This is a genomic window from Arthrobacter sp. W4I7, assembly GCF_030816215.1.
Taxonomy (GTDB): domain Bacteria; phylum Actinomycetota; class Actinomycetes; order Actinomycetales; family Micrococcaceae; genus Arthrobacter; species Arthrobacter siccitolerans_A.
Genome location: NZ_JAUSXU010000001.1, coordinates 2062935 through 2117981, shown reverse-complemented (window position 1 = coordinate 2117981; position 55047 = coordinate 2062935). Strand labels below are relative to the sequence as shown.

Genomic DNA, 55047 nt, shown 5'->3' with positions numbered 1-55047 from the left:
TGGCATCCCGGACAGCTCACGTGCCGGACGCCTGACGTCCTACAAGCTTGCCGACTTCAAGCCGCTCACCGGCATGGAGGAAGACTGGCGGTTCACCCCGCTCAAGCGCCTCCGCGGGCTGCACTCCGAGGTCCTCTCAGGCGCCGCACCCACCGTGGTGGTCACCGGACCCGAGCAGGTCACCGTCGAGAGCGTCGGCCGCGAGGACCAGCGCATCGGTACCGCCGGCATCCCCGAGGACCGAGTGTCCGCCAACGCGTGGGAGAACTTCGCCGGGGCCACCGTGGTGACCATCCCGTCCGAGTTCGAAGCGACGACGGAAATCACCGTCGACATCGAAGGCACCTCGCTCGAGGCCGCCGCCCAGCACCTGGTGATCGTTGCCGAGAAGTTCTCCAAGGCAGTGGTGGTCCTGAGCCACAAGGGCTCCGCGGTTGTTTCGGAAAACGTCGAGATCATCGTCGAGGACGGCGCCAGCCTGACGGTTATCACGCTCCAGGAATGGAACGACGACGCCGTCCACGCCTCCTCCCAGCAGGCCAAGATCGGCCGCGACGCCAAGCTCAAGCACGTCATGGTGAGCCTCGGCGGCGACCTGGTCCGCGTCACGCCGTCGGCCCGCTTCACCGCCCCCGGCGGCGAGGCTGAACTGTTCGGCCTGTACTTCGCCGATGCCGGCCAGCACCTGGAGCAGCGCCTCTTCGTGGACCACGCCGTGGCGAACTGCAAGTCCAACGTGCTCTACAAGGGCGCACTGCAGGGACGCAACGCCCACGCAGTCTGGGTTGGCGACGTCCTGATCCGCAAGGAAGCCGAAGGCACCGACACCTACGAGGCCAACCGCAACCTGCTGCTGACCGACGGCGCCCGCGCCGACTCCGTGCCAAACCTCGAAATCGAGACCGGGCTGATCGAGGGTGCAGGCCACGCGAGCGCCACCGGCCGGATGGACGACGAGCACCTGTTCTACCTGATGGCTCGCGGCATCCCGGAGGATGTTGCCCGCCGCCTGGTGGTCCGCGGCTTCCTCAACGAGATCATCCAGCAGATCAAGGTCCCCTCCATCGAGGAGCGGCTGACCGAGGCTGTTGAAAACGAACTCGCACTGACGGACAACTAGAAGGCACGGAGCACGGGTTTACAGATGACTGACCAGCCAAAGGGCGAGCTTGTCTGCAAGGTGGATGAAATCCAGCTGAAGCAGGCGCTGCGGATCCTGATCGACGACTACCCTGTGGCGATCGTCAAGGACTCCATGGGGGAGATCCACGCAATCGGCGATACCTGCTCGCACGCGGACATCTCACTGTCCGAGGGCGAAGTGGAGGGCTGCGCCATCGAGTGCTGGGGCCACGGCTCCCAGTTCGATCTGCGCACCGGCGAACCGCTGCAGCTGCCGGCCTATGACCCCGTGCCCGTGTTCGCCGTCGAGATCAGGGGCGACGAGGTCTACGTGGACTTCACCCACAGCCTTAACGGCGCCGAAGCCCCCAACTTCAGCTAGCACCACAGAATTACGAACCAACTTCCAGACAGAGACCGCACCGCAGCCGCCAGGCACGGTGCAGAGGAGAACAAGACATATGTCTACTCTTGAGATCAAGGACCTGCACGTCAGCATTGAGACGGAGCAGGGCACCAAGGAAATCCTGAAGGGCGTCAGCCTGACTATCCGGACCGGCGAAACCCACGCCATCATGGGCCCCAACGGCTCGGGCAAGTCCACCCTGGCCTCCACCATCGCAGGCCACCCGCGCTACAACGTCACCAGCGGCTCCATCACCCTGGACGGCGAAAACGTCCTGGAAATGAGCGTTGACGAGCGTGCCCGTGCCGGCGTCTTCCTGGCAATGCAGTACCCGGTGGAGGTCCCCGGCGTGAGCATGACCAACTTCCTGCGCACCGCGAAGACCGCCATCGACGGCGAAGCCCCCAAGCTGCGTACCTGGACCAAGGACGTCAAGGCTGCCATGGAGCAGCTGCGCATCGATGCCGACTTCGCCCTGCGCAACGTCAACGAAGGCTTCTCCGGTGGCGAGAAGAAGCGCGTGGAGATCCTCCAGCTGGAACTCTTCAAGCCCAAGTTCGCCGTCCTGGACGAGACCGACTCCGGCCTGGACGTTGACGCGCTGAAGGTCGTTTCCGAGGGCGTCAACCGTGCACACGCGGACGGCAACATGGGCACCCTGCTCATCACCCACTACACGCGCATCCTGCGCTACATCAAGCCTGACTTCGTGCACGTGTTCGTGGACGGCCAGGTTGTCGAAGAGGGCGGCCCCGAGCTTGCCGACCGCCTGGAAGAAGAAGGCTACGACCGCTACGCCAAGGGTGCCGGCGCTGCCGCTGCCCCCGCCGCGGCACAGGCCTAGTAAGGACTTTTCGCCATGACCGAAATCAACGTGTCCCGCACGAGCCTTGAGGACGTCGAAGAGGCCCTGAAGGACGTGATCGATCCCGAGCTCGGCGTCAACATTGTGGATCTCGGGCTGCTGTACGGCCTGAAGTACTCCGATGACGACGGCGCGCTGCTGATCGATATGACCCTGACCACCGCTGCGTGCCCCCTCACCGATGTCCTCGAGGAGCAGGTGGGCAAGGCCCTGGACGGTGTTGTCGACGACTGGCGCCTGAACTGGGTTTGGATGCCGCCATGGGGTCCGGAGCGGATCACCGACGACGGCAAGGACCAGATGCGGGCCCTCGGCTTCAACATCTAGGTCCCCACCGCCTCCCTGAGCTCGCTTCGCTCGGCCAGGGAACCCTCGGCGGCGGAGGCCCCTTTGGGAATACGACGGCGGGTCACCTTCCACATGGAAGGTGACCCGCCGTCGTCGTCATCCATGCGTTAGAGGTTGGGCGCTGAGAAGGTGTCGCACTGGTTGATGTCGCCTGTCTGGTAGCCCTGGTAGAACCACCGCTGGCGTTGTTCGCTGGAGCCGTGCGTCCAGCCCTCGGGGGAGACCCTCCCCGTAGCCGCTTGCTGGATCCGGTCGTCGCCTACTGCTGAGGCGGCCGAGAGGGCGTCGTTGATGTCCTGCTGCGTCAGCTGTTCCAGGTAGGGCTGCCCGGTCTTCGGGTTGGGGGTGGTGGAAGCGTATTTTGCCCAGAGCCCCGCATAGCAGTCTGCCTGCAACTCGGTGCGGACAGAGCCGGATTCCGGTCCCTGGGGATCCTGCTGGGCCCGGTCCAGGTTGCCGAGGACGTTTTGGATATGGTGGCCGAATTCGTGGGCCACCACGTACTCCTGCGCCAGCGGGCCGCCGGAGGAACCGAACCGGTCCACCAATTCCTGGAAGAAACCGGGATCGAAGTACGCAGTGGTGTCAGTGGGGCAGTAGAAAGGGCCCACCTCGGTGGTGGCCGCACCGCAGCCGGTGTTGGTGCCGCCGGCGAAGATCACGGCCTCCGGCCGCGGGTACTGCACGTTGTACTGCTGCAGATATCCGGGCCAGAAGGCGTTCAGGCTGTTCACGGTTCCGGTGATGCGGCAGTCCGCCCGCGCATCCGCGTCGGCGCCCGTTTCGCAGGCCGGCGCCGTGCCCTGGCTTTGTGGCGCCTGCCCGGCGCCTGCCAGCCCCTCGAGCAGTTGCGGATTTACGCCCAGGAGCGTGGCGATGAGCAGGATGAGCCCGCCGCCGATGCCGCCACCTACCTTCGCTCCGCGGCCCATGCCGCGCCGGTCCTGGACCTGTGACGGATCCAGCTGCACATTGTCGTTGAAGCTCATAAAGTCACAATACCCGCGGGCTCAGGCTTCAACCCGTGCCCGCCGGTAAAGTTGATTCGATGCCTTTCCTCAACCAAATCCAGCGCTGGGCCGAAGAACGGCCGCACGACACCGCCGTCGTGGTCGCCGGTCAGCGCCTCTCGTGGGTGGAGCTCCGCGATGCCGCCGCCGGCATGGTCTCCGACACGAAGGCTGTCACGTCCCTGTGCGAAGCCAACTCGGTGGACTTCGCCGTGAAGTTCGCCGCCGCGGTTGCCGGCGGGCGCCAGTGCGCCGTCCTTGATCCGGCCTGGCCTCAGCCTCTGCAACAGGACATTGTCCGCCGGGTCGAGTCGTCCGCCCAGCCCGCGGCTGTGTCCCCGGACGATGAGCTGGCCGACGGCGGGCCGGAGGCCACCTTCCTGATTGGCCTCACATCAGGCACCACCTCTGTCCCGAAGGCCTTCACGAGGTCGCGGCAGTCCTGGCAGGAGTCGTTCAAGGCTTCGATTGATTTTTTCGGGCTGGGCGCGGACGATGTGACGCTGGCGCCGGGCCCGCTGGCGGCGAGCCTGAACCTGTACGCCCTGTCCGAGTGCCTCTATGCGGGTTCGGAATTCCAGACCCTCGTATCGTTCGACGTCGGCGACGTCCACGCGGCCATCACGCACGACCGGGTCACCCGGCTGGTACTGGTGCCCACCATGCTCAGGATGCTCAGTGAACGTGGAATGACTGGATGCGTGGATGCATCCGGTGTCCGCACCATCATCTGTGCGGGGTCCAAGCTGGACGCGAGGACCCTGGAAGCTGCCCGCCGCTGGGCACCCAATGCCACGATTTTTGAATACTACGGTGCATCCGAGCTGAGCTTCGTGTCCGGCGCGGGCCTTCCTGCCGGGGAGTCGGCGGAGGTGGGCGGGACCGGCATCGGCCGGCCTTTCCCCGGGGTGGACGTCAGGATCCTCGACGACTCCGGCGAACGCCTTTTGGATGGGGCTGCCGGCAACATCTGCGTGCGCAGCGGGATGGTCAGCAACGGCTACCTCTGGGGAGACGACGGCCAGGCCCTCAGGTCCTTCGACGGCTGGTTCACTGTGGGGGACCAGGGCTACCTGGAAGCCGGGGAGCTGCATATCCTGGGCCGCCGCGCGGACATGATCCTTACCGCCGGCAAGAACGTCTACCCGCATGAGGTGGAGCTGGCACTGGCCGCCGTGCCGGGGGTGGCCGCCGCGATCGCCGCCGGGATGCCGGACGACCTGCGCGGCCAGCGCGTGGTGGCGGGCATTGTTCCGTCCGCCGGTGCTGTCACTGCCACCCAGCTGAAGGCGGGGCTGGAGAGCATCCTGGCCCGCGACAAGTGGCCGCTTCAGTATTATGCGGTCACAGAGCTGCCCACCACGGACCGGGGCAAGGTCAGCCGGAACCTCTTGCTGGACTGGATCAGCGCGGGAGATTCCAGGATCCGCAGCCTTGGCACCTGAACTCCTTCCGCCGGACCGCCAGCCCGTGATCATCGCAGCCCGGCGCACTCCCGTCTGCCGGACCAATGGGGCGTTGCGGAAACTCCGCGCCCATGAGCTTCTGGCCCCCGTCCTGCGGGAACTCGTGGCGGATCCCGGGATGGAGCCGGCTGCCGTCACCGACGTGATCATCGGCAACGCCGTGGGCGGCGGTGGAAACGTGGCACGGCTCGCATTGCTGGAAGCCGGCCTGCCGGTCAGCGTGCCCGGCCTCACGGTGGACCGCCAGTGCGGTTCGGGACTGGACGCCATAGTCCTCGCGTCGGGCCTGGTGGCCGCGGGCGGCAACCCGCTGTTCCTGGCCGGGGGGAGTGGAGAGCACCAGCACCGCACCCTTGCGGGCGCACCGGAACGACGACGGCGTGCCGGAGTTTTACCGGCGGGCCCAGTTTGTGCCAGCGGGCTTCGGCGACCCCGACATGGGTGTGGCCGCAGAAACGGTGGCGCAGAAGTTCGGCGTCGGCAGGGACCGGCAGGACGCGTTTGCCCTGTGCAGCCACGAGCGGGCAATTGCCGCAGCCGAGGCAGGACATTTCGACGACGAACTGGTTCCCCTCGCAGTCAACAACGGCACTGTTGCCGCCGACGACGGCCCGCGCCGCGGGCTGACCGCTGCCGTGATGGCGCGGTTCCCGGCCGCCTTCGTGGACGGGGGAACTGTCACCGCCGGCAACTCCTGCTTCGACGCGGACGCTGCCTCCGCCGTCGTGATCACTTCGCTGAAACGCGCCCGGGAACTGGGTGCGCCGGACGGATTGCTGGTGCTGGGCACCGGCACCGCCGGGGTGGAACCCGAGGTCCTCGGCATCGGTGCGGCCACCGCCGCACGGAACGTACTGGCCGCTTCCGGCGTGACTGCGGATGACCTTGACCTGGTGGAATTCAATGAGGCGTTCGCGTCGCAGACGCTGGCCTGCCTTGATGAGCTGGGCATTGATCCCGGGCGGGTAAACCTCGACGGCGGCGCGCTGGCTCTGGGCCACGCGTATGGTGCGTCGGGGGCTGTCCTCGTGACCCGGCTGCTCGCCCAGGCGCGCAGGAAGGGAATCCCCGGAGGCCGGGCGTTGGCCATGATCAGCATCGCTGGCGGCATGGGAACCGCCGCGCTGCTGCAGTACGAACGCTTCTAGCCGCTTCTCGCCGGCTTCAGTCTTCCGCCTCGCCCAGGCCGCGGGCAGCGAGCGCCTCGCCGGTCTGCCGGGCGAAGGCCACGGAGGTGATGAACACGGGCAGGATCAGGGCCCGCGGATTGCGCTCCAGTCCCCGTGCCCGCGCGGAATCGCGGACGTCCGCGAAGGTGCCGGCAATATAGGGGATGCTGCGCAGCATAATGCCAATAGTCAGGGCGAACCGCTCGGGATCGGCCCCCAATCTCTTGAAGGGCGCCGCCGCCTTGACCACGCCGTCCAGGAGCTGTTGAACCGGGGTGGTCGCGGTGAGCAGCGATGCCGCCACCACACAGACGAGGATGTTCAGAACGATCCTTGCCGCTGTTGGTGCGCCGAGCTGCCACCACTGGAAAAGTCCGATCACCAGCAGGACGGCGGCAAGTGGCCGGATGGCGCCCCACAACCGTTTCGGACCGGCGCCGGTGAGCAGGAAAAGGCAGCAAAGCCCTGCGAGTACCGCGCCGGAGATGAGCCAGTCCTGGATGATGAACGAGGCTAGGCCGCAGCCGAAGACCAGCAGGAACTTCAGGGCCAGCGGTAAGCGGTGGACCAGGGAGTTTCCCGGCACGTAGTTGGCCAGGAGGAAACCGTGGCCCCTCATCGTGTGCCCGGTTCCGTGGGGTGAAGGCCGTCCATGCAGAGGGTGCGGTAGGCCGCCACAGCTTCGGCCGGGGCGCCGTCGAACACCACCCTGGCGTTCTCGATGACCAGCACGCGGTCCATTTCCAGGGCGAGGTCAAGGTCGTGGGTGGACATAATGATCTGCTGGTCCAGCCCGGCCAGGGTCCTGCGGAGGAGCTCGCGGTTGCGGAGGTCCAGGAGGGTGGAGGGCTCATCCAGCACCAGGACTTTGGGGTTTACTGCGAGCACGGCGGCGAGGGCAATCAGCTGCCGTTCGCCGCCGGAGAGCTCATAGATGCTTTGGTCCGCCAGGTGCAGGAGCCCCAGGCGCTGCAGCGCTGCCTCGGCCTGGCTCCGCCGCTCGGTGCCGCTCTTCACCGAGCGGCGGAGGGAGAGTTCCACATCCTCCCTGCCGGTAGGCATCACCAGCTGGGACAAGGGATCGGTGAAGACGAAGCCCACGTTCCGGCGTACCCTGCGCACGGCATTGACTGTATCGTCGCCGTCGACCGTTACCCTGCCCATGGTGGGCTGGATGAGGCCGTTGACCAGGCGCAGCAGTGTGGACTTCCCGGAGCCGTTGGCGCCGATAACACCGACGCGCCTTTCCGTGAGTTGCACGTTGACGGCGTCAAGGAGGACTTTGGGCTCCGGCGCGTTATCGGTTTCGACGGCGACTGTTACCTGGTCAAAGGTCACTGCGGGCATAGCGGGCGGTCCTAGGCCTTGATGGTCTTGGCGGCGGCGGTTTTGGCGGCGGTGCGCCGGACGCGGCGAACCAGGATGTCCGGGAAGGCGCGGTGGAGGGCCACGGCGATGACTGCGGCGAGGATGTTCTTGACGATGTCGCCGGGGTAGAAGACGAGGTCGCTCAGGAAGGCCTGCTCAAGGGTGGCCTTGGTGTTCAGCGCGATGCCGGCGACGCCCAGCGAGTGGACCACCACCACGCTGGTGACCGTGGCGGACAGGAACAGCCACAGGGCGCGGGCCCTGGTGGTCCGGCGGATCACCACGATGGCGAGCCAGCCGACGAGGCCGGCGGCGATGGGGAAGGCGATGATGTAACCGGCTGAAGGGCCTGCGAGGATGCCCAGCCCGCTACGGCCCTGGCTAAAGATGGGGAGGCCGGCGAGGCCCAGCAAGGTGTACAGGCCGACGGCGGCGAAGCCCCTTCCCGGGCCAAGGACCAGGCCGGTGAGCATCACGGCGAGGGTCTGGAAGGTGATGGGGACGCCGAAGCCGTTGACCGCGAGCCCGGGCACGAGCGCCGCACCGGCGACGAGGGCGGCGAAGACGGCGATCAATCCGAGGTCAGTGGCGTTCCAGCGGCGGCGCGGACTTTTCAGGGTGTTCGTGACGGCGGTGTCGGTGTTGCTCATGGCGGTCCTGTCGGGGTTGTACAAGCGGAATCTAATGTACTGCCGACGTTACCGGGGTGCGACTGCCCCTATTTTGTAGGGGGCCTACTAAAGCCGCGGGCTTGGGCTGACGGCTGGGCACAACTCTGTCGCTTCTCCTCCGGGATTGGTTCCAACCGTTGCTGGCGGGCCTGCCGGCGTGGCACGATCCAGCTATGACCAAATACCTGATCTCCTTCCCGAGTGAGGCCATGGTGCTCACCGACGAGGAGTTCCCCATCGTCTCCGCCGATGCCGCCGCTGTGATCAAGGAGGCGAAGGCTGCCGGCGTCCACGTATTCGCCGGCGGGATCAACGAGGACGCTGATCCCGTTCTGGTCTCAGCCGACGGGTCGGTGAGCACCGGGACCTATCCGGGCTCCCGGCTCAAGGGCGGGTTCACGGTGCTGGAGCTGCCCACGCGCGAGGATGCGGTCGAGTGGGCGAGAAAGATTGCGGTGGCCTGCCGTTGCCGGCAGGAGCTCCGCGAGTTCGCGTATGACCCCGAGAGCTAGCTGGAAGGCAGCGGGTTGGTCGGTTTCGCGTCAATGGCCATGACGTCTTGGAACGCCGTGGTGACCCACTCTCATGAGGCCTCCCGACCTGTCTCGTAACTAACGGTGGATACAGCGATTCAACTGGAGGGTTGCGGGACATAGTTACGAGAATGGGCCGGTCGCGGACGAACTCTACGTATTCCACGAAATTTCGGCACGGCCGCCACGGCTGTCGGCGGCTCCGGTGGGACGGCCTCGTATGCCAAGGGTTTCGAGACAGTCTGGTGTGTAGCGTTTAGGGCACCTTCACCGGGCATTTTTGCGGGCGGGGTATACGGGACACCTCAAACTCCACCCCTGCAAAACCGCACGTCAAGGCCGGGTTGTCGCGGTAAGGGACCGGCTTACGGTCAAGGCCAGGCGCCGGAATCCGTCACCCACAACGCATATGCCAAAAGAGGACCCCCTGCCCGATGCCGTAAGGAAAACGTGACCAGCCCTAATATTGTGGCGCTCTTTCCCAGGGCATACTCTTTGAGCCTGATCGGGAATTGGGGTGCGGTCGAATGGCCGGAAAAATCAGACTCTCATCATTGGCCGTTACGCTACTGGCCGTTCTGTGTGCGTGCGGAGGTCCTGCCACGCCGATGGCCGAAGCTTCCCCGGAAACACCGCTCCATACTGCCTCCGGCATGCCAATGATGCTTTACACGCACTGCGGGATTGAGGAATTGCGGGTAGACGACACGTTCTTCCTTGCCGAAACACCTTTGAACGACGGCCAGGGCAATCCCCCTCCAGGATGGGGGAACCCTTATCAGGCCGGCACCGTGACGGTGGCCGGTTCAGAGGCTGTATTTCGGGATGACAATGGCCACATCGTCACCTTCCGTGCTCGGCCCGGTGCCACGGGCTTTCTCGAGATCTGTTCCTGATAGTCGAGATATGCCACCCGGTTGAGGATCCCCCACTGCACGCTTATCTATCTCGTTGGGATTTCCCGCCCTCGCCGCATCCGACAAACACGGATCCAGCTATTTTTTACGTCGCCTCATGATCACGAGCGCGGAAATTCCAAGAATCAACAGCAGGACTGCGGAGAAGGCCACTACGAGTACGGGGTCAAGTCCCACTCCTCCGTAGCTGGGAGCGAAAGGTGCCATCTGCAGTCCCCGTTCTGCGATCAGTGTCCGCGTCTCAATTAGCGGCTTGGAATGACCATACGATGGGCTCGCAGTGCCAGGGAATCCCTGGCAGTAAACGTTCAAAGGGTCTCCGCAAGGGGATCCTCCAACGGACATGAGGAAGGAGATCCTTCACAGGTAGGCTTCGGGAAGCCAAAGTGATCGCGAAAATGGGGGAATCAATGGTTGGCCGGAGCGGATTCGGATGGAAATGCGGCACCTGCGGACAGCGGCATCGAGGGCTCGCGAGGGTTTTCGGAGCTCAGGCTCCGGATGTTTGGGCGCATGCCACTGCAACCGAACGCGAAGCCGGCGAACTGACCGACGACATGTGCGTGCTCGAAGTCCAAGGGGAATGGCATTACTTCCTTAGAGGGCACATTGAGATCCCTCTTATTGATGTCCCTGGTGATGTCTTTAGCTGGTCTGCCTGGGTCTCGCTCAGTCAAGAAAGTATCCAAAAGATTGCGGACCATTGGGATGACCCGGCACGGGCCGCGATGCCCCCGGTGTTCGGTTGGCTATGCAACGAGTTGCCCTACGACCAGTCAACGACCTCCATTGCGACGCATGTGCACAATCGGGAGCCAGGAGTGGTTCCCTACATTCAGCTCGATCCGTCCACTGCCCACCCCTTGGTTAGAGAACAGGCGACCGGAATCTCGTTGCATCGGTTGGCTGAAATCAATAACGCGGTAATGGGCTAGGTTCCACGCCAGTAAAGTTCCGATGTTGTCCGGTGAGCGATCGGCTTACGGGCGGTGCAACTCTGAAGATGACGGGTAGCATGACGGCATGCCTGACAGGAACGAGATCGAGGAGCCGCTTCAATCACTGCCTCCTGGAATGGCCCGGAAATACGCCGAGTACAAGCCTGCTACCGATAAGCCCTCGCCTCCGCCTACAAACGTGGGGGGCTACGACGAGCTCCTCGACTACTGCCGCGGCATAGAGGTGAACCTTCCCCGCTCCCGCGAGGGCCTCGTCGTAATTGATTCATTGATTGACAACCCGGAGACCAAGAGAAGCCTAAAGGAACTCACTACGGCGATAGGCATGTTCTACGGAGACGTTCTCACTCACACCATCCCCGGCGCCCACTGGGAAGTTGTCGAATTCCCAATGGTCCGGATAAGCAGGAACACAAGCGTTTCGGTTATCCATGTGGCTCAACGACGGCTTGACGTGGGATTGCCGACCCTCGCGATGAATTACGACCACGCACTCGACGTCATTGACCAAGAGAGGCTTCGAGGCACCTGAGACACGCCGCTGCATCTATCGCTGAAAGTCACCAACTACTGACCTCAAACAAAGATTGTCCCGTGGAGGGTTCCCTCTACGAGGCGGATTCGTTCATGATGTTGGGCGTGCTTCGTAAGCTGCGTTTCGGGCAATGTGGCTGAGCCCTAGCTGCAGTGTGGGTGCAGGGTCGATGTGGCAGTACATCTCTATGCCGGTGCCGCTCACTTTCCAGAGAGACGACGCCAGCCCCGACGGGAGGGCGGTTGCATCGGCCGGCGGACCATATCGTGCTTGAAGCCGCTCATAAATCGAAGGGTACGCCGTCACGGCTGCGGCTCCGCTGGGGGAAGAATCTTCGTAAAGAAAAAGGTTGATGCTGAAGAGCTCGCCTTTGTGGGACATCCAGGAAGCGGCAGACGCAGCTAGGTCGGGACTACGTAAATCCCCTCTTAGGACTTCTGGAGACTCGAAATCCCGTGAATGTCCCGCGGCTGGGTGGAGGCCCAGCCTGGGAAAGTAGTCGCCTAGATCCTCGATGCCAGTGGGCCAATCTAAAGTGACAACGCGATCAATAAAGGCCACCACAGATTCCGCACACGGAACGAGAAGGACGCCAGGAGTCTTTGCCATGCAAACACCATACGCACGCTGCCCACACACGTCTGAAGCGGGCTTGCAGGGTGTCTGCATGACCACCCTGACAGGGTGTCCCGTAAAGGGTTCCTCAAACGAGACCGAGGAACCGCCATCACGCCTCGATTCAACAGTCATTTCCGCAAGGCCGAGGCGGCTGCCCGCAGTCGAAAGAGCTCAAGAGCAAGGCTGTGACTGATCGACGGCGTAGGCTCCCACTATGAAGCCTCGGGGAGCACTTCTGCTTGCAGATGTGCCCTCATGGTCGGCAGCATTGCAGGCGCAGACCGAGCATGTCCAGCAATGGGTTGGGCCTTTGTGGGTGACGTGGAACTAATCTTCTCCACCCCTCCGGAATCGGTTTCAGCTTGTTTCGGCGGGGGCTGCACTCCTGAACAGGTTGTGAAAAACGCGGAAGGTAAATGGCTAGTGCCGCAATCCCCGCCCTACCTGACTCCGCCTGTCAGCGTCACCTCGATATATGTGGATGCCAGCACTACCTCGGGAAATCGCCTAACGAGTGCCCTGCCCATAGAAACGGAATCCACCGGCGAATACCCCTTCGGACGCGAGTGTGGTGGACCTTTCAGATTCAAGCCGGTGCAAGTGGTCCTCGGCGAACACTCATCGTCCGATGAGGGTTCGGTGAGAGAGTGAATTCCGATCCTTTGCCGTGGAACGCGAGACTCACACTAGTGAAAGGGAAGCTCTGCACCCTTGGGGAAGGTCAAGACTCCTTGTGCTGGCGTTATGGTGAACCACTCGTCGCCCTGCTTGGAGGCAAAAATGATGACTCTTTCAGCTGTATCGAGCGGATCGCCGTACGGGTAGGACCCTTCCACAGTGCAGGTCGGGGGCGTGGAGGTGACCTGGAGGTTCCCATCTCCGGGATCCCCTTTGAGTACCTGCTCAACTTCTATAAGGTGGGTCGTGGCCATGTGACCGTAAATGCTGGTTTCGCCGGCCCGGCTTATGGACTCACCGATGAGCACCAGGCCGGCGTTGTCGTATTGCTCCTGAGGGGTCTCGAACCGGACCCAGTCAACGCACGCGAAGGGACCACCGGCTGGAACCGGGCTACTCGTAGAACCAGGGATTGGGCTAGTGGCATTCGCCGTGGGTTCCGCGGTTCCCGGTCCGCCCGTCACCTTATCGCCGCATGATGTAAGCAGCATGGTGAGAACTAGTGATGGAACCAGGCATCGCCACAACCGAATGCGTTTCATTGTGTTCCCTTATAAGTGGACGCTGATCGAAGGATATAGGGTGCGTACCCGCACTCACGGATGGCGCTCTCGGGGCGGATCGGGAACGGGCATAATGCGGCGGAGTGCAGGGATACGAGCGAATGATCTGGTCACCCTGGCGGGGCACCTCGTGTTGGGTAGGAGGGTATCCCTCCGCCGGAGCCGGCAGCCGTGAAAACGCCTATCTGGGTTTCTCCGTCGCTTTGGAAGACAGGGATCTCGCGGGGAGGGCGCGGGCTACTGAAGTTTTGGGCGGCGTCTTCGGGGCTGGTCGGCATGGGTCCGCCGTACAGGTCCCTTGCGTAGGCGTATCCGGATTGCCCGTTGGTGGCTATCACCGCGATCAGGTCGGGAGTCCCGTTCTCCTGGCTTTCGACGCCATAGGTCTCACCCTTGGCATTGACACCCAGGGGAGTCCGTTCCTGCTTTACATACTCGGCGGTGAGCTGCCAGCGGGCCTCGGGGTCGGTCTTGATCGTGACACTGTCCTGGCCGGGGGCAAGGCCGATGGTGTAGCCGCTCCAGCCCAGTCTGGGGTTCGCCACATCCTCCTCCGAGCAGCTGGCCGCCGCGCCGTCGGGAAACTCAAACCAGCTTGGCGTGAGGCATCTAAGCTCCATTTGAATCCCCGTGGTCCCCTCGGGAGGAGTGCCCAGCTCAACGGTTGCTGTGCCGGTGTAAGTTGTGGTCACGGGCGAGGCCAATGGTGTTACTTTTTCGCCTCCAGGGATGACGAAAAGCCCTGCCGCGGCCGTTCCGATGCCAAGCAGTCCCGCTCCGGTCAGCGCACCGGTACCTAGCCATAGCCTGGTACGCGTCCGTTTCGCGACTGGGATACCTTCTTGACCTGGGAGACCAGTTCTGCCCGAAGGGCATCACTGAACAGGTCATCGACGTGAAACTGGTTCATGTCTTCTCCTTCCAACACCGGGGTTGGAGCGGTGGGCGGGTTAGTTGATGCATCACCGTCGAGGGCGGCTCTGAGCCGCTGGCGCGCGCGATGTATCCGTGATTTCGCTGCAGCAGGGCTAAGACCCAGGACGGCGGCGGTAGCAGCGATGGTGTACTCCTCGAAAACGACCAGGGCGACCAGGTGCAGGTCCTCGGTCGTCAAGGTAGTCAGCGCCCGTGCAAGATCCTGGTCAAGAGTGTCCTGGTAAGAGCGGTAAGAATCTGCTGTTGGGTCGCTGAGGTCCTCGGTCCTGGGAAGGGCGCTTAGGAGGCGTTGGTAGCGGAGCGCTGTGCGGGTGCTGTTGCGAGCCATGTTCGTGGTCGTAACCAGCAGCCACGGAAGAATCGATCCTTCGACGACCCGGACCTTCTTTCGCCGCCGCCAGAGCTCAAGGAAGGAGGTAGCCATGATGTCTTCAGCATCGTGGTGGTTCCCGCACAGCCGGTACGCGTGGCGGAAAACCCTGTCGCGATGCCGGTCATACAGGGCGCCAAAGGCGTCGCCCTGGCCCAGAAGGCTCTGTTGCCACAACCCCTCTTCGTTGTCTCCGTTGTTCCCCATGCCCTTTAGTGTCCGGCAAAGCCCAAAAAGGTTTCACTGAAGCGAAAAAACTTCGAACCAGGAAAATACGGGTCCCGCATTCTGGAAGGTCAGAGGGCCGTCGTCTCCTTGTCTAGCCGGTTCGGTGTCTCGAAACCCCTGCGCCTTGAAACCCTAGGGATACGACACAGGGACTAGGCAAGGGCCTCGCCCCTTGGTGGTTCTACGCGCCATTTTGGGATCACAAACCCCGCCAAATAGCACCGAATGTCACAGACTTCGAGGGCATTGACGACCTGCTCATGCCGTCTTTTATAAGGATCCTTTGCCGAGGTGCCTGGGTTTGGAAAGCACGCACAGGTGGTTGGCTTGATGGCATCTTGGATCTACAGATGCGTGACAGACTTCGCCAAGTGCTTCCTCTGGAGTTTGAGCTGTTCCTCAAGTGAACAGACGTTTCTGAACCGAGCCTTCAACCACTCTATGAGGACTATGCCCAGGAAACCGGATGTAGCGGCGCAGGTGAGGAAGTATGCGGAGTTAACGGGAATGACTGCAGCTGCGTAAACAGGGCTTCCAGCGGAGATAAGGATCGCGGCTGGAAGGGCGTCGAGTAATTTTTCGAGGCCGCACCGCCAGTCCGTGAGTTCGGTTGTCCAATCGCTGAAGAGACTTGCGAGAGGAAGGACCCCTGTCCTGACGGCATATTGGAAAGGGGGCCTGTGGTCTTCCGATAATGTGCACGCGGGCTTCAACACGGGGGAGGGGATTAGAACAAAGAGGAGCAATCCGCACAAGACGGGAAGGTTCCCCCAAAGTTGATCCGCCTGGCTACTTTCCGGCCCTAAATCTGTGAGCCACGCCAGCGACACAGGGATAAGGACGACGTGGCCGAAGGCAAGAGCTGACAACAGCCTGGTTCGGTACTCCAGCCGCATGCTTTGAAGGGCTGAAGTTGCAGAGAGTCTCAAGGTACTCTTCATCGCTGACCCCTTCCGAAACAGAATCCAGCTGGGGGAGCCATTTACAGGCGACTGGAACGGAGGAAATGCAGCCGTGAGGATATCTTGCCCTGCGCGGAGACTGCATTAGCGGCGGCAGGCTTGCCGTGGCCGGTCCCGTGTGCCGATACTGCGGCAACACCAAGCAGCGCTGTCCCGAGGTTGACCACGCTTTCCAGGTAGGCCGGGTGCCCCCATCTGGATATCGAGTCAAGCACGATGGTCAGCGGAAAAATGATGACCGGTGAGGCCAGTAACCACCCTGAAAGCTGCATTCGATGGTGCCTAAGCAGCAGCAGCCCCAAGGGGATGGGGGCAACAAACGAACCTAGGAAAGCCACAAATATCACCATCGAAACCCATCCCACCGCATCGAAATCCGTGTGGGGTGCAAAAAGTCCGGCCCAGCAGAAGGGAAGTCCGAGAATCAAATAACAGGCTGCCAGGATCTTTCGGAGCCAGGGCAGCGCCCTGCTGTCGCCGTCGATCTGCCGCCGATAGGCGGTCAGGACCGCTGCAAGCAGCAGGTACACGACTGCGTGCAGCAGGATGATGCCGCGGAGAATTAATTCAGGTCCATCGGCGGGATCCCACGGTGCGGTTCCGGATGGTGCGAGGGCGTTCCGCACTGCGTCCGATAATGCCAGGACGGACAACCCTGCCGCAGCGGACACCGCAGCGATTGGAAGCAGTTTCATGATCAACTCCTCATGGATCGGCGGTCGATCCGCCGTCTGTCTTCCAGCCTGCTCCCGCGGCCTGCTTCAGGCATCGCCCGCGGCGCACCGGGAGCGTCCACCATCGAAGTGTTTATCTCTCCTACCAACGATGGACCCGGCTCCCCCTCCGGGTGGACGCACCCGCTGTGGTTAAGGCCTAAGCTCGGACCATGAGGCTAGTCCGGCCCAGCCCGAGCGAATGGATCGCTGCCCTTGTCTGCGGTGTCTGGATGGCGGCTTGGCTGGTTCAAGTCGCTCCCTGGGGGTTGGTGCTGGCTGCGGCCACGGCTGCCGCTTTGCTGTTTATCTGCCGGTTCACCATACTGGCGGCGCTGGTGATCGCGGCCCTGCAGTTAGCGGGCACCATGCTGTATTCATCCGAGGAAAATCCCGCGGGCCTGGCGCCATTCCTGGCTACGTCCTACTTTCTGGCCCGTTACGTCACAGCGGGCTCGCGCGGCCTGCTGGTAGGCGCGGTCTTTCTTTACTCCTCGATGGCTGGTTCAGTTCACGATCTGCAGACGGTTATCTACGTCTGCCTGTTGTTCGGCGGGCCGTTCGTCTTCGGACGCGTCGTGCGCCGGCGGGCGCTTGCGGCCGAACGCGCCCAGACCGCAGCCGCGTCGTTTGCGAGAGCGGATTCCGCCGCCATGGCCCAAGAAGCCATTGCGGATGAACGCGGACGTCTGGGAGGGCAAGTCCTATCCGTCATTCGGTCTTCGGTCGAGCAGATGAACAACGATGCTGCTGCCGCGGCCCGAAACCTGGATCCTGACCTGATCGGAAGGATAGCGGACCGGGGCCGTGCAGCCGTGACGGAGCTGAGGTGGCTTCTGGGCCTGCTCAGGACAAGCCCGGCTGTGCCGCCGGCCGGGCAGCAAAACCGGCGGCCATCGCCGTGGCGGGCGGATGCATTGACAGCAGCCGGGGCCGGTTTTCTGTCCTTTCTGGAAGCTGTCCTGACAGGGCCGCCCCCCGGAAACGCCCTGGCGTGGATCCTTCCGGCGGCACTTCCCCTTCCGCTGGCATTTCGACGGCGCAACCCCGCGGTTGCCTGCCTGGCCGTGGCAGCGCTTATAACGATGAGCACCACCCTCGGACTGCCTTTCATATACGGCTTTACGCTGGGCCCAATGATTACCTTTACCGTGCTGGCCTGGTCCGTGGCTGCCGCACGTCAGTGGTCAGGCTGGGCAGGGCTGTGCGTCCTTTTGGCTGCCGTTCTCTGGCGGATGTACATGGACCAGCCGGGCTCCGTTCCCCTGGTGCTCGGCATGTTCGTCATGCCGGCACTGGCCGGACAGGAATGGAGCACCAGGGACCGGGACCGACGCAGCGCCCAAGCCCAAGGGAATGCCTTGGCCGCTGATCTGCACGGCAATATCGACCGGGCCGTCCGCTTGGAGCGGTTGCGCATTGCGCGGGAGCTTCATGACGTCACAAGCCATGCGGTGGGAGTAATGGTCCTGCAGGCTTCCGCCGCACAGGCCCTGCATACCAGGGATCCGCAAGCGGCCAGGAGCGCCTTGGCGAATGTGGAATCCGCCGGCGAACACGCGTTGGCTGAACTTGCCGAGCTGTTCAGGGTCCTCGACGCCGGCGCCATTGGTTCCCCGGGTTTGGCGGCTGCCTCCGCGGAGACTCTGGAAGAACTGACAGTACGGATGCGCACAGCTGGACTGAATGTTGATCTCGCGGGCGACGCCTTCACGGTACCCGATGAATTGGCGCGCACCATCCACCGCACCGTACAGGAGGCCCTCACCAACGTTGCCCGGCATGCCCCCGGGACAAGGGCAACGGTGAATGTCAGCAACCATGATAAAAGTATCGTCATCACCGTAACTAACGACCTGCCCCGCCTGGCTGCAGCAGGCGGCAGTACAGGCTTCGGTCTGGCGGGCATTCGGGAACGCGTGGAAAGCTTGGGTGGCTCACTTACGGTGAACAACACCGGCGGGTCCTTCACCGTCACGGCCTACTTCCCTGTCCCGGACGTAACCCTGCCATGATCCGAGTGGTGATTGCCGATGACCAGGCCCTGGTCCGGGGCGGGCTGCGCGCCATCTTGATCGCGGAGCCGGACATCGAGGTGGTGGGAGAGGCAGGAGACGGTGCAGCCGCTGCGAGGGTGGCAGGAACCGAAGCTGCCGATGTCGTTCTCATGGATATCCAGATGCCCGGTACCGACGGCATTGAAGGGGTACGCAGGGTTGCTGCGGCCCGCCCTCAGGCCAAGGTTCTCATCCTGACGATATTCGACCTTGATGAGTATGTTTTTGCCGCGCTGCAGGCCGGGGCCAGTGGGTTCCTGCTCAAAACCACCCCGCCGGAGATGCTCGCAGCAGCGATCCGGGCATGCCACGGCGGAGAACATATGTTCGCACCCACCGTCACCAGACGCCTGATTGACTCCTACGTTCACCGCCCGCCGGTTCCGGCTGGCATACCACCGGTGCTCCGCGTCCTAACCCAGAGGGAAATGGACGTCTTCCAGGCTATGGCACTTGGCCTAACAAATTCCGAAATTGCCTCAAAACTGTATATGGGAGAAGCTACGGTGAAAACCCACGTCACACGGGTCCTGGCCAAACTCGGTCTTCGTGACCGCGTTCATGCCGTTTTGCTTGCTTATGAAAGCGGATTGATGGGCCGGTAACCACCCGCGACGGGGATCTGTTCAAACTGCAGGTCCCGGCAGAGCCGAAGGAGCGTCGCAAGAACTACCTGATGTTCGAGCAGACCCGGGACAAAAGGTTCACGTTCGGCAGTGACGCCATCACGAACTCCTACACCAAGTGGGGGAAGCCGAGGGCCTTGGTCGAGGCTAAGGCGGAGTTGAGCGAAGAGCAGAAGGCCGCTATTTCAACCCGCCGTAAACGATCGGCAGTGCAATGACTTGGCCCGTCAAAAAATACACCGGCCCACCTTAAACACCGCCATGGGAACGAGATTACGGATCGCGGACCGGATGGACCTGACCCTGGAATGCATCCGGCGCCATTACGCCGAGGAGCCAGGCAGTCCCCTCGCCGATGTCACCACTAACTACGCGGACTTCTTCGAACTCTTCTGCACATTCAAGCAGTTCGTGGAGTTCTTCCACCTCCAGGACCTCGTCACGCCGGAGGGAAAGATCGACTTCTTCCTGGAGGAGGACGAGAACTTTAAGCGCCCCGGCGTCCCGACCATGAAGGACGAGTACGTCAAGGTTCGAGAGGCCTCGCTGAAGTTCATCACGCTGCGGGGCAACCGGATGGCCGACTGGGTCGAGAAGAACGGGTGTACCGACTGCAACGCTTCCGGCTTCAGCCTGATGTACGGATAAGGCACCAATGCGTACATTCTCGGCGTGCGGGATAAATGCACTGCACCGCGTAGCGCCGTCCTCACTGCTACTCCAGCTCGAGCTCGAGCGGTGAAGGACCGGCTTACAATGCCGAGAGCCGTCGTAGGAACCGAGTGGTGCTTAAGGACTGTCGCCCTTTCCCATGGGACCTCAAAATGTTGGCTCTAGAGGTCGTGTGGACAAATTTGAGTGCTGGCCAGTTCAGGCCTTCCCTCTCCGTATGAGGGGTCGTCGTCGCTTCCTGCCCAGATGACACCGCCCCCTGGGCAGGGCATCACATCGAACGCCCTGCCATTGAGGTGCGCCCGCAGATGGTGCCCGTCATCCTCGAGCACTTCCCAGCCGGCCGCCGGCAGCGTTGCGCGATAGTGCTGCAAAACGTCGACGTCTCCTGAGAGCTTGAACCAGCGTGTACAGCCGCCCACACCACTCATGCCGCCGCCGTTGAACTGGCCGATGTGGCTGATGGAATCGAACACCTGCTGGGCCTCACGATCCGCGGCGGCCATGGGCTCATCCGTGCCCTCGGTCACGCATTGTGGAGATGAAACGTACTGCTTCTCAAGCCGCTGTCCCAGCGCCAGGGGGGTGACAGCGAACATCCCGGTCAGCATGAGGACAGGAATGGCCGCGGCTGTCAGCCGCATCCATCGTCTTGTCGAGAGCATGAAACCGATGACCGCGAAGACCGCGACCAGAAGAAGCGCCAATCTGGACGGTCCCGCCGTCAACCCCCATATGAGTCCGTCGAAGGCGGTGCCGGTGACATCGCCGTACACCCTCATGAATCCGTAGTGAACCAGCACACCCAGCAGCGCCAGTCCTGCCCCAATGATGAGCAGCACCGCCGCAGTGATGGATCGGCCGGTCACGGGCATGGCCCATGGTAGGTTCCGCCCGACCAAATGTCCACAGGTTTTTCGCAGTCTAAGCACCGACTGAAAACAGAAGAAGCCTTGGGGTGGCTGGAGTCACCCGGAACGTTTCGCCGGAGCAGACCCCGACATCATCGCAGCAGGTGGAGGACTGTCCTAGGAGCGCCCGCACTACACCGGTCCGGCAGGACCCACCGATTATCGGCATCTAAGTCCGAACAGTAGGGATCTCGGCCATCACCAGTGCCCGCTCATCGGCAGCTGCTGTGGGATCAACGCCAGCCTCCGAACTCCGCCCCGGTGCCAAGGTCTACCGCGCCGGGGAGCACGCGGGCAGCTCTGGCCTGGTCACGCACGAGAGCCCGGAGCGTGTGGCCCTGGCGAAGCGCTTCGGCGACGGCGTAGCGGCCGATGCTTCCCGTGGCGCGGATGATCCAGCGCCGGGATCTCCCGCGGTGCTCGGGGAGCGTCCGCTCAGATACCGAGAACGCGGCGTTTGGCGGCCACAAACTCTTCCGGGGTGAGAGCGCCCTGCGCATGTAGTTCTGCCAGGAGGGCAAGCTCCGAAGCTAGAGATTCCTTGACGTTTTCCTGGATGCGATGCCGCCGGGTCCGGGCTGGAGCAGAGCCAGGTTTTGAGTGGCTCCTGGTAGCCGCATGCAAAACAAGCAGGACAGCGCCGAGAACTGCTACGGCAATTCCCAGGGGCATGGAGAGAAAGGAATGTGAAGCGGTTCCTATGACCGCCACAGCCACTCCGGCACCAGCCAGCCCGGCCCCGGTTACCCATCGTGCTGTTCCGCGAAGGGGCCGCTTCCCTCTGAACTCAAACAAATACCCGCCGCCCGAAACCGCGTGATCGTTCATGTGTTGAAGAATAGACCCGCGCCTAAGCCTTGAACATGGTGCCTTCCTCGAAAGACAATGCGAACTTATCCGTTCATGGGGTTATTAAATGCTTGCGTCCGCCGGTCACGCCTGGGCTTGCGGCAACACCAGCAGGTAGCCCGTCGGCAGGTCACTGCTCCAGCGCCGAGGCTCGCGGATCACGAACTGGGTGGCCAACTGCTCCGGAGTGAGCAGGGTGTTGGGCTCGGGCGAAGGACCCCATTGCCCGCTTCCGTAGGGGTAGAGGGGATCCTGCACGCGAATGCCCGTGACGGAAAACTCCTGGAACTGGGTAGGATCACCCACCGACTCGAACCCGCTCATCACCCATGCGTGGCGGCCGCTCCACATGACCAGCCCAACGGGCCGGCCCGTCTCGGTCATCGCCCGTGCCGCCGTCTCCAGCGCGTCCCCGTAATCCGCAATGCTCACTACGGTATACGGGCCCATCCCAACCTCGGTGAGGACCTGCGCCCAACCAAACGGGTTGGCACCGTTGAACGAGTTGGAGGACCGCGCCCGGGCCATCTCCCAGAGCTCACCCTGCTGGCCGGAATCGCTCCAGCTGCCGCCTCCGGTGTCGTCAACGAGGTTATGCGCGATCTGGATGCTCGCGGCAACACACCAGTCGAACGTGTACTGCGGGACGAAGTCCCCCTCCTGGTAAAGGTCGACGGCGAACGGCTGGGGGACCGGGGGTGGCGGAGCGACCGGAGGTGGGGTGGAAACCGGCGTCGAAGTGGGTGACGGCGCTTGCTGGGGAGCCACTGCGGCGCCGTCCGCGGCTGCAGGGGCCGAAGACGTCACGCTCGGTTGCTGGGTGACGGCGCCGTCAAGACCAACCGTGGGAGTGCAGCCCGCGACGAAGCCCGCCAGGACAATGAGCCAGGCCAGAAGACGGGTACGGGCACCGATCATGATCAACCCAGTTTAGCGCGGCGGGGGTATGCCGTCAGAAGGCGTAGCGGATGCGGCAGTACGGGGTAATCTGCTCAATAAGGGCGGTCAGCTGCCGCACGTAGCGGGCCTTGCTGCCCGAACGGTAGCGGACATTGTTGAAACCGTTGGAGGAGACCTTCGATTCCTGGAGGTCCGGACGCCACAGGACCTGCTCGGCCTGCGGGTGCCACCCCAGGTTGACCTCGTGCAGCCGGTCGTTGTGGGTCAGGAAGATGACCTCAGCCGCGAGCTGGGCCTTGGCGGCGGGGGTCAGGGTGGCGTCGAGTTGGCGCAGCAGCACCTCCCAGTCCATCAGCCAGGTGTCAGTAATGACGACGGGGGAGAAGTTCACATGGACCTCGTACCCGGCATCAACGAAGTCGTTGATGGCAGCTATTCGTTGGGCCACCGCCGAGGTTCGGACATCAATCGATTTCGCCAGGTCCGCAGGCATGAGGGAAAAACGGATCCTGGTGTGGCCGCCGTGGTCCCAGTCGAGCATTGCGGGGTTCACATACTTGGTGGCAAAGGACAGCTTGGCGGTGGGCAAATCGCGGAAGAGCGTGACGAGATCTTCCACGTTGTCGCTGATGAGGGCATCGACGGAGCAATCACTGTTTTCACCGATGTCGTAGACCCAAAGCTCCGGGTCGCACTGGTTGGGCTCAAGCTTCATGCCCTGGCGGGTGGCGTGCCGTTCAAGGGTGCCGGCAATCTGGTCGATGTTCGCGAAGACCGTTACCGGGTTGCTGTACCCCTTGTGCCGGGGCACGTAGCAGTAGGCACATGCCATGGCGCAGCCGTTCGCGGTGGAGGGCGCAATGAAATCCGCGGACCTGCCGTTCGGCTTGACCGTCAGTGCCTTCTTGACCCCGAGGACCAGCGCCTCAGTTTTGATCCGGGACCAGCGCGGGACATTCGCTTCATCACCGTGCACCTCCGGGATGTTCCAATGGTTCTCAACCAGCACCACTTCGGCGTCCGGCCAGCGTTCGATGATCTCCTTGCCCCGGGGAAGTTCCAGCGCGGCAGGCTGCGCATAGATGCGCCGGATCTGCAGCAGCCGGTTGAATTCCATGAGTCCATTCTCCCAAGCCGCCGAAGTGGTCCCCGGCGGTTAAGCCCACGGCCTATTCGCGGCTTTCTTCCCGTACTGGCTTCAGGTGCCCGGGGACTGCTCCAGCGGAAAGAGCGGGAAAGGTGCAGGTGAACTCGCCACGGTATCGAAAGAGAAATCCGAGGAGCGGTTCCGCACCTGCATCTGAATCGTGTACACCCCGCGGGCGTCGTCGAAGTTTTCATACAAGTCCTGGAACACGGGCCGTCCCTGGACATGGATCCGGTGTTCGAAAATCAGACCAAGCACATGGTCTGACTCATGGCGCTGCGCCCAAGGGCACGCTACTCGGCGGCAGGCCGCTTCCGTTGCTGTTTCGTGGTTGACCGCTCTTTCTTGGCGGTGAGGCGGCGACGATTCGATCCCCGGGTAGGTTTGGTCGCTTTGCGGCGGGGCGGATCCGGGGCAAGGCCTGCTGCGACAAGGTCGGCGAGCTTGGCGAGGGCGGCTTCGCGATTGCGCAGCTGCGAGCGTCGCCCGGAGGCGGCCACAGTGATCACCCCGGCGATGAGGCGCGGTTCGAGACGCGCGAGCAGGGTCAGCCGTTGGCTGTCTGAAAGCGCCAACGAGTCGCTCACGTTCCACGAGAGTTCCACGCGGCTGTCCGAGGTGTTGACGTGTTGACCGCCCGGCCCGGACGAGCGCGAGAACCGCCAGCGAAGTTCCGCTCCGGGAATCGTTAGCTCGAGCGACACTTCCAGATCCATGCAACCAGCGTTGCATGGATCTGGATGCTTCAAGAAGCGTCAACAGTCACGGTCCGTGTCGCCTGGACCTCGCCCGTGACCCAGTGCAGGAAATCGATCGCGATTTTGTACGTTCCCTTCGCCGGTGGGCGCAACAGGAAGTCAAACTTCTCGGCTGCGCCGGACCTGAGGACGCTGGTCAGCAGCGGCTGGCCGGCCAGCGAGGGGTGGACCGCCGGCCCGTCAGGGGCCGGGGTGTTCCAGAAGGGGCGGCCATCGTGGGCGATAAGTTCGGCGATTTCCGCCGGTTCGCCCTTCGAGTCGAGGAACCGGGTACGGGTGGGAAAGTAGTCCACGTTCACCATGCGGACGAGTGTGGGCGCGACGCCCTCCCTCACGACATTCGCGCGCATCGAGCTGACCGCCCATATCCTGTCCCCGGTGGGTCGGTTGGCTACCGTCCCGCCTAAAAGAAGGAAGTGTTTGGGCTCGAAGCGGTTGAGCCCGGCATCGTCCCCGGACAAGCCGGCTGCGTGATTCAGTTCGTGCCACCGGGGGTCGATGGAATAGGGAGCGATCAGTGTCTCGGTCGCAATGTCGTACAGCGGACCCCCTACGGAGTGACGGCGCATTCCACGTGTGGGTGGGGGGTCGCTGACCGGAGGATCGATGATAATTGGCCCGAACATTCCCATTTGCACGTGCAGGGGTGTGTTGACATGGCAGTGATAGAAATAGGTTCCCGCGGAGCCCCGGTTGGGGTTCCCGATTACGCCTACGTCTGTTCTCCATTGGTAGGTGTAGTGCCCGGAGACTTCATAGGAGGTGTGGCCTACGCCGTCGTTCCGGGGGTCGGGCTCGATACCGTGCCAGTGGATCGTGTGGACCCTCTTGCTGGGTTTGATGGTCCCGTGAAACAGCTTGCCCTCCGTCAGCCGCAATAATGGCGCGGGAAGCCCCCGCCCTGACTTGCCGCTCTCGAAACTCCAGAATTCGATTTCAGGCCCGTTCGGAATCTTCAGCGTCTTGTTAAAGAAGTCGAACTCCATGCTCAGGTCCGGGCGCTGGAGGAACTCCGTCTCCGGGCTACCCTCGTGAGGTTGATCCGAGGCGAACTCCACCTGGCTCCGGTATTTGTGGTGCCCGTCTTCCACCGTCTCCGGCAGGCCCGACTCAGGGATCGGGTCCTCGGCGAGAACCCAGTCGGCGACCAGACCGCCGGGGTATAGACCGCCGGCAGCCGTCTGGGAGGGCTCCGCGTGGCAGTGCATCGGATACCTCCAGTCCGCAGCCCGGGCGTCCCACACGTCATCCACCACATCCGGTGGACGCCGGACCGGAAGCAGTGATTCCTTGCGGTCCAATGGGGTCAGCTGAACAGTGTCCTCCCAGTGCTGTAGAACGACATCGCCGTCCGGGTTTACGGATCCGCCTTCGCGGGGAAAATCATCGCCGTTAACCCGCACGGTCCAGACGTGGTTGCCGTGGTAATGAAGCTGGTGGTCCACGACGCCCGCGTTGACCATCCTCATCAGCTGGCCGGTGCGGATGGCACCCTCGCGCGGAGAAGCGCTGAAGTTCCGGACGTCGGTTTCGCGCGGGAGGCCAGACGGTAACGTATCCTGCTCCCGTCGCTCATTGAATTCTTCATTAGTGGTAACTGCAAGGGACTGGAAGCCCGAGTACCCGTTGATGGTGAAGTACCGGGGCACCGCGGGCGTAGAGGCGGGGTTGACCGTCTGGCCCCGTGCGGCGATTCGGGCCCAGACCGGATCCACGTCGTGGCACAGCCACAGCCACTGGCGCTCGAACTCGGTCCCGCCGGGGAAGAGCCGCCAGGCGTTGGCCGGGTCTATGACCACAAGCGCTCCGTAGAGTCCAAGGGTTCGTTCCACTGGTTTGTTCCCCGGGTCCGAGAACAGGTAGGTCCCAGGCGGCGGTGCCCCGAACTCAAGGAGATACGAAGCTCCCGGAGCGATGGGGCGGGTGCTTTCATCCCCGCGGGATGGGCCAGCGGTATGGAACCGGAGTTCGTGGGGCTGCGCAAGATGGTTGTGCACCCTGATCCGGATGACGCTTCCTGTCTCGGCGATGAGCGTCCGGTCCGGGAAATAGCTGGCCCAATATCCCCTCCTGGCCAAATACTCGCCCGGATTGTCCGGGTCTTTGTCGAGCGGTGCCGGCCTGCCGAGTGGCGGCGGCGGGGCGTTAAGCGGATAGGTCCGGCTGGCCACCACTTCTCCGGCCGCAGTGAAGACGTGAGGGCTCATGGACAGCGGCGCGTCGACGTCGGACACCGTGCCGGGGCGCTCGCCGAAGCCCCGGTGGTAGACCAAGGAGCCGTCCACCATCGCTTTGTAACCTTCATTGATATGGATGTCCAAAATGTTCATGACCGGGCCTCGTTCATCGTGAAGGGCGGCAAGGCCAACCGGTAGCCCGTGTCCTGCTGCTCGTCTGAGTAGTCCAGCTCCAGGTCCTGCAAGTCGCGTGGGACCAGGTAGCTGATCAGGATGTGCTCTAAAGCCTGCGGTGCGATGGGGCCGGGGTTCCGGTCGGAGTCCCGCGGCGTGATGGTGATCGCTGACGGGTTGAGCCTTAGCCGAAGCTGCCCCGGGCTGAAAAGCACAGGCCGTGGCCCAGTGTTCTGAAGTCGCACTTCCAGCAGCACCACGTGGGGCCAGGTGCGGTTCACTGGTTCGGGCGACGCCGGGTCCTCCAATGTCCCGCCGTCATGGCCATGCCCATCTGGGTCAAGCTCTTCCCCAGCACTGACCCGCCGAACCTGTGTGCCACGGCCCAGGGCCCCGCCGGTGTCCATGTAGGAAGCAGCGGCTGCCAGGGTCTTGAAAGCCGGTTGGCCGTGGCCATCGAGGCGGGCAAGGCGTCCTGCCCGAACAACGGTGAGGGACCCAAAAGCCGTGGCCACGCTCGTGGTGGCGTTCTGCAAACTTCGCCCGACGACGCCGTAGGTGCCTCCGGCCAGCAGCAGGAAAGCACCGCCGCTCAGTACCAATCCAAATTGGCGCCGGCTTAGGCCTCGTTCGGTGAACTGGTTTGTGTGGGTATTCATGTAGCCTCCTATACGATTCAGGATTTGGCTCATCCTGCTAACAGCCACCTGCGGAAACCTTGGAAGCAGACCGGCCGCCCCTTCCGCTGTCCTGCCGGCCCTGTTTTGTCCATGCGCCACTTGGGCCCTTGACTGCGTGCAAGCCTGGCGACCGGGCTTGGGAAATTCTTGGCATGGCCATCAGCGGCCCCGAGGTTCTTCCTACCCTGAGCCGGGCAGGCAGCTGGGCGCGTGCGGTTCAGTGCCGTTGCTGCGGACGGTAGACTTGGATGGGCCGTTCTCCGGCCATTGCCGCCCACGCCCGCCACAGACGCTCCGGGCTGCGGCTTATCCCTGCTGTGAAAGGCTCTACCTGCTGTGATTACTGTCCAGGATCTTGAACTGCGTGCCGGCGCCCGGCTCCTGATGGACCAGGTGAGCTTCCGCATCGACAAGGGAGACAAGATCGGCCTGGTGGGCCGCAACGGAGCCGGCAAGACCACGCTCACCCGTGTTCTTGCAGGGGAGGGCCTGCCCGCTGCCGGCAAGGTGACCCGCAGCGGTGAGATCGGTTACCTGCCGCAGGACCCGCGCACCCCGGATATGGAGCAGTTGGCCCGTGACCGCATCCTGTCCGTCCGCGGCCTGGACATCGCCGTCGGCAAACTCCGCCTGGCCCATGAAGAGATGGCGAGCGAGGACGCCGCGGTACAGCGCAAGGCGATGAACCGCTATGACCGGCTCGAGTCCGAGTTCCTGGCGGCCGGCGGCTACGCTGCCGAAGCCGAGGCCGCCGCAATCTGCTCCAACCTGGCTCTGCCGGACCGCCTCTTGAACCAGCCCCTCAAAACCCTGTCCGGTGGCCAGCGCCGACGTGTTGAGCTGGCAAGAATCCTTTACTCCGACGCCGAGACCATGCTCCTTGACGAGCCCACCAACCACCTCGACGCCGATTCCATCGCCTGGCTGCGCGACTTCCTGAAAAACCATCAGGGCGGCCTCATCGTGATCAGCCACGATACCGAGCTGCTCGAAGCCACGGTCAACAAGGTCTTCCTCCTTGACGCGAACCGGGCGCAGATCGACTTCTACAACATGGACTGGAAGCGCTACCTCACCCAGCGCGAAACTGACGAGCGGGCCCGCAAACGCGAACGTGCCAACGCCGAAAAGAAAGCCCAGGTCCTGTTTGACCAGGCCAACAAGATGCGCGCGAAGGCCACCAAAGCCGTCGCCGCACAGAACATGGCCAAGCGCGCCGAGCGCCTCCTCAGCGGGCTCGAAGCAGTCCGCGAGCAGGACCGCGTGGCCGCGCTGCGCTTCCCGGATCCGTCGCCCTGCGGCAGGACACCGCTCACGGCCGAAGGCCTCAGCAAGTCGTACGGCTCCCTGGAGATCTTCACCGATGTGGACCTCGCCATCGACCGCGGTTCCAAGGTAGTCATCCTCGGCCTCAACGGCGCCGGCAAGACCACCCTGCTGCGGATGCTGGCCGGCGTGGACAAGCCGGACACCGGTGACGTTATTGCCGGGCACGGGCTCAAGGTGGGCTACTACGCCCAGGAGCACGAGACGCTCGACGTCGACCGCACCGTCCTGGAAAACATGCGCTCTGCTGCTCCCGACATGAAGGACGCAGAGGTGCGCGGCATTCTTGGCTCGTTCCTGTTCTCCGGTGACGACGTGGAAAAGCCTGCCGGCGTGCTCTCCGGCGGCGAGAAGACCCGCCTGGCGCTGGCCACGATCGTGGCCTCCAGCGCCAACGTGCTGCTCCTGGACGAGCCCACCAACAACCTGGACCCCGCCAGCCGCGCCGAGATCCTGGGCGCACTGAAGAACTACAGCGGCGCCGTCGTCCTGGTCAGCCACGACGAAGGGGCAGTCGAGGCCCTCAACCCCGAGCGCGTCGTCCTGCTGCCCGACGGCGTCGAAGACCACTGGAACGAAGACTACCTGGACCTCATCACGCTGGCTTAGGGAATCAGTCTTCCTTCAGTTTCTGGGCGAGCATCACGAGGATTCCGCTGGGACCGCGGAGGTACGTGAGTTTGTAAACGTCGCCGTAGGTCGCCACGCCGCGCAGCGGACGGCATCCGTGCCTGGCAGCTATCTCAAGGGCCTCATCGATGTCGTCCACCGAGAAGGCCACCCGGTGCATGCCGATGTCGTTCGGCCGGGTCGGGTTCGACTCGTTGGCTTTCGGGTGGATGTATTCGAAGAGCTCAAGCTGGCCATGGCCGTCCGGCGTCTGCAGCATCGCAATCTTGGCGTGGTTCCCATCCAGCCCCACGGCAGTGTCGGTCCACTCGCCGCTGACCGTGTCACGGCCGACGACCGTGAGCCCGAGGTCGGTGAAAAAAGCGATGGTTGCTTCGAGGTCGCGGACCGCGATTCCGACGTTCTCAAGTTTGATGGGCATGCGTTGAAGCTACCAAGGCGGACCGGTTAGCTCCAGTGCCGGTCCTGGACTGAACGGTACACGCAGCACAAATCAGTACCCCTGGGCGTCCAGGAGGGCGTCTTCCTCTTCCTCGGCCGTCGCCTTCTTCCGCTTTTTGGGCACGGGCGGACGACGGCGGGCTGCCGCGGCAGCCGAATGGCGCAGGCCGTCTGGCAATCCGTCGTCGTCCTCCGCATCAATCGCCGCGTTACGTGCCTGCTGGCGGGCGGCATAGCCGAAGCCCACGAACATCAGCACGCCGAACGCGAACCACTGAAGTGAGTAGGAAAGGTGGGTGCCTTCCTCGGTGGAAGGCTTCGGAAACGGCAGCGGCATCTCCGCTGCCGGCGGCGTCTCGGACGCGAGCTGGCCGTATGCCCCGGTCAGCAGGGGGTACCCGAGCTCTGCAGAGTAGGCGGTGAGATCGATGGACGCCAGCTGCCCCTCCGGCGCACCGCGCTGAAGTGCAGGCTCAGGATGCTTTAAGCGCACGACGACGGTCACCTCACCCGCGGGAGGTGCCGGCACCGAATCGGGGCTGCCGGGATTGTTGTTGCCGATGGGCAGCCACCCCCGGTCAACAATCACGGTTTCGCCAGTGGCCAGCCGGAACGGCACAACCACTTCGTAGCCCGGCTGGCCATTCAACGGCCGGTTCCGGACGATGCGCTGCCCGTCTGGGAGGTACGAGCCTTTCAGCTCCACCTGCGTCCACTCCTTGCCCGGGTCGAGCTGATCGAAATCTTCCCGGACACCTGCAAAGGGGACAGGCGTTGCCGAGTAGTTGGTCACCACCCGGTTGATCTCGGCCAGGGTTTCGGCGCGGCGGTCCATCTGCCAGCGCCCCAGGAAAACGCAGGCGGTGGCGAAGATCGCGGCCAGCAGGAGATAACCCAGCCATTTGCTGGAAAAGAGGAAACGGTACATTCAGCTGTCCTGCTCCAGGGCACCGGATACCCGGCTGTCCTGAAGCGGCACGGTTTCCTTCCACAGGCCACGTGTTTGAAGGTAATCCTCAAGCCACTCGCGGTGGTCTCCACAAGCAAGCCACGTCTTGCGGCGCTCGGGGGTATGGATCTTCGGGTTGTTCCACAGAAGCTGCCACGAAGCCTGGGACCGGCACGCCTTGCGGGAGCAGACAGCAGCAGATTCGCCCATCGCGGGGCCGGTTCCCGCGGCGAAGTCGAAAATACTCATGATGCCTTCCGCTCCTGCCCGGTTGGTGTTTCGTCGTCCTCGTTGATGAGCTCGCCCTGCAGGACCTCGTTGCCGTGCTGATCGGCGGAAGGAGCAGGCGGGCTCTCGAGCTCCGCCAGCGGCGCGGAGTCCAGCAGCAGGTCGCTGTGCCCCTCCGCCTTGTCGCTGCCGTTCGCGATGACCACCGCTATCCACGGCAGGAAGACCGCCCCGGCAACCATCAAGATCTTAAGCCAGCCATCCACCACGAAGATCATGATCAGGCACACCATGCGGATGCCCATGGCGAGCGCGTACTTGATCATCCGTTGGCGCATGTCCTCGGAATGCGCTTCAGCAGCATCCGTGATGCTGTGGACTTCCGAGTCGCCGGAGAACCGGCCTGGTTCTCCGGGCGCGGATTGTCCCGCATGGTTTTCAAGGGTCACGGTGAATGATCACGCTCCAAAGGCTTGCATCAATTCTCTCACCATCGGCAGTGGCGCCCAAACCCTTGCCGGGGCGGGACGCTAAGATCAAAGTCAGCCAAAACACCCTCTTCTACCGCGGTGCACCATGCCGCAGAATACCGGAGCCTCTACATGACTGAAGCAGCCACCGCCCCCCGCAGCGTCCTGATCACAGGTGGAAACCGCGGCATTGGACTCGCGATTGCGGAAGCGTTCCTGGCCAATGGCGACAAGGTGGCCGTGACGTACCGAAGCGAATCGAAGCTGCCGGAGGGAATCCTGGGCGTCAAGGCCGATGTCACTGATGAGGCCTCCGTGGACGCCGCATTCAAGGAAGTGGAAGCTGCCCATGGCCCTGTGGAGGTCCTCATCGCGAACGCCGGCATCACCAAGGACACCCTGCTCCTGCGCATGAGTGAAGACGACTTCACCTCTGTCATCGACACCAACCTCACGGGCGCCTTCCGGGTGATCAAGCGCGCGTCCAAGGGCATGATCCGCCTTCGTAAGGGCCGTGTTGTCCTGATTTCCTCCGTGTCGGGCCTGTACGGCGCGCCCGGGCAGATCAACTACTCAGCTTCCAAGGCGGGCCTGGTGGGAATCGCCCGTTCGCTGACCCGCGAGCTGGGTTCGCGCGGCATCACCGCCAACGTGGTGGCGCCGGGCTTCATCAATACGGACATGACAGCAGAGCTTCCGGAAGCAACCCAGAAGGACTACCTGGCCAGCATCCCCGCCCGCCGTTTTGCCGAAGCCTCCGAAGTTGCCAACGTGGTCCGCTGGATCTCCAGCGACGAGGCAGCCTACATCTCGGGCGCTGTCATCCCCGTGGACGGCGGCCTGGGCATGGGCCACTGACCTTTTCAGCACACCGGGTGCGGTGCTTCTTTGTGGGAGTCACACAAGCGAATCACCAACACCCGCTGGCATGATGGACTCCAGACCATCAGCGATTTAGACGTTTCGAACAAAGGGAGCTCATATGGGACTGCTCGACAACAAGACCGCCATCGTTACCGGATCATCACGCGGCATCGGCGCAGACGTGGCCAGGATCCTCGCCGGCCAGGGCGCCGCCGTCGTGGTGAACTACCGCCAGAAGGCACCGCGCGCCAACAAAGTGGTGCAGGGGATTGAAGCTGCGGGCGGCCGCGCCGTGGCCGTGGGCGCGGACCTCACCACCCAGGAAGGCGTGCAGGCCCTCGCCTCCGCCGCCATGGAGAACTTCGGATCGCTGGACATCCTGGTGCTGAACGCCTCCGGCGGCATGGAATCCGGCATGGGCGAGGACTACGCGCTCAAGCTGAACCGCGACGCCCAGGTCAACATGCTCAACGCCGCCGTGCCGCTGATGCAGGAAGGTTCGCGCGTGGTGTTCGTCACCAGCCACCAGGCCCACTTCATCAACACGGTGCCCACCATGGAGGCCTACGAGCCGGTGGCCCGCAGCAAGCGCGCCGGGGAAGACGCCCTGCGTGAACTCATCCCCAACCTTGCCGAGAAGGGCATCACCCTGGTGGTGGTTTCCGGCGACATGATCGAGGGCACCGTCACCGCAACGCTCCTGGACCGCTCCACCCCGGGCGCCATCGAGGCGCGGCGGGCTGAAGCCGGCAAGCTGTACTCCGTGGAAGAGTTCGCCGCGGTCGTGGCCAGCATGGTCACAGCCGACGTCGAATCCGGCCACACCGAGTACGCCGGCGGTGCCGACTACTTCGGCAAGGGCGCCGGCCAGCCGGCCAGCTAGGCTCCTTGCACAACGCGAGATGGCACGTCGCGGCAATGTTCCCTTCGGACGCTGCCGCGACGTCCCCGCCCGGCCCCTAACCTCGCAAGCCCGGTCAGGGAACCCTGCGGGCGTGGGCCCATCTCGCGGTTAAGCCGGGTGCTAGATGTCAGACCCCGGCGACGTGGCGGACGGCGTCGAGGTACGGCATGTTGATGGCGGCATCAGCCACGGCGCGCACAGCAGGCTTGGCATTGAATGCGACGCCGATCCCGGCAGCACCGAGCATGTCCAGGTCGTTGGCACCGTCGCCCACAGCCACGGTGTGCTCGAGGGCGATGCCTTCGGCTGCCGCCCACTCGCGCAGGTACTTTTCTTTCGCCGCGCGGTCCACCACGGCGCCGAGCACCTTGCCCGTCAGGGCGCCATCCACGATCTCCAGCTCGTTCGCCTGCCAGTAGTCCAGGCCCAGTTGAGCGGCAATCGGCTCCAGGATCTGGTTGAACCCGCCGGACACCACTGCCACCACGTGCCCTGCGGCCTTGAAGGCAGCCACGAGCTCGGCCGCGCCTTCGCTGAGTTTCACTTCCCGGCGGACGTAATGGACGACGTCGGCCGGCAGCCCCGCAAGCACCTGCACCCGGGCGTGCAGGCTTTGGGCGAAGTCCAGTTCCCCGCGCATGGCAGCTTCAGTAACAGCGGCCACCTCCTCGCGCTTGCCGGCATAGGCGGCGAGGAGTTCGATGACCTCCTGTTGGATCAGGGTGGAATCGACGTCCATGATCAGCAGCTTCCGTTCGGCTGAGCGGAGACCGTTCGGAACCAGCGCGGTGTCGAATCCGCTGAGCGAGGCTTCGGCGACCGCATGGCGCAGCCCGGCCAGGCCTGCCGAGGTGGCGTCGGGAAGTTCGAGCGCGGCCACCTGGACCTGGTAGCGCCCGTCCCCGGCGCTGTTTTCCGAGAGCACCTTGGCGCCACGGGAGCTGAGGACGGAACGCAGCTGCTCCAGCCCGGTAGGGGTCATATTCAGGCCATAGCTGACCGCAGTCACGTTCGAAGTCATGCCTGCAATCTTAGCTTTCGGGGGAGCGGTCCCTTGAATTCAAGGCGTCCCGCCGCGATAGAACTCTGCCAGGATTTTGGGTCGGGACAATCGAGGACCACGACGGGAAAGCGTGCGATAGCCATGGCCAGCGCTCCAGGTGCGGCTCCCGGGACCGTATCCAGTCTTTTCCGCCTGAATTTGCGTAGTTGGGCTGGTCACACCGGTTATCAGTCAGCCTCTTTTTTGTCCTAGTGTCTACTCCTATGAGTGATGTTCTGGAACTGGACTCCGTCAGCGTTGTCCGAGGTAAAAAGACCCTGCTGGACAAAGTGGACTGGCAGGTCAACGACGGCGAACGCTGGGTGATCCTCGGCCCCAACGGTGCCGGCAAGACCACACTCCTCCAGATCGCAGCCGCCCGGATGCACCCGAGCAGCGGCACAGCAGGAATCCTCGATGAGATCCTGGGCCGGGTTGACGTCTTTGAGCTCCGCCCCCGCATCGGGCTTTCCTCTGCCGCCCTCGCCACCCAGATTCCCGAACACGAGAACGTCCTCAACGTGGTGGTCACCGCCGCGTACGGCGTGACGGGCCGCTGGCGCGAGGGATACGAGCGCGACGACGAGCGCAGGGCTTTCCGCCTCCTCAACGACTGGGGCATGGGCCCCCTCCTGAACCGCACCTTCGCCACCCTCTCCGAAGGGGAGCGCAAACGCGTCCAGATCGCCCGCGCGCTGATGACCGATCCCGAACTGCTGCTGCTGGATGAACCGGCCGCCGGCCTGGATCTCGGCGGCCGTGAGGAACTTGTCCACAAGCTCGGAGAACTGGCCCGTGACGAGGCCGCGCCCGCTATGGTCCTGGTGACCCACCACCTCGAGGAAGTTCCGCCGGGCTTCACCCACGCCATGCTGCTGCGCGACGGCGGCGTGGTTGCGGCGGGCCCCATCACCGAGGTGCTGACGGCCGGGAACCTCAGCGAGACTTTTGGGCTGGAGCTCGACATGACCGAGAACGCCGGCCGGTACACCGCCGTCGCCCGCCGCTAAAGGCGGCACCGCAGCACCTTGGATCTTCTCAGCAGTATTTTTGTGTCCATCGCCGGCCTCTGGGCCGGCACCATCAACGCCGTGGTGGGCTCCGGCACGCTGGTGACATTCCCCGTCCTCATCGCCCTGGGCGTCACACCCGTGGTTGCTTCAATGAGCAACGCCATGGGCCTCGTTTTCGGGACGGCTGCCGGGGCGTTCGGTTACCGCCGGGAACTGAAGGGCCGCGGCCGCCAGCTGCTGAGGCTGCTGCCGGCGTCCCTCCTCGGCGGCATTTCAGGTGCTTGGCTGCTCCTGCACCTGCCGGAGAAGGTCTTCCACTACGTGGCCCCGGTCCTGCTGGTCCTGGCCCTGCTGATGGTGGTGTTCCAGCCCCGCATGCAGGCCTGGGTCCGCAACCGCGAGGCGAACCCGGAGCACGCCGTTCGGGACAAGCGGCATGGTCTCCTCCTGGTGGTGCTGGTCTACCTTGCCGGTGTTTACGGCGGCTACTTCGTGGCTGCCCAGGGGATTCTGCTGGTGGGTATCCTGGGAATCTTTCTTACGGGCACCATCCAGAACGCGAACGCCATGAAGAACATCCTGGTGCTCGGAGTGAACCTGGTGGCCGCCATCTCCTACCTGCTGTTCGCGTTCGACCGGATCAACTGGCTCGTGGTGCTGCTGATTGCCGTCAGCTCCAGCATTGGCGGACTCCTGGGGGCCAAGGTGGGGCGCAGGCTGTCACCCACGGTGCTGCGCGGGGTGATCTTCGTCCTGGGGCTGGTGGCCCTCGGCTTCATGATCACCAATCTGCTGAAATAATCTCCCGGTGACAATCCACTATCTTGAGTCAGCCGCGGATCCCCGCGTTTCCGACTACACGCAGCTCACGGACGTGCACCTGCGGAAGCTCCGGGAACCTGCCGAGGGCATGTACATCGCTGAATCATCCCGCGTGCTGCGGCGCGCGCTTGCCGCAGGGCACCAGCCGCGGTCCTTCTTCCTGGCCGAGAAGTGGCTGGAGGACCTGCAAGACATCCTCGGTGCCTACCCCGACGTACCCGCCTTCATCGGCAAGGCCGCACTGCTGGAGGAGATTACCGGTTTCCATCTCCATCGCGGTGCCATGGCGGCCATGCAGCGTCCTGAACCTGTACCGCTGCCGGAACTGCTGGCCGGCGCGCGCCGGGTGGCCGTTCTTGAGGACATCGTGGACCACACCAACGTGGGCGCCATCTTCCGGTCAGCCGCCGCCCTGGACATCGACGCCGTCCTGGTGTCGCCCCGGTGCGGAGACCCGCTCTACCGCCGCAGTGTCCGCGTGAGCATGGGCACGGTCTTCCAGGTACCGTGGGCCCGGCTCAGCAACTGGCCGCAGGACCTGTACCTGCTCAAGGACCAGGGCTTCACCGTGGCCGCCCTGGAGTTGACCGACGATGCGCAGGACGTGGACAAGGTGGCCGCGCGGAACCCGGAGAAACTTGCCCTGGTGCTTGGCACCGAAGGCGCCGGCATGAGCGACGAAACGCTCGCCGCCGTCGACCTCGCCGTTAAGATCCCCATGCGCAACGGTGTGGACTCCCTCAACGTGGCCGCCGCGTCAGCCGTCGCGTTCTGGGAGTTGCGTCCCCGCGATCAGGACAAGAACCAAGCACGCAATGAGCGCTGACGCGCGGTTCGCTGGCACCCTGGTTATCCGCTATTATTGATAGCTGGCCGTCCTGCGTCTCTTGGCGCGGATTGCGGCCATCCCATTCATACCTGGCAGCTGGCAAAATCCAGTTGTGCGAACAAAGGTCCCATTATGAAGTCTGATACCCACCCGAAGTACGAAGCTGTTGTTTTCAACGACCTGGCCTCCGGCACGAAGTTCCTGACCCGCTCCACCGTGTCTTCCTCGAAGACCATCGAGTGGGAAGACGGCAACACCTACCCGGTCATCGACGTCGAAATCTCCTCCGAGTCCCACCCGTTCTACACGGGCAAGCAGCGCATCATGGACTCCGCAGGCCGCGTCGAGCGCTTCAACGCTCGCTTCAAGGGCTTCGGCGGCAAGAAGTAATTTACTTTCCCCCAAGCTTCACAGGGAAAGCCCGCACCGGTGACGGTGCGGGCTTTCCGCGTTAACAGCAGCCGCCCGGGCTGCGGCGGCTTGGCGCCGGGGCACGTTCCTGGGGCAGGATGGGAGCCATGACCGCCACGCCATCTCCAGCAGCTGATTCCGTTTCCCGCCGGCACGGTGAGTACAAAGTCCCCGGCGGCAAGCTGGTGGTGGTGGACCTGGACGTCGTCGACGCCCGGCTGGCCAACGTCTCAGTCAGCGGGGACTTCTTCCTCGAGCCGGACGAGGCACTCCTGGACATCAACGGCGGCCTCACGGGACTGCCGGAGAGCGCGACGGCGGCCGAGCTTGCCGCCGTCGTCACGGCTTCACTGCCTCCCAACGCCGCCCTGTTCGGCTTCTCTGCCGACGCCGTGGCCATCGCAGTCCGCCGCGCCCTGGCCAAAGCCACGTCCTGGGCGGACCACCACTGGACCCTGATCGCACCCACGGTCCTGCCCACCGAAATCAATGTTGCCCTGGACGAGGTCCTCACCGAAGAGGTGGGCGCCGGCCGCCGCAACCCCACCCTCCGGTTCTGGGACTGGCAGGAACCGTCAACGGTGATCGGCAGTTTCCAGTCCTACCGCAACGAGGTGGACCCGGACGGTGTGGCGAAGCACGGCATCAAAGTGGTCCGCCGGATCAGCGGCGGGGGAGCGATGTTTATGGAGGCGGGCAACTGCATCACCTACTCGCTGTACCTGCCGCAGACCCTGGTGGACGGACTCAGCTTCGCTGACTCCTACCCGTTCCTGGACGCCTGGGTTATGGCGGCCCTGGAGAAACTGGGCATCACCGCGTTTTACGTGCCGCTGAACGATATCGCCACGGACCAGGGCAAGATCGGCGGGGCTGCCCAGAAGCGACTGGCCAACGGCGGCATGCTGCACCACGTCACCATGAGCTACGACATCGACGCCGACAAGATGGTGGAGGTGCTCCGCATCGGCAAGGAAAAGCTCTCGGACAAGGGCACCCGCAGCGCGAAGAAGCGGGTGGACCCGCTCCGCCGCCAGACCGGCCTGGCCCGCGCGGACATTATCGCGGCCATGATGGAAGTCTTCGCCGAGCGGTATGGTGCCACGCCGTCGGAGCTGACAGCGGCTGAACTGGAAACTGCCCGCGAGCGCGTTGCCACGAAGTTCGGCACTGAGGAATGGCTCCGCCGGGTTCCCTGAGCCCGACGCTGTACCTAGGAGCGCAGTGAAGCGTCGGTTCGGTGAGCAGGGACTGCCCCTGCGCACCGAGGCGGGGCTTCACTGCGCAGGACGGTACAAATCCGCAAACTTACCCGGCAGGTGAACCGGCGGCCTGCGCGGTGAGTGCCCGCAGCAGGTGGCTGCGCTGCTCGATGATGATCCTGCGCAGCGCCCGGGGAGCGTCCGCGTTCGAGGCCAGCCACTCGTCCGTCCGCCTCATCACCGGATGCTCCGCCGGATCGGCCCCGTCCGCCAGGTCCTGTGCCAGCGGGTAGAGGCCCCGGACGATCCGGCTGGCGATCTCGATGCTCCGCCCGTCCCACACGGCCCGCAGGCAGTTAAAGTACGGCGCCACATACGGTTCCAGCAGTTCCGCCGGGGCTGTTATGAACCCGTTGATGGTGGCGGTCAGCAACTGGTTGGAGAGTTCGTTGCCGTGCACTGCCGCGTTCCATGCCGCGGCTTTGACGTCCGGATCTGGGCGGGCGGCGAGCGCTGTAGCGTGGCCGGCGCGTCCCGATGCCGTGGTGTCCCGGGCCAGCTCGGCGTCCAGCTCAGCGGCCGTTGCCTGGCCGTTTGCCGCCAGGGCATGCCAGATGTGCCAGCGCAGCTCGGCGTCCACTGCCAGGCCTTCCACCGGAGCTGTCCCGTCCAGCAGGCCCTTGAGCCTGGGCAATACTGAGTCGTTGTGCCTGCTGAGGGTTACGAGCGTCCGCGCCCAGGCCAACTGCTGGTCCGAGCCCGGCCTTGCCCGCTCCAGTTCGGCGGCCGCGGCGGCCAGGAAGGAGGCCCGCACGGCAGCCCGCTCCACGGCAGGCGTGTAGCGTTCGACGGCGGTGCTTGCGTTGTCGAGAATGTTCAGCAGCACACCGATTCCGGTTTCAGCCGGAGCGAAGGCGGCCACGGCATCGACGTAGCGCACCGCCGGGCTCTCGCCGTCCCGGGCCGAGTTCCACAGTGCAGTCCAGCAGAGGGCCCGGGCCATGGGATCTGCGATCCGGTCCAGGGACGTACGGACTGTTGCCTCAGATGCCGCATCCAGCCTGACCTTCGCGTACGTGAGGTCGTCGTCGTTGACCAGCAGGAGCGCGGGCCGCGGCTTGCCGGCGAGCTGGGGGAGCTCCGTTCGTGCACCCGTCACGTCTGTTTCGAAACTTCCGGTCCGCGCCAAGGCGCCGTCGCCGTCGAAGTCGTAGGAACCCACGCGCAGCCGGTGCGGCCGCAGCTCTTCCCGTTCCGTCACCGGATCGGTGGCCTCCTGGACGATGACCACCTGGCCCGGGACGCCGTCGTCGTCCCTTGCTGTGGCAAGGGGAGCGAACTCCAGGGAGAGGGTGGAAATACCCGAGGTCTGCAACCACTGCTGCGCCCAGCCGGCCAGGTCCCGCCCGGAGGCGGTGCCCAGTGCTGACAGGAGGTCCGCCAGGGACGTGTTCCCGTACGCGTGCTTGCGGAAGTACGCGCGGGACCCGGCGATGAAGGCCTCGAAGCCCACGTAAGCCACCAACTGCTTCAGCACCGAGGCGCCCTTGGCGTAGGTGATGCCGTCGAAGTTCTGCTTGGCGGCCTCAAGGTCCGGGATGTCCGCGACGATGGGATGGGTGGTGGGCAATTGGTCCTGGACGTAGGCCCAGGCCTTGCGCTTGTTGGCGAAGTTGACCCAGGCGGTGTCCCAGCCGGTGGCCCGGTCCACACCCAGCGTGCCCATGTAGTCGGCAAATGATTCCTTGAGCCACAGGTCATCCCACCACTGCATGGTCACCAGGTCGCCGAACCACATATGCGCCATCTCGTGCATGAGGGTGTTGGCCCGGGCCTGGTACTGGGCATCGGTGGCACGGGAGGTGAAGACGTAGCTTTCGGTGAAGGTCACTAGGCCGGGGTTCTCCATGGCGCCGAGGTTGTATTCGGGCACAAAAGCCTGGTCGTACTTGCCCCAGGGGTACGGGTAGTCGAAAAGCCGGTTGAAGAAGTCCAGCCCGTTCCTCGTCAGCCGGAACAGCTCGTCGGTGTCGAAGGAATCCGCCATGGATGCCCGGCAGTAGAGGGCGAGCGGGACGTCCAGGGAGGTGCCGTCGTCGAGCGTTGCCTGCCAGCGGTCCTCCGCCTTGAAGTAGGGGCCGGCGAGCACCGTGGTGATGTACGTGGACATGGGCCCGGTGGTGGCGAAATCCCAGCGTGCCGTGTCGGGGTCGCTGGTGAGGAGGGTGCGGTTGACCTCCGCCCCGTTGGAGGCGACGTGCCAGTGCGCGGGCGCCATCACGTGGAAGGTGTAGGTGGCCTTGAGGTCGGGCTGTTCAAAGTTGGCGAAGACCCGGCGGGCGTCTGCCGGCTCGTACTGCGTGTAGAGGTAGCACTGGCCGTCCGCGGGATCCACGAACCGGTGCATCCCCTCGCCGGAGCGGCTGTAAACGGCTGTTCCGGTGACGGTCACCTGGTTCTCGTCCTGCAGGTTGTCCAGCCTGATCCTGGCGCCGTCCACCACGTCCGCCACGCGAAGTCCCTTGCCGTTCAGGAACACGCTGTGCACGTCACTGCCGATGAAGTCCAGGAAGGTGGAGCCGCCCGGCTGTGCGGTGAAGTTGATCACGCTGCGGGTTGGATATGCGGCAACCTCCGGATCCGGCGCCTGCCGCACGTCCAGCGAGACGTCGTAACTGGTGGTGCTGATCAGGGCTGACCGGGCGGCAGCTTCGGCGCGCTGCAGATTCTCATGTGACACGCAGCTATCTAATCACGGGGGCTGGTGTCCAAAATCACGCCGTGATCAGCAGGGCGGCCGCCAGCCCCAGGAGGGCGATCAGGAGCCAGGATGCAAGGGCTGCCAGGAGCGCCCGTCCGCCGGTGAGCAGCAGCGTACGGATCCGGACCGCCGATCCCAGGCCGAACAGCGCGGCGCCGAGCAGGATGTCCTGCAGCGCCGCACCTGCCTCCAGCCACCCCGCGGTGAGCCAACCCGTGGAGCGCAGGCCCACCATGGCGATGAAGCCCAGGACAAACAACGGCACCACCGGCGGAAGCTTGGCCTCTGCATCGCCCGCCTCCGCGTCTGCCGCCGCGCCTTCCCCGGCGCCTGCCCGGTCCCGCACGGCGAACCGCTGGTGCGCACCGGCTATGGCGGCCACGGGCGCCAGCAGCAGCACGCGGGTGAGTTTAACCACGACGGCGACGCCCAGTGCCGCGGTCCCTGCAGTTTGCGCCGTGGCCACCACCTGGCCGACGTCGTGCACCGAAGCGCCCGTCCAGGCGCCGAAAGCGGCCGGGGAGAGTTGCAACGGATGGACGAACAGGGGCAGGACGCCGATGGCAAGCGTCCCGCACAGTGTCACCAGCGCCACCGGCAGGACGGTGTCCACGTGCCGGATCCGCCGGATGGCGGCCATGGCACCGATGGCGGAAGCGCCGCAGATCGAAAACCCCGTAGCCACCAGGAGCGAGGTCACGGGCGGCAGCCGGAACAGCCGCGAGATCAGGTAGGTCCCGCCGAAACTGGCCGCGACCACCCCCGCGATCAGGACCAGGGCAAGCCAGCCCAGTCCCAGCACGTCCATGATGCTCACCTTCAACCCCAACAGGATGATCCCGCCGCGCATCAGGTGCTTGCCCGCGAAGTCCAGCCCCGGCCGGGCCCTGCCGGCCGTCCACACCCCGGCGCCGGGCAGGTTGGCTGCCAGGACGCCCAAAACGACGGCCAGGGTCATGGCAGGAAGCACGGGAACCAGCCGGTGGACGAGGAAAGCCGCGGCCAGCGCGACGGCCGCAGTAGCCAGGCCCGGGATCAGCCGGTCAGCGCGTTCGGGAAGTCCCTGACCGGGGGCTGGGAGGCTTCTGCTGACTGGCACTCACCTACTGTGCCGGAAAAGTTGCGGAATCCACGAACCAGGCGGCGTCCGCCAACACGCCAGAATGGATGGCAGTAATGAATTCGAAACAAAAAGATGGTTGGCTTGAGGACATGTCAGACCTATTCCAGGATTACTCCGTGGCCGCCGGCCGCACCGGAGCCTACGACGAGATGTTCGCCCCCGGACAACAGGCCCGGAGCTCTTATGAGCAGGTGGCGGACGCGCTTCGCAAGCTTTCCCTCGCCGATGTCAGCGCTCGCGCCGACTCGATGGCCCGCACCTTCCTGGACCGTGGTGTCACCTTTGATTTCGCCGGTGAGGAGCGCCCGTTCCCGCTGGACATCGTCCCCCGCGTCATCCCCGCGGCGGAATGGGATGTGCTGGAGCGCGGCGTGGCACAGCGCGTGCGCGCACTCGAGGCGTTCCTCAACGACGTGTACGACAAAATGACCGTAGTGTCCGACGGCGTGATCCCGCGGCAGCTGGTGACCACCAGTGCGCACTTCCACCGCCAGGTCCACGGCTTTGAGCCGGCCGGCGGCGTCCGGGTGCACATCTCCGGTATCGACGTGGTCCGCGATGCCGCGGGCACGTTCCGGGTGCTGGAGGACAACGTGCGCGTCCCGTCCGGCGTGAGCTACGTCCTGGAGAACCGGCGGGCCATGGCCAAGGGCCTGCCCGAGGCCTTCGGCCAGCAGCTCATCCGGCCGGTGGAGGAGTACCCCCGGCGGCTCCTCTCGGCCCTGCGCAAAACCGCCCCCGCCGGTGTGGACGATCCCACCGTCGTCGTCCTCACGCCCGGCGTGTTCAACAGCGCCTACTTCGAGCACACCCTGCTGGCAGGCCTCATGGGTGTTGAACTGGTGGAGGGCCGCGACCTCATCTGCCGCGGCAACCGCGTGTACATGCGCACCACGGCCGGTGAGCAGCGCGTTGACGTCATCTACAAGCGGATCGACGACGACTTCCTGGACCCGCTGCAGTTCCGCGCCGATTCGATGCTGGGCTGCCCCGGACTCGTCAACGCGGCCAGGGCGGGCGGGGTGACCATCGCCAACGCCGTGGGCAATGGCGTTGCCGACGACAAACTCGTCTACAGTTACGTCCCTGACCTGATCCGCTACTACCTCAGCGAGGAGCCCATCATCGCCAATGTGGACACCTACCGCCTTGAAGAGAAGGAAGCGCGGGAGTACACCTTGGACAATGTCTCCGAACTCGTGGTCAAGCCGGTGGACGGCTCCGGCGGCAAGGGCCTGGTGATCGGACCGGACGCCTCCAATGACGAGCTGGACGCCCTGCGCCAGCGGATCATCGCCGACCCCCGGGGCTGGATTGCACAGCCCGTACTGCAGCTTTCGACGGTGCCCACGCTGAGCGGCGACAAGTTCGGGCCCCGCCACGTGGACCTGCGCCCCTTCGCAGTGAACGACGGCGACAACGTCTGGGTGCTGCCCGGCGGCCTGACCCGCGTGGCCCTGAAAGAAGGCTCGCTGATTGTGAACTCCAGCCAGGGCGGCGGCTCCAAGGACACCTGGGTCCTGGCGGACTCGCCGCAGGTGCCCGTGGAAACCGTGCCGCGGCCCTCCATCTCGGTCCGCGAACGCGTGTCCGTGTGGCCGGTGGAAAGCAATTGGCGTGACCGCCAGACGGAGCAGCAGCAGTGAGCACGGCCGCTAACGAGCCAATGTCTTTTACAGTTTCGGGCCCGCAGGAGGTAGCCGCGAATGCTTAGCCGTATTGCCGAATCCCTTTTCTGGATCGGCCGGTATGTGGAACGGGCCGACGGCACCGCCCGCATCCTTGACGTCCACCTGGAACGCCTGAACCACCTCCCCATGGAGGAACGCAGAAGCGTGGCCCAGGAGCTCCTGGCAGTGATGGGCGCACGCCCGCAAAGCGAAGACTTCGGCCTGCCCGAGCTGCTCCACGCCCTGGCCTACGACAAAACCAGTGCCACCTCCATCGCGGGGTCCCTCGGCGCTGCCCGGGAGAACGCCCGCCGGGCCAGGGAGACCGTTTCGTCCGGCCTCTGGGAGAGCCTGAACACCACGTACTACGGGCTGAGCCAGCACCGCAAGGACGTGGTGGGCACCTACCGGTTCTGCAACTGGACGCTGGAACGCACGGCCATGGTGAGCGGTCTTGCGGACACCACCGTAAGCCACGACGAAAGCTGGCTGTTCCTCGTGCTCGGACGCTCGCTGGAACGGGCCGACATGACCGCCCGGATGCTTTCCACCCGTGACGTCCTGTCCGCAGGAATGTCCTGGGTCAACATGCTCCGGTGCGCCGGTGCCTACGAGTCCTTCCTGCGCACCCGGCGGGCAGCCTTCGGTGACCAGCATGCCGCCGAATTCCTGCTCCTGGACCGGCTGTTCCCGCGGTCCATCGTGTATGCCCTGCGCGATGCGGACGAGTGCCTGGCCAAACTGGATCCCTCCGCGCAGCGGGTGGGCTTCATCAATGACGCCCGCCGCATTGTGGGCCAGGCCCGCACCTTCCTTGAGTTCCACCGCACGGACGACCTGATGTCCGAACTGCCGGAACACATGGAGCGTGTGCAGAAGGCAGTGTCCCAGGCCTCGGACGCCATTTCCCGTAAGTACTTCAATCAGGCGGACGAACTGGCCTGGGTGGGAGAAGTTTCATGACCCGGCTGAGTATCGTTCACAAGACGGCCTACAAGTACAACAAGCGCGTCACCCTGTCCTACAACGAGGCCAGGATGACGCCGCTCACCGACTCCCAGCAGGTGGTGCTGGAATCGGTGGTCAAGGTCTCCCCGTCCCAGGCGGCCGTCAGCACCTACCGCGACTACTGGGGGACCAGGGTTACGGCGTTCGACATGCAGATGCCGCATGAGCACCTCGAGGTGGTCTCCAACATCACGGTGGAAGTCCACCGGGCGGAGAAGATCCCCTCCGAGTCGGACATTGCCGGCTGGGACGTCCTGGCTTCACCCGAGACGCTCAACACCTACAGCGACTGGCTTCCCCAGTCCCGGCTGAGCGGTCCCGGCGACGAAGTCCTGGGCATCATCCCGGGCGTGGTCGAAGGCAAGAACCCGCACGACGCTGCTATGGCGGTGTTTGAGTGGATGCGCGGGGAGATGACGTACATGTCGGGTTCCACCGCCGTCACCACCAACGCGGAGGAGGCCTGGGGCCAGCGCAAGGGGGTGTGCCAGGACCTCGCCCACCTCGCCATCGGTTCGCTGCGCAGCTGCGGCATTCCGGCCCGGTATGTGTCCGGCTACCTGCACCCGCGCTCCAGCGCGGGAATCGGCGAGACCGTTGCCGGGCAGTCGCACGCCTGGCTGGAGTGGTGGGACGGCGACTGGCGGAGCTGGGACCCCACCAACCACAAGCCCGCCGGGGACTTCCACGTCACCGTGGCCAGGGGCAGGGACTACCGTGACGTGCCCCCGCTGAAGGGCATCCTGTCCGGCGGGGGCGGCTCGGCGCTGAATGTCAGCGTGGAAATCACGCAGCTCGCCTGACCTTTAAGGGCTGCCTGCCCGGCCGGGCCAGGCAGGCCCCGTTCCTACTCCGGTGACGCCTTGGTGGCGCCGCTGAGCTGGGTCCACCAGGTGAGCGGCTCGGTCACCTTGAACCGGCGGCCGGTAATGCTGTCCGGTGTGATCCTGACGAACGCGTCCTTCTTCCCCGCCTGCCAGGGGAAGAGGTACAGCCTGGCGGTGTCCATCACCTGTTCGGTGCCGGTGACGACGTCGGCTGTGCCTTTGGCCACCACGCTCCAGGCGAGCCCGCTGTCCGGATCCACGCCATCGGCTTCCAGTGCGACCGCGGCGCCTTTCGAGGCGCCGCCCAGCTTGGTGCCCTCGCCGGTGCGGAAGACGAGCGTCCCGCCGTCGACTGTGTAGTTGATGGGGAAGATGTCCGGGCGTCCGTCGGCCATGACCGCGAGCCTGCCCACGGAGACCGTCCGCAGCATGGCCCAGCACTCGTGGTGTTCCAGATTCTGTACCTCAGGGGATGTCTCGCCGCTCATGCCGCTGAGCTTACGCCTACCAGGGGCTGGGCTTGTAGTCCTTGAGGAACACCCCGTACTGGTCCTCGCCGTTCTCACCCATCACGATGGGATCGTAGACGCGTGCGGCTCCGTCCACGAGGTCCAGGGGCGCATGGAAGCCCTCCTCCATCAGCCGGACCTTGGTGAAGTGGGGGCGCTCGTCCGTGATCCAGCCCGTATCCACCGCGGTCATCAGGATGCCGTCAGTCTCCAGCATCTCCTGCGCGCTGGTCCGGGTCATCATGTTCAGCGCAGCCTTGGCCATGTTGGTATGCGGGTGGCCGGGGCCCTTGTAGGCGCGGGAGAACTGGCCCTCCATGGCCGAGACGTTCACAATGTACTTCCGCCGCGCCGTGGACAGCTTCATGGCCGGCCGCAGCCTGCTGACCAGCAGGAACGGAGCGGTGACGTTGCAGAGCTGGACCTCGAGCATCTCCAGCGGATCCACCTCGTCCACCACCTGCGTCCAGCTGTTGATGGTGGCCAGGTCCGGAACCAGCCCGCCGGCGTCGATCGCCGTCCCGGAGGCGATCCGCTCCAACGAAGCCGAACCGGTGGAAAGGGCCAGCGAGGTGATGGCATCCCCAGCGAGGACCGGATGCTCGGTCACGCTGCTCGCCAGGGCCAGCGGGTGCTTGTCGTGCGCATGGCCGAAGGTCACCAGCTCGGGGCCGCCGTTGGCCGCTTCCAAGGCGGCAGGCAGCGGCTCGTCCTCGGCGTCCACCAGGGGCTTGTAGGCGTTGCCGGACCGGCGGACGGTCTGGGCGGCGTTGTTGATGATGATGTCCAGCGGCCCGGCCTCGTTGAGGGAGTCGGTCAGGGCCATGACCTGGGCTGGGTCGCGCAGGTCGATGCCAACAATCCGGAGCCGGTGCAGCCACTCGCCGCTGTCCTCCATAGCTGCAAACCGGCGCGCGGCGTCCTTGGGGAACCGGGTGGTGATGGTGGTGTGCGCACCGTCGCGGAGCAGCCGGAGCGCGATGTACATCCCGATCTTGGCACGCCCTCCGGTGAGCAGGGCACGGCGGCCGGTCAGGTCGGTGCGGGCGTCGCGTTTGGCGTGGTTAAACACGGCGCACTCCGGGCAGAGCTGGTGGTAGAAGGCGTCCACCTGGGTGTAGTGCTGCTTGCAGATGTAGCAGGGGCGGGACCGGATGAGGTGCCCGGCCACCTTGCCGGTGGCCGAGGGGGCCAGCTTGTTCCCGCGGGTTTCATCGTCGATCCGGTCCGGCGCGGCGGTGGCCGTCAGGGCGATGACTGCCCGGTCAGCCTCGGAAATCAGGTCGCGTTTGCTGACCCGGCGGTGCCTCTTGACGGCTTTGAACATCTTGCCGGTGGCGCGGCGCACCGAGATGTAGTCCGGGTGCTCCTCGTCATAGGCGTGGATCGTGTTGAGGACCTTGAGGCATGCCTGGATTTCCTCAGGCGTCAGATCGGGGAAGCTCATTGTACTGATTTTACAGCCTGGGACACCCCGCGGACCCCACCGTCGCAGGGGCCGCGGGGGAGTCCCCGGGAGGAACGCTCAGGAAATGCGTGCGGCGGGTGCAGCGTCCGCTGCGGCCTCAGCGTGCCGTTCGGCCACTTTGTCCACCGATTCGCGCACACTCGGGTACTTCTCGACGGCGGCCTTGACGGCGTTCGGCACGAGGTGCAGGTTATTCGCAGCGAGCTGGCGCTCCGCCTCATCCGGCTCGGGGACTTCCTGGCCCTTGGAGAGCACGGTGATTCCCGATTCGGTGACCTTGAAACCGCGGGCGCGGTCCAGGTCCGGGTCCAGGCCGATGGCAGCACCGGCCGGTACCTTGACGTTTTTGTCGATGATGGCGCGGTTGATCACTGCCCCTTCGCCGATCTGGACCTTGTCCATCAGGACGGAATCGATGACCCGGCTGCTGGTTCCCACGAAGACGTCGTTGGAAAGGACCGAGCCTTCCACCACTCCGCCTGAAATCACCACACCGCTGGAAACGATTGAGTCGAGTGCGGTGCCCACGGTGTCGTTCTTGCCGCGGACGAATTTGGCCGGCGGCGAGATGCTCTGGCGGGTGTAGATGGGCCACTCGGAGTTGTAGAGGTTGAAGACCGGCAGCGGGGAGATGAGGTCAATGTGGGCGTCGTAGAAGGAGTCGATGGTGCCGACGTCGCGCCAGTAGGTGCGGTCACGCTCGGTGGAGCCGGGGATGTCGTTCAGCGTGAAGTCGTAGACGCCGGCCTCGCCCTGGTTGACGAAGTACGGGATGATGTCCCCGCCCATGTCGTGCTTGGTGTCCAGGCGCTCGGCGTCCACGTGCAGCGCCTCGACCAGGGCGTCGGCGTCGAAGACGTAATTGCCCATGGAGGCCAGGAACTGTGACGGGTCCGCCGCCAGTCCGGGGGTGCTGGCGGGCTTTTCGACGAAGGCGGCGATCTTCTGGGGATCGTTCTGGTCCACTTCGATCACGCCGAACTGGTTGGCCATGTTCAGGGGCTGCCGTACGGCCGCAACTGTTGCCTTGGCGCCGCTGTGGACGTGCTGGGCCACCATCTGCGCGAAGTCCATGCGGTAGACGTGGTCGGCGCCGACCACTACAACGATGTCCGGGTTGGCATCGTGGATGAGGTTCAGCGACTGGTAGATGGCGTTGGCGCTGCCCAGGAACCAGCTCTTGCCCACGCGCTGCTGGGCAGGAACAGAAGCCACGTAGTTGCCGAGCTGGGTGGACATACGCCACGTCTCGGAGATGTGGCGGTCAAGACTGTGCGACTTGTACTGGGTCAGCACAACGATCTGCAGATAACGGGAATTCACCAGGTTGGACAGGGCGAAGTCGATCAGGCGGTAACTTCCCGCGAAGGGCACGGCGGGTTTGGCCCGGTCTGCCGTCAGTGGCATCAGCCTGTTTCCCTCGCCGCCGGCGAGGACAATGGCCAGGACTCTTTTGTTCAACGGCATAATGGTCGCTCCTGTACGCCTTCGTAACTCCCCAAGACAGTCCGGCATGCCCGGACTCCTTCACACTAGAACAGTTATGCGTGAAGGACTACCTTGGGTCATGTGCGAATAGACATTGTGACTAAAGAGTTTCCGCCCGAGATCTATGGTGGCGCCGGGGTCCACGTGGCCGAATTGAGCAGGGTGCTTAGTAAGCATGTTGACCTGCAGGTTCGTGCTTTTGGTGCTCCCCGCGACGCCGACTATCATGGCGCGGCGGTGACCTCCTACGCGGTGCCCGAGGACCTTGGGACAGCCAACGCGGCCGTGCAGACGCTCGGGGTGGACCTGCGGATCGTCCCCGATGTTGAAGGCGCGGACCTTGTACATTCGCACACCTGGTACGCCAACATGGCAGGGCACCTGGCGTCCCTGCTGCACGGCATTCCGCACGTCCTCAGCGCCCACAGCCTGGAGCCGCTGCGCCCCTGGAAGGCGGAGCAGCTCGGCGGCGGGTACGCCCTGTCCTCCTGGGTGGAAAAGACGGCCTACGAGGCCGCCGCCGCCATCATCGCCGTGTCGGAGGGTATGCGGCAGGACATCCTGCGGAGCTACCCGAACGTTGATCCGGCGAAGGTCCGCGTGGTCCACAACGGCATCGACGTCGAGCTGTGGCAGCGCGACGAAAATGATGACGCCATCCGCGCTCTGGGCATCGACCCGGACAAGCCGAGTGTGGTGTTCGTGGGCCGCAACACCCGCCAGAAGGGGGTCCCTTACCTCCTGCGTGCGGCAGCAAAGCTCCCCGCCGACGTCCAGCTGGTCCTGTGCCTGGGGGCCGCCGACACCCCGGAGCTGGCCGCCGAGACGGCCCGGCTGATTGAGGACCTGCAGCGCGAGCGCACCGGCGTGGTGCTCATCGAGCGCATGTTGCCCCGCCACGAGCTGATCCAGGTGCTCAGCCACGCCACCGCCTTTGCCTGCCCGTCCATCTACGAACCGCTGGGCATCGTGAACCTGGAAGCCATGGCATGCGGCGCCGCCGTGGTCGCCAGTGCCACCGGCGGCATTCCCGAGGTGGTGGAGCACGGCCAGACCGGCCTGCTGGTGGAACTGGAGCAGGTCACCGACGGCACCGGTACACCCCTGGACCCGGAAAAGTTCGTTACGGAATTCGCTGCCGCCCTCACCGAGGTCGTCTCGAATCCGGCCCGCGCCCGCGCTATGGGGCAGGCCGGCCGGGCGCGCGCCGAAAAGCACTTCTCCTGGGAGTCCATCACGGAAACCACGCTTGAGGTGTACCGCTCCGTACTTCCGGCGCAGAGCTAGCGTTTCCAGGCAAACCACGACGGCGCCGCCCACCTCCCGAGATGGGCGGCGCCGTCGTCGTTATTGCCGTTGGGAGACGGTCAAACGCGGTTCCCGGCGGTCCGCGCCAGCAGGAGCTTCTCGTCCACGGGCGCCTTGCCGCTCGCCCGCAGGCTGCGGAAGTAGGCGCGCGCCTCCTCCTGCCGTTCCTTCTCCGCGCCGGTGGCGATGGCTGCGCGCACGTGGTCTTCGCCATACCCGAAAGCGTCCACAAGGTCCAGGGCATGCGGGCGGATTTTCACCAGCAGCCTGTTGATGTACTCGCCCACGGTCCGGCCGCGCTGCATGGAGAGGCGGCCGTTCATGAGGTACCAGGACAGGTTCTTCTCGATCAGGGACAGGCCGAACAGGTCCCGCAGCCAGGTCAGGACCGTCCTGGTGCCGGGGTCCGCAATATCGCCCAGCGCCTCCGTGAAGGCCTCCCACTGGAGTAGTTCGGCATGGGCCTGCGCAGCGTCGATCAGTTCGTTCTGGTGCCGGTTAAACAGGGCGGCGCCCTTCTCCTGCGACAACCGCCCCGTGCCCTTGAGCGCTGTTGCGGCCTCAGCCACCATGGTCTGCACCCGGTCGGTGAGCAGCGCGCGCTGGCCTTCCTCGTCGCGGAGGGCGATGGCAGCCTTCTGCACTGATCCGGAGTCAGCGACGAACTGGGCTACCTGCCGTAGGCCGGTGCGGTGGATGGCCGCCCCGGTAGCCTGTCCCACCACATACCGGGCCAGCACACCGAAGTCCACACTGCGGAATTCCTTGGCGTAGTCCGCCAGGAGCCGCTTGGCCACGAGCTGCAGCAGCACGGTGTTGTCGCCTTCGAAGGTGGCGTACACGTCCAGGTCCGCCCTCAATGAGGCGAAGCGGTTTTCGATCAGGAAGCCGGCGCCGCCGCAGGCCTCCCGGCATTCCTGCAGGGTGTCCAGCGCGTGCCAGGTGCTGAGCGGCTTCAGTGCGGCCGCGAGGGTTTCCAGGTCCTGGCGGTCCTCGTCGGTGTCGTGGGCGCCCGAAAAGACGTCGTCGAACTTCTGCAGCAGCTGCTCGTGGGCAAAGCCGGCCGCGTAGGTGGTGGCCAGCCTGGTGAACAGGCGTTTCTGGTGGCGCTGGTAGTCCAGCAGCACTTCCTCTTCGGTGTGCGAGGAGGCGTTGAACTGGCGGCGTTCGGTGGCGTACTGAATGGCAGCTGCCAAGGCGACCTTGGAGGCTGCCACGGCCGCACCGTCAAGGGACACGCGGCCTTGCACCAGGGTTCCCAGCATGGTGAAGAAGCGGCGGCCGGGGCTGGCGATCGGGGAGCTGTAGGCCCCGTCGGAATCAACGTTGCCGTAGCGGTTCAGGAGGTTGGTCCGCGGAATGCGTACCCCGGTGAAGTGCAGCCGGCCGTTGTCGATCCCGTTGAGGCCGCCCTTGATGCCGTCGTCCTGCCCGCCGATGCCGGGCAGGAACTCCCCGGTTTCCGGGTCGCGGAGGTCCACGTAGAACGCATGGACTCCATGGTTGACGTCCCGGGTAACCAGCTGGGCGAACACCACGGCGCCCAGGCCGTCAATCGCGGCATTGCCGATGTAGTCCTTCCACGCTGCGCGGAACGGAGTGTGCACCACGAACTCGTCAGTGGCGGGATCGAACGTAGCGGTGGTGGCAATGCTGGCAACGTCGGAGCCGTGTCCAGTCTCGGTCATGGCAAAGCAGCCGGGGATCTCAAGGCTCATAATGCCGGGGAGCCACTTGGCGTGGTGCTCAGCCGTGCCGAGGTGCATCACTGCGGATCCGAAGAGCCCCCACTGCACACCTGCCTTGATCTGCAGCGAAGGATCCGCCACCACGAGTTCCTCAAAGCCCGCGATGTTTCCGCCATGGTCATCGGCGCCACCCAGCGACTCCGGGAACGCGCGGTGGACTGCCTCGTTCTCCACCAGGTACTTCAGCTGGCCGGACACCCTGATGCGGTGCTCGGTGTGCGGAAGTCCCTCGATCTTGTGCAGCTCTGGACGTGCCGCAAGGGTCCGGGCCTGGCGCCGGATTGCGGCCCACTTCCCCAGGAGTTGTTCACCCAGCGCGTCGACGTCGACGGCGGGCTGTGCTTCAGCTGCTCGGGAGGCAGCAGCTGCCGCTGCGGGGCGCGGCCCTCTTCGTGCGGGACGGTCCACTAGTTCAGTCATGTCGTAGTCCTTTGTTGGGTGCTGACAGATGGGTGGGGGTTCTGCGGCTCATGAAAGCCACCGGTGCAATAGCCCGGGGGGGTGGCAGTGGATTCGTTATGTCCGCGTGGACGGGGACAGTTCAGGGGCAATGCCGACGCAGAGCCAGTCTGTAATCTGCCGCGCCATCACTTCCTGCCCGGGCTTGGCGGGGGAGGCCGGAGTGCTGAGCCACTGCTCGCCCGCGTTCCGCACCATGCCAATGGCGGCTTTGGGCCAGTAGCCAATAACCGCTTCCTTGCCGTCGCCCAGGTGGGAGCGCATAGGAGTGGCGATCATTTCGGCGATGGCTTCAAAGAAGTGTCCCAGCGCGGCAGACCCTGCATCGGTCTCCTGGGCGGCGTCCGTGTCGGCGGCGTGGCGGGTCACAAAGGTGTAGACATTGGGACTTGTGCTGGCCATCTGGAGGTAGGCGGTGACCATGGCCAGCAGTCCTTCCCGGGGTGTGTCGGCGCTCTGCGCGGCCTCCCGGATCCGGTGCTGCATCTGGCTGAGGACAACCTCGCCCACCGCCTGCTGGAGTCCTGCCTTGTCACCGAAGTAGCGGTAGAACACGGACTTGGACGTACCTGCGGCGGTCGCAATGTCCTCCATCGATGCGTCGCTGCCCAGTGCGTGCACGGCCCGGCGGGCTGCCTTGATCAGTTCCCGGCGCCGCTCCTCCCGGTGGCTCTGCCAGCGTGACGAGCGGCCGTCGGCGCCGGCGGCATCGGATACAGGGGAGGAACCGGTTTGCTGGATGTTCACGATACCCAGCGTATCAGGTACGCTGGGTATCGGTAACCGTACGTGACCCGAGGAGATACCCATGTCCATTGACGGACAGACCACCACCGGACCCGAGTCCGGCACTCCCGCCGCAGCTTCCGCCCCTGGGCTCCGCAGGGCAGTCATCGTTGGCGGTAACAGGATCCCGTTTGCCCGGGCCGGCGGTGCGTACGCCAAGTCTTCGAACCAGGACATGCTGACGGCGGCTCTGGACGGGCTGATCGCCCGCTTTGGCCTGCAGGACGAGCGGATCGGGGAAGTGGCCGCGGGCGCCGTACTGAAGCACTCCCGGGACTTCAACCTCACCCGCGAAGCAGTCCTGGGCTCAGCCTTGTCACCCGAAACACCCGCGTATGACCTCCAGCAGGCCTGCGCAACGGGGCTTGAGACCGTCGTGGGCCTGTCCAACAAGATCAAGCTGGGCCAGATCGACTCGGGAATCGCGGGCGGTGTCGACTCCGCCTCCGACGCACCCGTGGTGGTCAGCGAAGGGCTCCGCGAAGTCATCCTGGACCTCAACCGGGCCCGGAGCCTTCCCCAGCGGCTGCAGATCCTCAGCCGCCTGCGGCCCAAAGACCTTGCTCCGCTGGCTCCCGGAACCTCCGAGCCCCGCACAGGTCTTTCCATGGGGGAGCACCAGGCGCTCACCACCTCCCAGTGGAAGGTCTCCCGTGAGGCGCAGGATGAACTGGCGCTCAACAGCCACCGGAACCTCGCAGCGGCCTACGACGCCGGGTTCTTCGATGACCTCACCACTCCGTACCGGGGCCTGACCCGGGATGGGAACCTGCGTGCTGACACGTCACTGGACAAGCTCGCGGGGCTGAAACCTGTCTTCGGGAAGAACCTTGGCGCCAATGCCACCATGACGGCCGGCAACTCCACTCCGCTGACCGACGGCGCCTCCACCGTCCTGCTCGCCTCGGAAGAGTGGGCCGACGCCCGGGACCTGCCCAAACTGGCAGCCGTGGTGGATGCCGAAGCTGCCGCTGTGGACTTTGTGCACGGCAAGGACGGCCTGCTGATGGCACCGGTCTTCGCCGTCCCCAGGCTGCTCGCCCGGCAGGGGCTCACCCTGGCGGACATTGACTTCTTCGAGATCCATGAAGCCTTCGCGTCCACCGTCCTGAGCATGCTCGCCGCATGGGAGGACGAAGACCTCGGCCGGACACGGCTGGGCCTGGAAGGCGCTTTCGGAACCATTGACCGGTCCAGGTTGAACGTCAACGGGTCTTCCCTCGCTGCCGGCCATCCCTTCGCCGCGACCGGCGGCCGGATCGTCGCTTCGCTTGCCAAGGCCCTGCACGCCAAGGCCAGCTCGGAAGGCCGTCCCGCACGGGGGCTGGTCTCGGTCTGTGCGGCCGGCGGACTCGGCGTCGCGGCGATTCTGG

At 64.6% G+C, this 55047-nt stretch carries 57 protein-coding genes and 1 pseudogene (2 of these 58 running past the window's edge); 27 read left to right on the top strand and 31 right to left on the bottom strand.

What is annotated here, in order from left to right; genetic code table 11:
• From sufD to QF047_RS09850, 4 genes are all read left to right on the top strand, one after another.
• Positions 1-1120, top strand: partial view of a Fe-S cluster assembly protein SufD gene (gene sufD, locus QF047_RS09865; RefSeq protein WP_307276208.1) — the 3' portion only. 164 nt of this gene lie to the left of the window's left edge; 1120 of the gene's 1284 nt are visible here — the last part of the coding sequence; its start codon lies off the left edge, out of view; it ends in the stop codon at positions 1118-1120.
• 24 nt (positions 1121-1144) lie between these two features.
• Entirely contained in the window at positions 1145-1504 is a 360-nt protein-coding gene (locus tag QF047_RS09860; RefSeq protein WP_306633355.1) for a non-heme iron oxygenase ferredoxin subunit, read from the top strand.
• Positions 1505-1583: 79 nt separating this feature from the next.
• Positions 1584-2372, top strand: a complete 789-nt coding sequence (gene sufC / locus QF047_RS09855) for a Fe-S cluster assembly ATPase SufC (protein WP_307276205.1) — start codon at positions 1584-1586, stop codon at positions 2370-2372.
• A gap of 15 nt (positions 2373-2387) precedes the next feature.
• Complete coding sequence (locus tag QF047_RS09850) at positions 2388-2720, top strand: metal-sulfur cluster assembly factor (RefSeq protein WP_306633358.1); 333 nt, start codon at positions 2388-2390, stop codon at positions 2718-2720.
• Here the strand turns inward: QF047_RS09850 and QF047_RS09845 are convergent.
• Positions 2717-2845 (bottom strand): hypothetical protein, encoded by a 129-nt coding sequence (locus QF047_RS09845; RefSeq protein ID WP_307276199.1) that lies wholly within the window; start codon positions 2843-2845, stop codon positions 2717-2719. The genes QF047_RS09850 and QF047_RS09845 overlap by 4 nt on opposite strands.
• Before the next feature lie 3 nt (positions 2846-2848).
• Complete coding sequence (locus QF047_RS09840) at positions 2849-3730, bottom strand: neutral zinc metallopeptidase (protein WP_307276196.1); 882 nt, start codon at positions 3728-3730, stop codon at positions 2849-2851.
• Between the two features lie 59 nt (positions 3731-3789).
• On the opposite strand from QF047_RS09840, the gene QF047_RS09835 reads away from it, so the two are divergent.
• Both QF047_RS09835 and QF047_RS09830 read left to right on the top strand, forming a co-directional pair.
• Positions 3790-5196: a class I adenylate-forming enzyme family protein gene (locus tag QF047_RS09835; RefSeq protein ID WP_307276193.1), complete on the top strand. Its 1407-nt coding sequence runs from the start codon at positions 3790-3792 to the stop codon at positions 5194-5196.
• Positions 5186-6365: pseudogene (locus QF047_RS09830) on the top strand (acetyl-CoA C-acyltransferase). The gene QF047_RS09835 and the pseudogene QF047_RS09830 overlap by 11 nt, the downstream one beginning before the upstream one ends.
• Before the next feature lie 16 nt (positions 6366-6381).
• On the opposite strand, the gene QF047_RS09825 reads toward QF047_RS09830, so the two are convergent.
• From QF047_RS09825 to QF047_RS09815, 3 genes are read right to left on the bottom strand one after another with little or no spacing between them, the layout of a single operon-like run.
• Positions 6382-7005, bottom strand: a complete 624-nt coding sequence (locus QF047_RS09825) for an energy-coupling factor transporter transmembrane protein EcfT (protein WP_307276190.1) — start codon at positions 7003-7005, stop codon at positions 6382-6384.
• On the bottom strand, positions 7002-7733 hold the full coding sequence (locus tag QF047_RS09820) for an energy-coupling factor ABC transporter ATP-binding protein (protein ID WP_307276187.1): 732 nt from the start codon (positions 7731-7733) through the stop codon (positions 7002-7004). The genes QF047_RS09825 and QF047_RS09820 overlap by 4 nt, the downstream gene beginning before the upstream one ends.
• An 11-nt stretch (positions 7734-7744) precedes the next feature.
• Positions 7745-8404, bottom strand: a complete 660-nt coding sequence (locus QF047_RS09815; RefSeq protein ID WP_307276184.1) for a biotin transporter BioY — start codon at positions 8402-8404, stop codon at positions 7745-7747.
• A gap of 194 nt (positions 8405-8598) precedes the next feature.
• Here QF047_RS09815 and QF047_RS09810 point away from each other — a divergent pair, with 194 nt between their 5' ends.
• From QF047_RS09810 to QF047_RS09795, 4 genes are all read left to right on the top strand, one after another.
• On the top strand, positions 8599-8937 hold the full coding sequence (locus QF047_RS09810) for a YciI family protein (RefSeq protein WP_307276181.1): 339 nt from the start codon (positions 8599-8601) through the stop codon (positions 8935-8937).
• Positions 8938-9566: 629 nt separating this feature from the next.
• A complete protein-coding gene (locus QF047_RS09805; protein ID WP_307276179.1) occupies positions 9567-9854 on the top strand; it encodes a hypothetical protein in 288 nt (95 codons plus the stop codon).
• 407 nt (positions 9855-10261) lie between these two features.
• Positions 10262-10810 carry a DUF2199 domain-containing protein gene (locus tag QF047_RS09800; protein WP_307276176.1) on the top strand — a complete coding sequence of 183 codons (549 nt, stop codon included), beginning with the start codon at positions 10262-10264 and terminating at the stop codon, positions 10808-10810.
• 88 nt (positions 10811-10898) lie between these two features.
• Complete coding sequence (locus tag QF047_RS09795) at positions 10899-11366, top strand: DUF6278 family protein (RefSeq protein ID WP_307276173.1); 468 nt, start codon at positions 10899-10901, stop codon at positions 11364-11366.
• A gap of 1307 nt (positions 11367-12673) precedes the next feature.
• Here QF047_RS09795 and QF047_RS09790 read toward each other — a convergent pair.
• The 5 genes from QF047_RS09790 to QF047_RS09770 form a co-directional block, all read right to left on the bottom strand.
• Entirely contained in the window at positions 12674-12973 is a 300-nt protein-coding gene (locus QF047_RS09790; RefSeq protein WP_307276170.1) for a hypothetical protein, read from the bottom strand.
• A gap of 365 nt (positions 12974-13338) precedes the next feature.
• Positions 13339-13920, bottom strand: a complete 582-nt coding sequence (locus QF047_RS09785; RefSeq protein WP_307276168.1) for a hypothetical protein — start codon at positions 13918-13920, stop codon at positions 13339-13341.
• Between the two features lie 104 nt (positions 13921-14024).
• Positions 14025-14741: an RNA polymerase sigma factor gene (locus tag QF047_RS09780; RefSeq protein WP_307276165.1), complete on the bottom strand. Its 717-nt coding sequence runs from the start codon at positions 14739-14741 to the stop codon at positions 14025-14027.
• A gap of 365 nt (positions 14742-15106) precedes the next feature.
• Positions 15107-15703, bottom strand: coding sequence for a hypothetical protein (locus QF047_RS09775; protein WP_307276162.1), 597 nt, complete (start codon positions 15701-15703; stop codon positions 15107-15109).
• A 41-nt stretch (positions 15704-15744) separates the two neighbouring features.
• Positions 15745-16419, bottom strand: coding sequence for a hypothetical protein (locus tag QF047_RS09770; protein WP_307276159.1), 675 nt, complete (start codon positions 16417-16419; stop codon positions 15745-15747).
• Positions 16420-16610: 191 nt separating this feature from the next.
• Here QF047_RS09770 and QF047_RS09765 point away from each other — a divergent pair, with 191 nt between their 5' ends.
• From QF047_RS09765 to QF047_RS09750, 4 genes are all read left to right on the top strand, one after another.
• Positions 16611-18452 carry a sensor histidine kinase gene (locus QF047_RS09765; RefSeq protein WP_307276156.1) on the top strand — a complete coding sequence of 614 codons (1842 nt, stop codon included), beginning with the start codon at positions 16611-16613 and terminating at the stop codon, positions 18450-18452.
• Positions 18449-19099, top strand: a complete 651-nt coding sequence (locus QF047_RS09760) for a response regulator transcription factor (RefSeq protein WP_307276153.1) — start codon at positions 18449-18451, stop codon at positions 19097-19099. Before QF047_RS09765 ends, QF047_RS09760 begins: the two co-directional genes overlap by 4 nt.
• A 71-nt stretch (positions 19100-19170) precedes the next feature.
• Positions 19171-19338 (top strand): hypothetical protein, encoded by a 168-nt coding sequence (locus tag QF047_RS09755; protein ID WP_307276150.1) that lies wholly within the window; start codon positions 19171-19173, stop codon positions 19336-19338.
• A gap of 43 nt (positions 19339-19381) precedes the next feature.
• On the top strand, positions 19382-19768 hold the full coding sequence (locus QF047_RS09750; RefSeq protein ID WP_307276147.1) for a hypothetical protein: 387 nt from the start codon (positions 19382-19384) through the stop codon (positions 19766-19768).
• A 185-nt stretch (positions 19769-19953) separates the two neighbouring features.
• On the opposite strand, the gene QF047_RS09745 is transcribed toward QF047_RS09750, so the two are convergent.
• The 9 genes from QF047_RS09745 to QF047_RS09710 form a co-directional block, all read right to left on the bottom strand.
• The gene (locus QF047_RS09745; protein ID WP_307276144.1) at positions 19954-20661 is read right to left on the bottom strand and encodes a hypothetical protein; all 708 of its coding nucleotides are present in this window, start codon (positions 20659-20661) and stop codon (positions 19954-19956) included.
• Positions 20662-20936: 275 nt separating this feature from the next.
• The gene (locus tag QF047_RS09740) at positions 20937-21224 is read right to left on the bottom strand and encodes an NmrA family NAD(P)-binding protein (RefSeq protein WP_307276141.1); all 288 of its coding nucleotides are present in this window, start codon (positions 21222-21224) and stop codon (positions 20937-20939) included.
• Positions 21139-21375, bottom strand: coding sequence for an SHOCT domain-containing protein (locus QF047_RS22330; RefSeq protein ID WP_373427760.1), 237 nt, complete (start codon positions 21373-21375; stop codon positions 21139-21141). The genes QF047_RS09740 and QF047_RS22330 overlap by 86 nt, the downstream gene beginning before the upstream one ends.
• Positions 21376-21636: 261 nt before the next feature.
• Entirely contained in the window at positions 21637-22470 is an 834-nt protein-coding gene (locus QF047_RS09735) for a hypothetical protein (RefSeq protein WP_307276139.1), read from the bottom strand.
• Between the two features lie 34 nt (positions 22471-22504).
• Complete coding sequence (locus QF047_RS09730; RefSeq protein WP_307276136.1) at positions 22505-23569, bottom strand: spore photoproduct lyase family protein; 1065 nt, start codon at positions 23567-23569, stop codon at positions 22505-22507.
• 81 nt (positions 23570-23650) lie between these two features.
• Positions 23651-23809, bottom strand: coding sequence for a hypothetical protein (locus QF047_RS09725; protein ID WP_307276133.1), 159 nt, complete (start codon positions 23807-23809; stop codon positions 23651-23653).
• 83 nt (positions 23810-23892) lie between these two features.
• Complete coding sequence (arfB, locus tag QF047_RS09720; RefSeq protein ID WP_306633429.1) at positions 23893-24315, bottom strand: alternative ribosome rescue aminoacyl-tRNA hydrolase ArfB; 423 nt, start codon at positions 24313-24315, stop codon at positions 23893-23895.
• A 29-nt stretch (positions 24316-24344) separates the two neighbouring features.
• Positions 24345-26687 (bottom strand): multicopper oxidase domain-containing protein, encoded by a 2343-nt coding sequence (locus QF047_RS09715; protein WP_307276129.1) that lies wholly within the window; start codon positions 26685-26687, stop codon positions 24345-24347.
• The gene (locus QF047_RS09710; RefSeq protein ID WP_307276125.1) at positions 26684-27367 is read right to left on the bottom strand and encodes a hypothetical protein; all 684 of its coding nucleotides are present in this window, start codon (positions 27365-27367) and stop codon (positions 26684-26686) included. Before QF047_RS09710 ends, QF047_RS09715 begins: the two co-directional genes overlap by 4 nt.
• Before the next feature lie 357 nt (positions 27368-27724).
• On the opposite strand from QF047_RS09710, the gene QF047_RS09705 reads away from it, so the two are divergent.
• Positions 27725-29323: an ABC-F family ATP-binding cassette domain-containing protein gene (locus tag QF047_RS09705; protein ID WP_306633435.1), complete on the top strand. Its 1599-nt coding sequence runs from the start codon at positions 27725-27727 to the stop codon at positions 29321-29323.
• A gap of 4 nt (positions 29324-29327) precedes the next feature.
• Here the strand turns inward: QF047_RS09705 and QF047_RS09700 are convergent, their stop codons facing one another.
• From QF047_RS09700 to QF047_RS09685, 4 genes are all read right to left on the bottom strand, one after another.
• A complete protein-coding gene (locus QF047_RS09700; protein ID WP_307276120.1) occupies positions 29328-29765 on the bottom strand; it encodes a VOC family protein in 438 nt (145 codons plus the stop codon).
• A gap of 72 nt (positions 29766-29837) precedes the next feature.
• On the bottom strand, positions 29838-30713 hold the full coding sequence (locus tag QF047_RS09695; RefSeq protein WP_307276117.1) for an SURF1 family protein: 876 nt from the start codon (positions 30711-30713) through the stop codon (positions 29838-29840).
• A complete protein-coding gene (locus QF047_RS09690; RefSeq protein ID WP_307276113.1) occupies positions 30714-30983 on the bottom strand; it encodes a hypothetical protein in 270 nt (89 codons plus the stop codon).
• Positions 30980-31411: a DUF3099 domain-containing protein gene (locus QF047_RS09685; protein WP_306633443.1), complete on the bottom strand. Its 432-nt coding sequence runs from the start codon at positions 31409-31411 to the stop codon at positions 30980-30982. The genes QF047_RS09690 and QF047_RS09685 overlap by 4 nt, the downstream gene beginning before the upstream one ends.
• 153 nt (positions 31412-31564) lie before the next feature.
• Here QF047_RS09685 and QF047_RS09680 point away from each other — a divergent pair, with 153 nt between their 5' ends.
• Both QF047_RS09680 and QF047_RS09675 read left to right on the top strand, forming a co-directional pair.
• Complete coding sequence (locus tag QF047_RS09680) at positions 31565-32290, top strand: beta-ketoacyl-ACP reductase (protein ID WP_306633445.1); 726 nt, start codon at positions 31565-31567, stop codon at positions 32288-32290.
• Between the two features lie 124 nt (positions 32291-32414).
• Positions 32415-33179, top strand: a complete 765-nt coding sequence (locus QF047_RS09675; protein ID WP_307276108.1) for an SDR family oxidoreductase — start codon at positions 32415-32417, stop codon at positions 33177-33179.
• Between the two features lie 148 nt (positions 33180-33327).
• Here the strand turns inward: QF047_RS09675 and serB are convergent, their stop codons facing one another.
• A complete protein-coding gene (gene serB / locus QF047_RS09670) occupies positions 33328-34221 on the bottom strand; it encodes a phosphoserine phosphatase SerB (RefSeq protein WP_307276105.1) in 894 nt (297 codons plus the stop codon).
• Positions 34222-34466: 245 nt separating this feature from the next.
• On the opposite strand from serB, the gene QF047_RS09665 reads away from it, so the two are divergent.
• The 5 genes from QF047_RS09665 (at position 34467) to QF047_RS09645 (ending at position 38516) form a co-directional block, all read left to right on the top strand.
• Positions 34467-35252 (top strand): ABC transporter ATP-binding protein, encoded by a 786-nt coding sequence (locus tag QF047_RS09665; RefSeq protein ID WP_306633449.1) that lies wholly within the window; start codon positions 34467-34469, stop codon positions 35250-35252.
• A gap of 18 nt (positions 35253-35270) precedes the next feature.
• Entirely contained in the window at positions 35271-36056 is a 786-nt protein-coding gene (locus QF047_RS09660) for a sulfite exporter TauE/SafE family protein (protein WP_306633451.1), read from the top strand.
• A 7-nt stretch (positions 36057-36063) separates the two neighbouring features.
• Positions 36064-36903, top strand: coding sequence for an RNA methyltransferase (locus QF047_RS09655; RefSeq protein ID WP_306633453.1), 840 nt, complete (start codon positions 36064-36066; stop codon positions 36901-36903).
• Positions 36904-37038: 135 nt separating this feature from the next.
• A complete protein-coding gene (locus QF047_RS09650; protein WP_018761303.1) occupies positions 37039-37296 on the top strand; it encodes a type B 50S ribosomal protein L31 in 258 nt (85 codons plus the stop codon).
• Positions 37297-37424: 128 nt separating this feature from the next.
• Entirely contained in the window at positions 37425-38516 is a 1092-nt protein-coding gene (locus tag QF047_RS09645; RefSeq protein ID WP_307276096.1) for a biotin/lipoate A/B protein ligase family protein, read from the top strand.
• Positions 38517-38625: 109 nt separating this feature from the next.
• Here QF047_RS09645 and pepN read toward each other — a convergent pair whose 3' ends face one another.
• Positions 38626-41259 carry an aminopeptidase N gene (pepN, locus tag QF047_RS09640; protein ID WP_307276094.1) on the bottom strand — a complete coding sequence of 878 codons (2634 nt, stop codon included), beginning with the start codon at positions 41257-41259 and terminating at the stop codon, positions 38626-38628.
• A 34-nt stretch (positions 41260-41293) separates the two neighbouring features.
• Entirely contained in the window at positions 41294-42379 is a 1086-nt protein-coding gene (locus QF047_RS09635) for a YeiH family protein (RefSeq protein WP_373427759.1), read from the bottom strand.
• 113 nt (positions 42380-42492) lie between these two features.
• Here QF047_RS09635 and QF047_RS09630 point away from each other — a divergent pair, with 113 nt between their 5' ends.
• The 3 genes from QF047_RS09630 to QF047_RS09620 are packed head-to-tail and all read left to right on the top strand — an operon-like array spanning position 42493 to position 45884.
• Positions 42493-44049 (top strand): circularly permuted type 2 ATP-grasp protein, encoded by a 1557-nt coding sequence (locus tag QF047_RS09630; RefSeq protein ID WP_307281873.1) that lies wholly within the window; start codon positions 42493-42495, stop codon positions 44047-44049.
• A gap of 60 nt (positions 44050-44109) precedes the next feature.
• The gene (locus QF047_RS09625; RefSeq protein ID WP_018761308.1) at positions 44110-45036 is read left to right on the top strand and encodes an alpha-E domain-containing protein; all 927 of its coding nucleotides are present in this window, start codon (positions 44110-44112) and stop codon (positions 45034-45036) included.
• Positions 45033-45884, top strand: a complete 852-nt coding sequence (locus QF047_RS09620; RefSeq protein ID WP_306633461.1) for a transglutaminase family protein — start codon at positions 45033-45035, stop codon at positions 45882-45884. Before QF047_RS09625 ends, QF047_RS09620 begins: the two co-directional genes overlap by 4 nt.
• Before the next feature lie 44 nt (positions 45885-45928).
• Here QF047_RS09620 and QF047_RS09615 read toward each other — a convergent pair whose 3' ends face one another.
• The 3 genes from QF047_RS09615 to glgC all read right to left on the bottom strand — a co-directional run bounded on the left by QF047_RS09615 (position 45929) and on the right by glgC (position 49352).
• Positions 45929-46396 (bottom strand): pyridoxamine 5'-phosphate oxidase family protein, encoded by a 468-nt coding sequence (locus QF047_RS09615; protein ID WP_307276087.1) that lies wholly within the window; start codon positions 46394-46396, stop codon positions 45929-45931.
• A 16-nt stretch (positions 46397-46412) separates the two neighbouring features.
• The gene (locus QF047_RS09610) at positions 46413-47864 is read right to left on the bottom strand and encodes an SDR family NAD(P)-dependent oxidoreductase (RefSeq protein WP_307276084.1); all 1452 of its coding nucleotides are present in this window, start codon (positions 47862-47864) and stop codon (positions 46413-46415) included.
• A 78-nt stretch (positions 47865-47942) separates the two neighbouring features.
• Positions 47943-49352 carry a glucose-1-phosphate adenylyltransferase gene (glgC, locus tag QF047_RS09605; RefSeq protein ID WP_307276082.1) on the bottom strand — a complete coding sequence of 470 codons (1410 nt, stop codon included), beginning with the start codon at positions 49350-49352 and terminating at the stop codon, positions 47943-47945.
• A gap of 102 nt (positions 49353-49454) precedes the next feature.
• On the opposite strand from glgC, the gene glgA reads away from it, so the two are divergent.
• Positions 49455-50660: a glycogen synthase gene (gene glgA / locus QF047_RS09600; RefSeq protein ID WP_307276079.1), complete on the top strand. Its 1206-nt coding sequence runs from the start codon at positions 49455-49457 to the stop codon at positions 50658-50660.
• Between the two features lie 80 nt (positions 50661-50740).
• Here the strand turns inward: glgA and QF047_RS09595 are convergent, their stop codons facing one another.
• Both QF047_RS09595 and QF047_RS09590 read right to left on the bottom strand, forming a co-directional pair.
• Positions 50741-52849, bottom strand: a complete 2109-nt coding sequence (locus tag QF047_RS09595; RefSeq protein ID WP_307276076.1) for an acyl-CoA dehydrogenase — start codon at positions 52847-52849, stop codon at positions 50741-50743.
• Between the two features lie 96 nt (positions 52850-52945).
• Complete coding sequence (locus QF047_RS09590) at positions 52946-53635, bottom strand: TetR/AcrR family transcriptional regulator (RefSeq protein WP_373427758.1); 690 nt, start codon at positions 53633-53635, stop codon at positions 52946-52948.
• A gap of 61 nt (positions 53636-53696) precedes the next feature.
• Here QF047_RS09590 and QF047_RS09585 point away from each other — a divergent pair, with 61 nt between their 5' ends.
• A protein-coding gene (locus tag QF047_RS09585; protein WP_307276071.1) for an acetyl-CoA C-acetyltransferase crosses the window boundary here: on the top strand, positions 53697-55047 show its 5' portion. 11 nt of this gene lie beyond the right edge of the window; the window shows 1351 of its 1362 coding nt (coding positions 1-1351); the start codon lies at positions 53697-53699; the stop codon falls past the right edge of the window.

Excerpts from the sequence above, each read along its gene's own strand:
- QF047_RS09825 (WP_307276190.1), bottom strand. The coding sequence starts at position 7,005 with ATGAGGGGCCACGGTTTCCTCCTGGCCAACTACGTGCCGGGAAACTCC.
- QF047_RS09860 (WP_306633355.1), top strand. The coding sequence starts at position 1,145 with ATGACTGACCAGCCAAAGGGCGAGCTTGTCTGCAAGGTGGATGAAATC.
- sufC (WP_307276205.1), top strand. The coding sequence starts at position 1,584 with ATGTCTACTCTTGAGATCAAGGACCTGCACGTCAGCATTGAGACGGAG.
- QF047_RS09645 (WP_307276096.1), top strand. The coding sequence starts at position 37,425 with ATGACCGCCACGCCATCTCCAGCAGCTGATTCCGTTTCCCGCCGGCAC.
- QF047_RS09810 (WP_307276181.1), top strand. The coding sequence starts at position 8,599 with ATGACCAAATACCTGATCTCCTTCCCGAGTGAGGCCATGGTGCTCACC.
- QF047_RS09775 (WP_307276162.1), bottom strand. The coding sequence starts at position 15,703 with ATGAAGAGTACCTTGAGACTCTCTGCAACTTCAGCCCTTCAAAGCATG.
- QF047_RS09835 (WP_307276193.1), top strand. The coding sequence starts at position 3,790 with ATGCCTTTCCTCAACCAAATCCAGCGCTGGGCCGAAGAACGGCCGCAC.
- QF047_RS09700 (WP_307276120.1), bottom strand. The coding sequence starts at position 29,765 with ATGCCCATCAAACTTGAGAACGTCGGAATCGCGGTCCGCGACCTCGAA.
- QF047_RS09845 (WP_307276199.1), bottom strand. The coding sequence starts at position 2,845 with ATGGATGACGACGACGGCGGGTCACCTTCCATGTGGAAGGTGACCCGC.
- QF047_RS09765 (WP_307276156.1), top strand. The coding sequence starts at position 16,611 with ATGAGGCTAGTCCGGCCCAGCCCGAGCGAATGGATCGCTGCCCTTGTC.
- QF047_RS09610 (WP_307276084.1), bottom strand. The coding sequence starts at position 47,864 with ATGAGCTTCCCCGATCTGACGCCTGAGGAAATCCAGGCATGCCTCAAG.
- QF047_RS09850 (WP_306633358.1), top strand. The coding sequence starts at position 2,388 with ATGACCGAAATCAACGTGTCCCGCACGAGCCTTGAGGACGTCGAAGAG.
- QF047_RS09615 (WP_307276087.1), bottom strand. The coding sequence starts at position 46,396 with ATGAGCGGCGAGACATCCCCTGAGGTACAGAATCTGGAACACCACGAG.
- QF047_RS09595 (WP_307276076.1), bottom strand. The coding sequence starts at position 52,849 with ATGACTGAACTAGTGGACCGTCCCGCACGAAGAGGGCCGCGCCCCGCA.
- QF047_RS09715 (WP_307276129.1), bottom strand. The coding sequence starts at position 26,687 with ATGAACATTTTGGACATCCATATCAATGAAGGTTACAAAGCGATGGTG.
- QF047_RS09795 (WP_307276173.1), top strand. The coding sequence starts at position 10,899 with ATGCCTGACAGGAACGAGATCGAGGAGCCGCTTCAATCACTGCCTCCT.
- QF047_RS09760 (WP_307276153.1), top strand. The coding sequence starts at position 18,449 with ATGATCCGAGTGGTGATTGCCGATGACCAGGCCCTGGTCCGGGGCGGG.
- glgC (WP_307276082.1), bottom strand. The coding sequence starts at position 49,352 with ATGCCGTTGAACAAAAGAGTCCTGGCCATTGTCCTCGCCGGCGGCGAG.
- QF047_RS09665 (WP_306633449.1), top strand. The coding sequence starts at position 34,467 with ATGAGTGATGTTCTGGAACTGGACTCCGTCAGCGTTGTCCGAGGTAAA.
- QF047_RS09690 (WP_307276113.1), bottom strand. The coding sequence starts at position 30,983 with ATGAGTATTTTCGACTTCGCCGCGGGAACCGGCCCCGCGATGGGCGAA.
- QF047_RS09805 (WP_307276179.1), top strand. The coding sequence starts at position 9,567 with ATGGCCGAAGCTTCCCCGGAAACACCGCTCCATACTGCCTCCGGCATG.
- QF047_RS09780 (WP_307276165.1), bottom strand. The coding sequence starts at position 14,741 with ATGGGGAACAACGGAGACAACGAAGAGGGGTTGTGGCAACAGAGCCTT.
- QF047_RS09650 (WP_018761303.1), top strand. The coding sequence starts at position 37,039 with ATGAAGTCTGATACCCACCCGAAGTACGAAGCTGTTGTTTTCAACGAC.
- QF047_RS09735 (WP_307276139.1), bottom strand. The coding sequence starts at position 22,470 with ATGATCGGTGCCCGTACCCGTCTTCTGGCCTGGCTCATTGTCCTGGCG.
- QF047_RS09815 (WP_307276184.1), bottom strand. The coding sequence starts at position 8,404 with ATGAGCAACACCGACACCGCCGTCACGAACACCCTGAAAAGTCCGCGC.
- QF047_RS09820 (WP_307276187.1), bottom strand. The coding sequence starts at position 7,733 with ATGCCCGCAGTGACCTTTGACCAGGTAACAGTCGCCGTCGAAACCGAT.
- QF047_RS09620 (WP_306633461.1), top strand. The coding sequence starts at position 45,033 with ATGACCCGGCTGAGTATCGTTCACAAGACGGCCTACAAGTACAACAAG.
- QF047_RS09625 (WP_018761308.1), top strand. The coding sequence starts at position 44,110 with ATGCTTAGCCGTATTGCCGAATCCCTTTTCTGGATCGGCCGGTATGTG.
- QF047_RS22330 (WP_373427760.1), bottom strand. The coding sequence starts at position 21,375 with ATGCCCCTGGGAATTGCCGTAGCAGTTCTCGGCGCTGTCCTGCTTGTT.
- QF047_RS09710 (WP_307276125.1), bottom strand. The coding sequence starts at position 27,367 with ATGAATACCCACACAAACCAGTTCACCGAACGAGGCCTAAGCCGGCGC.
- QF047_RS09680 (WP_306633445.1), top strand. The coding sequence starts at position 31,565 with ATGACTGAAGCAGCCACCGCCCCCCGCAGCGTCCTGATCACAGGTGGA.
- serB (WP_307276105.1), bottom strand. The coding sequence starts at position 34,221 with ATGACTTCGAACGTGACTGCGGTCAGCTATGGCCTGAATATGACCCCT.
- QF047_RS09770 (WP_307276159.1), bottom strand. The coding sequence starts at position 16,419 with ATGAAACTGCTTCCAATCGCTGCGGTGTCCGCTGCGGCAGGGTTGTCC.
- QF047_RS09755 (WP_307276150.1), top strand. The coding sequence starts at position 19,171 with ATGTTCGAGCAGACCCGGGACAAAAGGTTCACGTTCGGCAGTGACGCC.
- QF047_RS09630 (WP_307281873.1), top strand. The coding sequence starts at position 42,493 with ATGTCAGACCTATTCCAGGATTACTCCGTGGCCGCCGGCCGCACCGGA.
- QF047_RS09695 (WP_307276117.1), bottom strand. The coding sequence starts at position 30,713 with ATGTACCGTTTCCTCTTTTCCAGCAAATGGCTGGGTTATCTCCTGCTG.
- QF047_RS09750 (WP_307276147.1), top strand. The coding sequence starts at position 19,382 with ATGGGAACGAGATTACGGATCGCGGACCGGATGGACCTGACCCTGGAA.
- QF047_RS09730 (WP_307276136.1), bottom strand. The coding sequence starts at position 23,569 with ATGGAATTCAACCGGCTGCTGCAGATCCGGCGCATCTATGCGCAGCCT.
- arfB (WP_306633429.1), bottom strand. The coding sequence starts at position 24,315 with ATGGATCTGGAAGTGTCGCTCGAGCTAACGATTCCCGGAGCGGAACTT.
- QF047_RS09840 (WP_307276196.1), bottom strand. The coding sequence starts at position 3,730 with ATGAGCTTCAACGACAATGTGCAGCTGGATCCGTCACAGGTCCAGGAC.
- QF047_RS09675 (WP_307276108.1), top strand. The coding sequence starts at position 32,415 with ATGGGACTGCTCGACAACAAGACCGCCATCGTTACCGGATCATCACGC.